Origin of the sequence: Nitrospira sp., from assembly GCA_037045225.1 — a bacterium.
In the GTDB taxonomy this organism is placed as follows: Bacteria; Nitrospirota; Nitrospiria; order Nitrospirales; family Nitrospiraceae; genus Nitrospira_A.
In genome coordinates this window covers 3784440-3842110 of record JBAOHZ010000009.1, presented here as the reverse complement: position 1 = coordinate 3842110, position 57671 = coordinate 3784440, and the positions used below count along the sequence as shown (strand labels likewise).

Sequence of the window (57671 nt, the reverse complement as noted above, 5' to 3'; positions counted from 1 at the left end):
CCAAGGTCTACGGTCTGCCGGCCGCTGAGATCGGCAAGACGCTGGATCTGCTCCACCGGCGCGCCAATTTCGTCGACGTGACCGCGGCTTCAACCTTGCAAACCTGGGCAAGCGAAGTCTGTCGCGCCCTACAATTGCGCCCACCTTGGCCGGACATTCTCTTCCGGGCCGGACAACTACAGGGACACTTCCGCCATCTCAGCCTCCACCCAGGCGGAGTGATTTTAGTCCCGGATGAGATCCGCCGGTATGTTCCGGTAGAAACCTCTGCATCCGGCTGGCCTGTCATTCAATGGGAGAAGGACCAGGCCGAAGATGCGGGACTGGTCAAAATCGACCTGCTCGGCAATCGGTCTCTCGCCGTCATTCGTGATGCCCTGGCTGCCATCCACCACAACACCGGCCGCCTGATCGACTACGTGCTCTGGGATCCGATCAGCGATCCGGTCACGCAGGAAGTGATCCGCCGCGGGGATACAATGGGCTGTTTCTATGTCGAGTCTCCGGCAACCAGACTCCTGCTCAAAAAACTGTGGACGACCATGCCGCAGGCACGTCGGGTTCTGGCGGATGTCTTTGAGTATCTGGTGGCCGTGTCGTCCATCATCCGTCCCGCCGCCAATGTCTATGCCGATGAGTTTGTCCGTCGATCCCACGGCCACCCCTACCGCTCATGGCATCCCTTACTGGATGAGGTCTTGGCCGAGACACACGGAATCATGGTCTATCAGGAAGATGTGATGAAAGTGGCGGTGGCCTTGGGCGGCTTCTCCGTGCACGACGGCGATCAACTGCGCAAGGTCCTCAGCAAGAAGCACAAGGAACGGCAACTGCGAGATTATCAGCGGCAGTTTTACGCCGGCGCGGCGGTCCGGCATATCTCGCGACCGGTGGTGGACCACGTCTGGGCCATGATGATGAGCTTCGCCGGGTACAGTTTCTGTAAACCGCATTCCGCGAGCTACGCCCAGGTGTCTTTCAAATCGGCCTACCTGCGGGCCCATTATCCGGCCGAGTTCCTCGCCGCCGTCATCAGTAATCAAGGCGGGTATTATTCGGCTTTCGCCTATCTGTCGGAAGGACGGCGCATGGGGCTCACGATCCTTCCACCGGACATCAACGCCAGCGACTGGGCCTATCGTGGATCGAGTCGGGCCGTCCGGGTCGGCTTGATGCAGATCAAAGCCCTGCGCAAAGAGTTCGCCCAAAGGATCGTCACGGAACGACAGGATCACGGCGCCTACCGCTCGCTACAGGATTTTCTCGACCGACTGAAACCCGAGATCGCTCAGGCCACGTTGCTCATCAAAGCGGGCTGCTTCGATGCCATTGCCGGAGAACTGACCCGACCGGCGCTGATCTGGAGGCTCTTCGCCGCCCAGTCAGAGAAACCCATCGGGTATCTGCCGATTCCACCGGAGTACTCGGCTCAACAGAAGCTCGGCCAGGAGCTGGAGCTGTTCGGCTTTCCTCTGAGCAGGCATCCACTGGAACTCTTCACCGACGTGGTCGCTAGCCTGCCGCACCTCCCGGCACGAGACCTGGCACAGCATGTCGGGAAAGAAGTCACCCTTCTCGGTTGGATGGTGACGGAAAAAATCGTCTCCACGAAGAAAGGCGAGCCAATGGAGTTCGTCACCTTCGAGGACCAGACCAGTCTCTATGATGCGACCTTTTTCCCCGAGACCTACCGGCGATACTGCCACCTCCTCGCCTCAGATCAGGCCTACCTCGTCACCGGTGTGGTGGAAGAACATTTTGCCACCGTCACGGTGACGGTCACACGACTTCGCCCCTTATCCGCTCCCGACGCGGAGGACACCATCTCACTTGAGGCGGACGCGCCAGAACCGTACACTGAGCAACATGACACCTTCTCCCCTGATCCGCTTCGGCACCTCCACCTGGACCTATGAAGGCTGGAAGGGGCAGATCTATACCCGCACCTATACGAAAACCGGCTTCACTCGAGACTGTCTCGGGGAATACTGTCAGTACCGCTACAACGGCGAGCCACTCTTTCGCACCGTGGGGAACGATGCGACGTTTTACCGGCCTCCCACGGCCAACCAGCTCACACGCTACCTGACGCAGATCCCGGAAGACTTTGAAATGTGCGCCAAGGTCTGGGAGGAGATTACCATCCCCACCTATGCCTCACATCCTCGGTATGGAATCAAAGCCGGACAGCGGAATCCGAACTTTCTAAACGCGGACGCCTTCCTCAAACTTGTCCTCCAGCCCTATCGCGATGCGCAATTTGGGCCGCACACCGGCCCATTCTTGTTCGAGTTTCAACGCCACGGGCTGTCCATTGAGGAATTCTGTACCGGGCTGGACGGATTCTTCGCGCGCCTTCCGAAAAACTTCCGGTATGCCGTTGAAATCCGGAATGCCGGATTGCTGGGCCCTCAGTACCACGAGGTGCTCAGCCGCCATGGCGTAGCGCATGTCTACAATCACTGGTCCTTCATGCCGTCTCTCGCCGAACAACATCAGCGAATGGGGACCTACACCGCACCGTTCAGCGTATATCGTCTCCAGACCCCGCTCAAGATGACGCATGAAGCGGCAAAGACACGCGCCGAACCCTACAACAGGATTGTGGGTGAGTTGCCGGAGATGCGACAGGACACGGTACGGCTCGTTCGACAAGCCACTCGAGAAAATCGAACCACCTATGTGCTGGTCAACAACCGGGCGGAAGGCAATGCGCCGCTGACCATTCAGGCCCTCGTCGACTCCCTCCTCGAGTGAGGTGCCTCACTCGCGAAACAGCTCGCCCCTCCCGGGACGACCGTGTCATCAACTGCGTTTGCCAGACACCGAGCACAAACAACGAGGGGGATGCAGCCTCAGCTGCGTCCCCCTCGGTTCAGGCTCACGCGACGTTGGTTGTCTTAGGATACTACGTGTAAACAGCAATAAAGTCGTTTACTTTCAATGTCGTGGCAATCAACCCGAATAATAAACTTGTTTACTCTGCTGGTCATAAGCAGGGTTTTGATTCGTTGTGCGACTGCGACTCGTGCATTCGTCGGCTTCCTGGTGACACTCCTCTCTGGTTCTCTCTCATGTCGGTGACAACTTCATCGGGCGACCTAATCTTCGATATCTTTGATGCCGACGGCGAATCCTGTCGCCCATTGATTCACCCCTCGAATCGACCTATTCGGAAAACACATGAAATGGTAGAAATGCTCGCCGACATAGCCTCCAAAGCGATTTTTGGCGTTTACGTCAACAATGATCAAATGCCGCAACTGACCTTTGCAGACATACTTCTCCACAGAGATGTACCGATAGACGGCGCTGCAGGGATCGAACAGTGTCTGACTCATAATCCCTTGCACGGCAGCCTGATAGTTTCCAGGGCATGCCGCGAAATGATTTTGCAGAAGTTGCGCCTGTGTGAGCCGAGCTGAGGACGTGCATCCATCCGTCACCAATACGATCACTACAGGAAGTGCTTTCGTCATATTTATCTCCACCTTTGCCTGGACCATGAATGACCGAGTTAGGAGTGAGCCATTCACGGACAGGCCAGTACTGATACTGGCTTCGTTATCTACCGAGTTAGGCTTTGAGGCTGCAGGGGGAAGTGCGCAGGGTCGTCGCCGGTTGGGCCCGAATCGAGCGCGACGACTTTTCCTGCTCGATTCACAGCGGTCCTATAGGGGGCCGTCACAACGCTCGGCATGATCTGCCCTGGATAGGCTTGGCCTTTGATGGATGGATCAAGCGGCACGCATTGAGCGTCGTTGAGCGCATATGTCTTGATGGGTGGAAGCGTGGGTGCTACCGGTGCGATCTGATAGCGTAGTCTGATGGCCAGCTCAACGGGTGTCTCGTGACGATTGTAGGCCACTAACGGCGCGCCGACCAGAATCACGCAGGTTGCACGAAAGCTTGTCACGCCGTCTCGTGAACAGGACGGATAGGTCTGATAGGGACGACCTTGTTGAATGGCCTCGACGTCTTCTTGTGATGGAACGACCATCCAATCCAGTGGGCCATTGGTATGGAATTCAATTCCCACCTGCGTCGGCGTGGTGGCATCGAGCCTGGTCACCGAGAGAGAATGTGGGGGGATTGAGCGAGTCTCGTCTCGCTGGACCGGCGGTGGCTGGATGGCATACCGCTCTGCGAGTGTCGGGGCCATCGTGCTCGGATCCACGTCGCAAGCCAGGGTATACGTGTGGTTATTCGTAAAGACAAGATAGTTGGGAATCCCCACATTGTCGAGGAGTGAGGCAAGGAGAATCGAGAGGTCTTCACAGTCCCCCGCTCCAATTTGGAGTGTGGCCTGTGGGGATTGAATGTGCTCCCTCGCCACAGGATCGTCCAAGTAGCCAATATCGTGCTGAACGAATCGATACAGTTCGGTCAACATGCACGTGCGATCACCGGCCGGACAGCCTTTGACTTTGGTGTAGGCCAGCGCTCGGAGGGTATCCGACTCCGGCACGACGGCATCCAGATAGCGCTGGTATGGATGAGCGGGGGAACGAGCTGGACTATGGGAGATGGCGGGGACAGGCACTGCCTGTTGGATGTTCGGTCGCGCCTGGTCCGTGGCCGTGTCTGTCAGCCGGTACCAGGACACAAGACCGATCAGCACCAGACTGATCGCCATGACTCGTCGCGTCGACATGCGAGAGGTCGCGAGGGAATCACGGTGGTGCATGTACGCGCGATCGCGGACGCCCATGGGTGCCTCCTGTCGCCTAGACGAGAGCCTGCAGTCTGCCTGTGAGCAAAGGGACTCCTGCCGGACTCCGCTGCGTGGATCACAGTACTCCAAAGCACGTTATCACGAAGAAGGAAACTGGCCCATGATTTGGGAGTTTTTGAGATTTATCGCCGTCGCGACGGCAGCCCGGAACCATCACTCTACTGAACGAGGAGCCTCCGGATTCCAGTAAACATCGGCCTGACGTCTGACACCGTGGTGAAATGGCATCGGAGTTAATTAAAACCTTTGAACGATGGATGGCCAAACGGTGAGGCCCTCGTAAATCGTTTATACGGACAGAAGGCACAAACCCTGCCGCACTCGCCGCCAGGAAAGGTTCTGAAATACCATGGACGACCGCACCCATGATGCCTAGGACGGAGGCACCGTCAGAATTGATTCAGGCTACAGCCTCGATACAAGCAACATGCAACACACCGTGAATGCAGTCAGTCGCCACACAGGAAGCATCGGTATATTTTCCTTCACACACTCATCCGCCGACCAGATGCCTACCCTCCACTTTTCATATGCAATCGGACCAGTGTCGCCAGCGCGTCCTGATACCGCTCCGGCAAATTCTTGAATCGTTTGCGGCATCCCGCTACCGCAGTCTCTTCGGAGGGAAATGTCGCCACGACCTTTTTCAGATGTACGCTGTACTCGTTCAGCTTCACCTCCACCAGTCTGGTGAGCCCCGGTTGACCCGCCAGACTCGATGCCGCATTCCGTTGATCGCCCTTGGCTTCGACCAATGCCTGGAAGCACATGCCCTTCAAGCGTTGCATGACCGTACTGCGATCCCATCCCAAAGTCGCGCCCGTCGCCTGTAAATCAAAGCTGTGGTCGCGAAGCACTCGCAGTAACACCTGATCGCTTTTCTTCGGATCACCATTCCCATCCGATGCCTCAGCCGCCGGCACTACGAGAACAGCCCCTGGTGCAAGAGTCGCAGGTCCCGTCAAGCGCAGATCCTCCTCAAGGATGGAGGAGCCATCCGCCAGAATCACCGCATTCTCAAGACACCGTTTCAGTTCTCGCACGTTGCCCTTCCAGGGCCAACTTGTGAGCCGATTCAACGCTCCTTGCGAAAGGACCATCTTCGTGCGACTGTTCGTCGCTGCCGCCTGCTCAATAAACTTCATCGCCAGTGTTTCAATATCGCCTTGCCGATCCCGCAACGGCGGCAGACGAAGCTCGATGCCGTGCAGCCGGTAATAGAGGTCCTCTCGAAACCACCCTTCCGCGATGCCTTGGAGGAGCTCTCGATTTGTCGCGCCTACCACACGCACATCCACCGCCACGGATTTTCGATCCCCTACTCGGGTCACCACGCCTTCCTGCAACACACGCAGCAATTTCGCCTGCAAGTCCGGACGCAAGTCGCCGATTTCATCGAGAAAAATCGTACCGTTGTGAGCCTGCAGAAAATACCCCTCATGATCGTGCACCGCACCACTGAACGAACCGCGGACATGGCCGAAGAGCTGGCTCTCGAAGAGGTCCGGAGGCACCGCCGCCATATTGACCGGCACAAACGGGCGTGCTGACCGTGCGCTCAGCCGGTGGGCAGCCTGGGCAAACAACTCTTTCCCGGTTCCCGCTTCGCCCAGTATCAGGATCGGAATCGAGGTATCAGCTGCTTTTTTGAGATCCTTCCAACAGCGCAGCAGAATCGGATCTCTCGTCAGAATACCGAACCGGGCGCACTCTTGCCGGACATCTTCCTGCTCAGCCGTTCCCGTCGCCCCACGGCCAGGCTCTACCGCCTTTACCGACGCCAGCCTCCCTTCCAGCGCTGTCACCGCCTGCCTCGTCTCGTCGGCTTCACGCTGTGCCCCCTGCAATTGCTGCTGCAATGATGCGATGGTCCGTTCAAGCGACGTTTGCTGATCGGCGCCCTGCGTCACCTCCGCCTTTACCGACGCCAGCCTCCCTTCCAGCGCTGTCACCGCCTGCCTCGTCTCGTCGGCTTCGCGCTGTGCCCCCTGCAATTGCTGCTGCAATGATGCGATGGTCCGTTCGAGCGACGTTTGCTGATCGGCGCCCTGCGTCACCTCTGCCTGCGCCGACACCAGTTTCTCTTCCAGCGCCGTCACCGTCCCTCTCGCTTCGTCAGCCTCTCGCTTCGCCCCGTGCAATTGTTGGTGCAACGACGCGATCGTCCGCTCAAGTGACGTTTGTCGATATGTGCCCTCCGCCGCGTCGGCCTTCGCCGTCACGACGTCTTCCTCCAACTGATAGGCGCGCGATTCATGCTGCGCAAGCAGCGTCTGTTTCGTCGCCAGGGCACGATGCAAGGCGAGCTGTTCCTGTTCTAAGTGGGTCACACGCAACGCGGCATGCTGTCGCGTCCAGCCGAGCGCGAGCAGCGACGCAATGCTCACGGCCACGAGGGGCGACAGGACCGGGAGCACGAGCTCGCCGAACCCCATGACCACGAACGTGACCGCCGTATAGCCTGCGCCAAGCACACCCGCCGCCACTGGTCCGCCCCATCCCGGGAGGAGCGTCACAGCAGCAGCGGCTCCCAAGCCGAGGAAGAGGGTCAGCAACCAGCCTGCTGATGTGCCGATCTGGCGCAGACCTTGCTGGGTTAAAATTGTGTTAGCGACATCAGCTAGAATAAAGCCGCCCGGCACGTTCGCTTCATACGGCGTCCAACGCTTGTCGGCCCCCAGCCAGGCATGCACCAGGATAACCAGCTTTCCCGCAAACCACTCCCGTAATCCGGCCTCATCCCCCTCCTCGATTGCATCCGACACTTGCCGAAACTCAAAGTACGGAAAGGTGTTGTCCGTGTCCGGATGTTCCCTATCCGGATAGTGCTTCGTGTGGCGAATCAGCAGTTGCCCTTGGGCATCGACCGGGGCAGAAACAGTCCGTTGGCGACCATCGGGCCAATGGGCATCGCGAAGCCGCAGCGCATCGCCTGGGACCAGTTCAATATGGTCGGGTGGCACGCGCAGGACATTCGCCGCCATCGCCACCCCCAACGCCGGCACTGCGCGATCGCCGACCGCGACGAACGTGGGCACGCGGCGATAGACCCCGTCTTCATCAGGCCAGGCAGCGATATGCCCGACCCCGGCAGCCGCCGACGCCAGCGCGAGGAACGGACCCTCCATGCGACCGGCTTGCGGAAGCGCCTGCACCACCTGGGCATCAAATGTTGGGGTCATGAGCGTGAACACATCCGAAAGCGCCAACGTGGTGGGAGGTACCGTACCTGGAGCTGGAACCGCCATGGGATACAGCACCATCCCGGCGCCGCTGGTAGCCACTAGCAAGGCGCGGTCACTTGCGCCGTCGCCGCGCTCTGGCGGGCTGGCATTGGGCATGTGGAAATCAAGCGCGATGGTTCGGGCACCGGCTCGCCCCAACGCGGCGATCACTTTGGCGAAGACTGCACGATCCCAGATCCCGGACCCAAACGCCTCCTCGCTTTCCTTCTCACGCCCGATCACCACGATCGCAGGATCGGCCTTGCCCGCACCCTGCCAACGCATCCGGAGATCGTACGTGGCCATCTCCCACGAACCAAACAGTTGCGGAAGCATCATGGTCAATCCCCAGGCCATGCTCGTCGCGAGCAGCCCCACGACGCAAATCGTCATCCACCGAGCAAACATCGAGACTCCTTCAGCACCTATACACTGTCATGTTGCGGAAGCTTGAGCCTTGGCCAATGCGCAGCGGCGCGTTGGTCGGCCGGAACAACGCACGAAACAGGCAGGATCATCAGGAGGACGGCATGAACTCAGCGCGCAACGCTTCTTCATCGTTGTCGCACCCCTCACCCGCCCCACTCAGCAATTGCGCCCAGTCTCCGGCTTTGCCCCCGGCGCCCCCAGCATGTCCGGCGGCTTGCACGGGGCCGCCGGTTTGAGCGGCTTACCGATGGGGGCGAGGCTCTCGACCTTTTCAGCCAGCGCCTTGACCGATGCTTCCACTTCCGCTGGAACAGATGGCGCCTTGCGTTTTCTGCCTAACATTTCGTCCATCTCATCGCTGGAATTCTTGGCCCGCTGACGGGTCGCCGCAAAGAGCTTCTCCTCCATGTCCTTTGTTTCCTTATAGAGCGCTTCGATCTCCTTCAGGCGCGCTTCATATTCGGCCTTATCGACCAACCCTGCGTTGTAGCGATTACAGAGTTCGACATAACGCGCGATGGTCCCGTGGACAACCTTGTCCCAGGCAACCCCTGTAGTCCGACTAAACCCGATGGAAGGGATGATGTTGAAGATAAACTGCGCGACGGTGAACGCTGCAGAGACATTCATGGATTTTGTTTCGTACACAGAACAATCCAACTTTGTCGCCGGTGGCTCGACAGCCGTTGCCGCCATCATCCCCGGTCCGATCAGCATCAGCCCAGCGAGCAGGACTGCACAGCAGGCTCGGCAATTCGTCGACATACGCCTCCACATCCAGGTATACGCTGTACCCTCCATGATGACTCCTCACCGACGCTTTCGGATTTCTTCCTGCATCTGTTCCATCTGCGACTCCAGATCATCGCTGACCTGGGCCAGCCCCCGCATAAGCCGATCCAGGCTAAAGGGCCGCACCGGCGGCAACCCTGGGCCGTTTTCTGGCGTGGCTTCGGGCTGATTTTCCAGCACGGTCGAGGGGTGCGGCTTGGTGCTCGCCCGCTCCTGCTCCACCCTGGGATCTCCGGCCTGCGGTTTCCGTCCAGCTGTCGGGGCCGATTCCGGCTGAACCGGCGCCTTCCGCCCTTCCACTACTGCCGGGATCGATTTTGCATAGGCGACTTGCACGCCCTGCTTGGCCAACCACTCTTTCGCCACGCTGGACTTCACCGCAAAGCTAATACTGGTGATGGCCAGACCGTCTTTCGCCTTTCGCGCCATGGAAGTGTTGACGCCGATCTGCTGTCCGTTCTCATCGATGAGCGGCCCACCGGAGTTGCCGCGATTGAGCCCCGTTTCCGTTTGAAAGACATGCTTGCCCGGCACATTGGTGAAATTCTCCCATTCGGCGCTGATGACTCCCGTCGTCAAACTCCACAACCCACCCTGCTCCGGATGTCCGATCGCGAGCACCCGCGAGCCGATACTGAGGGTCCCAGGATCGCCCATCGGCAACACCGGCAGGGTGGTTGACGCACCGTCCACTTTCAACAGGGCGAGATCCAGCTCCGGATCGTGCGCCACCAGCGTCGCCGGCAGGCGATGGGCCAGGTCGGTCTTCTCATTCCCCGTCACGCGATCAGGCCGCAAAAAGACCCATAGCTTTCGGTAGGGCGCCTTGGCTTCCCGGTCGAAGATCACATGCGAATTCGTCAGAACCAGGCCGGTCGAATCGATGATGGACCCAGTTCCAGACATCGCGCCGTCCTCAGAGCTAGCCACGACCAGGACCACCGCCGGGGCAGCCGTGGCGTAAATTTGGGCCGGCGTCGAGGCCCCTGCCGGAGCCGCGATGCAGAGGGACAGCGCAGTCATCACCCACCTGAGACCGAGAAAGGTCAAGAAAGTCGCGCCCCTCCGCCGTTTCATGCTGTCCTCGCCCTCTCTGTTCTTGTCCATGGTCGTACGGTCTCCCTTCCCTGGGCGCCTGCGCCTTCGTCACAACACCTCAAACTCGATCTCCTTGACGCTTCGTGCCCCCTGAGTATCCGCCACACTGATGCGCACGATGTGCTTGCCCGCTGGAATCTTCGCTTCTTTTACTTGAATCCCCGACGGGGAGACAAAATCCCGCAGCCGGTCGGTGATGTCGATGGACAAGAACTTCACCACCGAGACTTTGAGACTGTTCACATCCACCGGTCCTGTCTTTGGCACAAAGTTGATTTGGATTTCGATCGGTCCTGACGCTTTCCCGCCGTCGCTGGGCTTCAGAATTTCGATGGTCGGGCCCATGTTGCTTTCCTGCCGCCCCACATCGAGGACGCTTCCGCCGGGAGACTCAGCCGCCTGCGCCGCCGCCTCCTGCGGCGTGATGAGCCATCCATCTTGCAGAGAGGACACCGCCTCCGCCCTTCCTCCGCAGAGCAACAGGAGCGAGAGCAACGCCCCAGCAGGACCGATGCTACTTTTCAGAAGACCAATTTCTTTCCTTGTCGTCATGGTGTAGCCTCCTTCGTGCCCCCTTACAGGCGCCGTTTGCTGCTGTGCTATCGCCCACAATTGACCGTTCGCATTGCTCGCTACACGTGGTGGCCGGCTGCGGGTCTCAGTAAGACTCCGCCCCCGCAGCCATCCGTCCCCCTCAGGGTTGAGCGGCATTCCTTCCGCTAGCTCTTTTTCCGACGGTCCAACTCTAGGTTCAACTCATCGTGGGCCTTATCAGCATTCTTTCTGACGAATTCGCGCATATTGGCATCTAATTCTTGGAATTGCCCGCTGGCGGCTTTGTAGCTCCGCATAATTTCCATGAATTGTTCAATATCAAGCCGCGCCAGTGCATAGGCCTCGTTCCGCTGAGGATTCTCCCAATATTCGACGATCTGAGCCCCGACCAGCGTCGCTTCCGTCACTTGTTTGAACGTATCTTGGATATGCTGCTCCACGCTCGTCTTATCCATACTCCCTGCGGTCGTTTCGGCCATGTACTGCTTCTGAAGGCCGGCGACGTAGACCTGCAGGGTCGACGCAAGATCGTTTCGAGATTGTCCTTCCGCCGCTTTTCGGCGCAACGACGGGTTGAAGATGCCTGCGCTGTTGCCGACCCCATACAACACGCGACGCTCGCCGCTGAACGCCGCTCCTTTTTGAGTAACCCACTTTGGAAGATCCTTGACCTCCTGAATCGGCGTATCCGTCCGGGCCAGCGGACCACCCTGTTGGGCATTGTGCCCCGAACATCCACCGGCCAACGCCGCCACCGCAAATGTGCCGGTAAGCAAAACTGCCTGCATCTTCTTCATGTGCTGCCTCCTCCTGTATGTGTGATTGTCTCGTTTCCAACTCGCTCAGCTGTGCCCATCTGGAAGGCAATGCGATAGTGATTGAGCAACAGTCGTTCCAGCATCACCCTTCGAACTAACATCATGATTTTTCACGTGTTCCATAGCCGCATCGACGTCATATCCGCCCTTGATTCCGCTCTTCTCCCCACACCGCTCGGGGACCGCTCCCGCTTGACGTGGGAAATGCCGCTCCATGTCCGCTCATGATCGACTCCATCCGCGTCTACGGCGTGACAATGGTCGGGGCATTGATTCGCTTCTCAAACAGGTCGTCATACGGGCGGCTTTCTGCATCTAACACGCTCGATTCACTGGCAAGCAAGGAGAGGTTGGGTTTCAGAAGCGAGCCGTTCACCACGATTCGTTTCATACGTTCAACTGCACGGTCCCCCCCCATGGCAGCAATCCGCTGCAGCTCTTGCCGCACGTTGAGAATAGCCTTGGGAGCGTGTACCGCCGCAATGGCTGTCAATAATCGAGTTCCCGATAGTAAGGTTTGCGCCGTGTCGACCACCGCTTGTACATTGATGGCCAAGGCTCGTTGTTCCACGGTGAAGGCACTAGATTGGTTTCTGATCTGTCCCACTGCCACGCTCAACTGTTGCAACGAGCCCTGATAGGCCTTTACCGCGTCCTCATATTCCTTCTTCTCCGTCTCATACTGCCCTTCCAGTTCTTTGAGGTCCTTGGAAGGCGCATTCTCATCCCCCTTCTGCGCCGCTTCTTCCGCCGTCGCCGGATTCCCGAACGTTCGGCCCTTGTAGTCGCGAATGCGCTGCACAGACTCTTCGACATCGCGATAGGCCCTTTCGCACGTCTCCTCCCCCTGCAACGCGGCTTCTCGGAATTGGAGCAGATCCTCGCGGTTATCCGCCAGTGCCAGCACCGCATCCATCACGTTCGGATAAAAATCGGCCGGCTTGCCCTCAAACTGTGCGGTAAAAATCTCACGTTTCGGTATAAAGCCTGGATGGTAGCGAAGAAGCCGAAAAACGTTTTTATCGAATACTCGGTCATACCCCTTGCCCAATACTTTCTCCGCCAGCACCTGGACATCTTCTGGCGAGGGGGCGTTGGGGCGGTAGGTCGGCTCATACTGCAGGTCTGGTGGCGTGGTAAAAAGCCGCTGCTGCAGCTCGAGTGCGCGGCCGGTCCAGGGCGACGGCTTAAAACCTAACTTCGCAGCATACAACGTCTGCTGGCTGTAATTTTCTTGAAGGATTCGAGTGAAGCTCTGCGCATTCAGCGTGAGCGTGCCCCTCATTTCCTGAGGCCACAACGACCCTGCCGACAGCGGGAGCCCCTGCAACATCAGCTCTCCGAGTTCAACCAAACGGGCGGCTGTGTTAACTCGCTCCAACGAGGCTTCCACGGTGGGAGTCTCGTTTCCTGTCACAATGATTTCCTGCAGACAAGTCCAGCCGCACATTTCCATCTTCCACGGTTTTACCGCAACAACCATCTCGAGCCCTGCACAACCCAGCGCACCAGTTAACAAGACCAGTGCCAGCGCCACCGATGACCCAATTTTCATGATTCTTTCCCATCGCCCACGCATGGTCATCCCTCCATGATTGGTTCAGCGCAATTGGTCACACGCCACCGGACAATCCGGCGCGCTTAACCCATCGTCTCCAAATCTTTTGTCATAGTCTGATTCACCTTATCTCGACAGGCTTCCGCCGCCGCGCGATCAATCGACTGAACGTCGGCTTTGGCGTCTGCTCTGGCCTTGCACGTGACGTCGAAGGACGACACCATCCGGTCTTTCAAGCGCAACCCGCCCTTCACACGAAAGTTTCGCTGACGAAGTGTGCCGTCTACTGAGACCGTGTCTTTCTCCAAGGACACGGTCACCGCTCCGAAGATCGTGTCGGCGCGATCCTGGCAAGCAGAGGCAGCGCCATCGAGTGCACACCTTTCCAACTGCGCATCAGCCGGCACGACGGCAAAATCCTCGCGCAACACCTTTTCAAGATGTCCGACTAACAACCCGGCCATTTCGATGGAGGGAGAAGAAAGATTGAACATCATGACCCGCTGCAGTTCGACCTTATCCCGCGACAACGTCGCTAACACCCAGACCATGCAGCTACCGCGATCGAGCCATCGCTGCTTGATTTCCGCCCCTTTGAGCGTGTGTTTGGTTTTCGATTCGGCCTTGAGGAGGATTTTGAATTGTTCCTCTGGTGTACACGTGCCTTCACATCTAGTTTGGAGTAACTGTTCGTGAATCTTCACGCTGACTTCAGCAGCAAGGCTGCCTCGAGCCCCAGCTTCCGCCGCACGAATCTGCTGCTCAGGCTCCTCACTCCACCCGGCCTGCCCCACCCCGACATAGTCTTTCGTGTCTGGACGCCCGGACACCCACGGAGGCATCGGACTCTCCGGCAGAAACGCGCAGCGGTCTGCACCAGGTACGGGTCGATTCGAAGCCCTATCGGAAACAGCACTGCCGGTCGGCACACTGCACCCGGCCAGCAGGCCGGAGAGCACGAGCATGGCCACCGTTGGCAAAGGCATCGTCGTGTATGAATGAATCATCCCCACGAGAGAACTCACCCATCTGTAGAACGTTTGAGCGATACGCATCATTCGTCACTCCGGATTCTTGCCGAGACTTTGAATACTTTTCTGGTGCTGCAGCCCTTTATCCGCGCGGGCCAACTCCTCGACATACAACTCTGATCGTTTAAACTCGATGGCCTTCTGGAGGTCTTTCACGGCCGCCTCGAACTGGGCACTCGCTTCATAGGCAACCCCGCGGTTGTACCAAGCTCGATGCTCCGCAGGTTTCTCCTTGAGTTGTTTGCCAAAGGCCTCAATCGCCAGTTTCCAGTTGCCCCCTGACGCGGCGGCCACTCCGGAGTCGTGGTCTCCGTCGACGGGAAGAAACGTGCGAATTTCTTTTCGCTTGGTCGGAAGAAGGTCCTTTGCTATTCGAACGGTGGTACGGTCGACCAAGACGGCACGGACTTCATTCGGAGGGGCACCCGGCCTCGTCGTGTTCTCAGCGACAACTCCTTGATGGATCTGATCGCCTTTATACCAGGCGGAAAATTCCACATTGAGTGTGCCGGACCCCTGGCCGGGCGAGCAGGTTGCCACCATTCCCTTGATCGTAACCGTCTCCTCCGCTTCTGAGAGACCTTGGATCGCTGCTTTATAGACGCCCCCCTCGAGCACCTTCGTGTCGAGTTTCGGTTTGAACGGCCTTGCGCATTCCACAGGACCGTGGAAGTCTTCAACCTCTACCTCCTTCACCATCGCTGGAATTGGAACTTTCGATGGATACGTCACCTCAATCAACACCTGCTTCCCCGATTGGCAGGCTGCGAGAACAATGCACAATCCACTGATACCTACACCGCTCGACAAAGACCGAACGACTCGGGCCGCGCCGCCAATCACCGCCTGCGTGCTTCCTGCACCTGTTGGCATCTTCCCCTTCCTTTCTGTACGGTTGCTCCAGCTCAATGCATCACCGGCATGCAAACGAGGGTGTAGACGGTCCCTGGCTCTCCAGCCGCATGAGCCTTGTTACGTTGAACCCATTGTTCGCGGACCTGGGCTTGCTTCAACACCACATCACTCCCAAAGCCAGCTGTTTCATCGAGTCGAGTCTCGACACTTCGACTATCCCCCTCACTCCTGAGCACCAGCTCGGTCTTGACCCGTACCTCGACCGATCGCGACAACTCCGCCATGGCCGACGCCTGGCTCCTGGCGCGTGCATCCTCTGCGTAGTACGTGGGCCCACTTATCCCAATGGCACAGATTTCTTGAGTCGAGGCCGGCACGGTGTTCAGCCAAGCCGGGGCCTTCTGATCAGCCGCGCACCCGACGAGGCACAACATAGACCCCACAGTCATTGCCCGCATACCATTCACCCTGGCTGACCAATGGACCTTCGCGCCGCTAAGGGGATTACGAACTTGGTTCATCCGAACCTCAACTATCTTCGTAAATATTCGAAAGCGTCAGAATACGTAACTCGATACGCCTACACAGTAACCAGCAAGGTCTATTCCATCGCTACCGATCCGGGGAAATTACGCATGCAGGGCGTAGGCATCGATTTTCCCCAACAATTCAGTACGACCAGCGGCAACCAGCGCCCCGCATCATGCGGGGATTCTCCCCACGCGGTGCCTGGAGACCTCGCAAGGGATCTATGTGGGAACGATTCACGAATCGACATTCTCAGAGACGAGTAAAAAGCAAAATTGAATAGGCGTGAAGTGCGACTGGGAGGAAGAAGAGGTAAGAAGGATGCAGTCGTCAATCGATTTACTACCATGGGTAACTTAAGTAATCACCAACAGAAGGGCGGGATAATACGCTGGGAATTCCTCAAACTCAAGGCCTGAGAGCCAGTCGCAGGACATTTTCTTCGATACGGAATTTCCTGCCTCGTAACAATTCAGGCAGAGCAACACGGATATGATTCTGCACGCTTATGCGGAATCAGGGATGCAAAATAATGCAACCATTTCATAAGTAGTTGAGAAGTCATGAGTGAAGGAACTGCGGTCAACTTCGATCGACTCGGCCATACGTAGGTCACTCGTCGAACCGCCTAGACGAGCTATTATTTTTACGAGGGCGAGTCTAAGTACGCTCCCGTAATATCAGGATAGAGCTACAAGTAATTATCCCTGTGCAACCAAACCGACCCTGCTCGGCAAGGGTCCCTTTAGTCGCTTCCTCATGGACAAATAAGGCACAAAAAAAACCGTTCCAGCCTTAGGACTCCCCTAAAGCAGGAACGGTTTGATAGTTTTCTTCGACCAGCCTATCTCTATAGCACCGGCTGGATCCTTCTGCGCACTACGAGCAGCCGCTGGTTTCTCCGCAGCTCATGCACTTCAGGCAGGTGCCGTTGCGCACCAGCGTGAACTGTTTGCAATTCTGGCAAGGATCACCTTCGTAGCCTTTTTCTTTGGCTTCCTGACGCACCGACGTGACGGTGACGGTCTCGCGCTTCAATTCCACCTTATGCGCGACGCTGCCGTTGCCCGGTCTGTGGCTATGGCCGTTGCCGCCGTTCATTCCGTTCCGTCGCACAGGCAGATGTTCGGTGAGGATCGACGACTTGGCGAGCGCGGTCATGTCCGCCTCCTCATCCACACATTCCGGATCCTGCTCATCCTTCTTCATCGAATCCATGCGCAGGTCCTCTTCACGCACCTGTGAAAGATCGGCCCGTTCCAGATACGTGATCGCGAGTTCTCGGAAGATGTAGTCGATGATCGACGTCGCCATCTTGATACGATCGTTCAGTTTCACCGGCCCGTTCGGCTCGAAACGCGTGAACACGAAGGCTTCGACGAACTCCTCCAGCGGCACGCCATGCTGCAAACCGAGCGAAATGGCGATGGCGAAGTTGTTCATCAAGCTGCGGAAGGCGGCACCTTCCTTGTGCATGTCGAGGAAGATTTCGCCGAGCGTCCCGTCCTCATATTCGCCGGTGCGAAGATAGAGCTTGTGCCCGCCGATAATGGCCTTCTGCGTGTACCCGCTGCGTCGCGCAGGGAGCGACCGCCGCTTATGGAGGTAGCGCACCAACACGCGTTCAGCCACTTTCTCAGCCACGGTCATGACGCTGGGCGACGCATCCGCACCCTTGCCGCTGTCAGACGAGGCATTGAGTGGTTGGCTCAGCTTCGACCCGTCGCGATAGAGGGCCACGGCCTTGACCATGCTCTTCCATGCGAACAAGTACGCCGCCTTCACATCGTCCAGCGAGGCATCGGCCGGCATGTTGATCGTCTTGCTGATCGCGCCGCTGATGAACGGTTGCGCCGCCGCCATCATGCGGATATGTGCATCGACGGCGATATATCGCTGACCGATCCGTCCGCAACGATTGGCACAATCGAAAATCGGTAAGTGCTCAAGTTTGAGATGGGGCGCACCCTCGACCGTCATGGTGCCGCAGCAATAGTCGTTCGCGGCCGCCACTTCTTCTTGGGTAAAGCCCAGGTGCTTGAGCATATTAAACGTCGGGTCCGCCAGCTGCGCCTCGCTGATGCCGAGATTCTGCCGGCAGAAGTCTTCGCCCAGCGTATATTTATTAAAGACAAACTGGATTTCGAACGCCTGCGCCAACGAGGCTTCCAGCCGCTCCAGTCCCGCATCGTCGAAACCCTTTTGGCGCAACACATCGTGATTGATGAAGGGCGCGCCTTGTAAGGTTTGATGGCCCGCGCAATAGGCCCCGATGTCCCGGATCTGGGCATCGGTATACCCAAGCGCCTGCAAGGCCGGCGGCAAACTCTGGTTGATGATCTTGAAGTACCCGCCGCCCGCCAGTTTTTTGAACTTGACCAGGGCGAAATCCGGTTCGATGCCGGTGGTGTCACAATCCATGACCAGTCCGATGGTGCCGGTCGGGGCGATGACGGTCACCTGCGCGTTGCGGAACCCATAGGCCGTGCCCAATTCCAAGGCACGATCCCAGGCACGCCGCGCCGCGAGCAACATGGCCGGCGGGCAATGTTCCGGCTGAATCGAGGTCGGCAGAATCGTGAGGCCTTCGTACTCCTCGTGCGTCGAGCTGTACGCCGCCCGTCGGTGATTACGGATGACGCGCAACATCGATTCACGGTTCCGATTGTAGCCTGGGAACGGACCGATTTCCGCCGCCATTTCCGCCGACGTCGCGTAGGACTCGCCGGTCATGATCGCCGTGAGCGCGCCGCAGATCGCCGTCGCCTTCGGTGAATCGTAGGGAATGCTTTGCTTCATGAGAATGGTGCCGAGGTTGGCATACCCCAATCCCAGCGTCCGGTACTCATAACTCTTCTGCGCGATGGCGCGGCTGGGGAAGGAGGCCATCAACACGCTGATTTCCAGCGCCACGGTCCACAAACGCACGGCATGGCGGAACGAATCCAGGTCAAACTCCCCTTCCACATTAAAAAACTTGGACAGGTTCAACGACGCAAGATTGCAGGCCGTGTCGTCCAGGAACATGTATTCGGAACAGGGATTGGAGGCGTTGATCCGTCCGTCTTCCGGACAGGTGTGCCATTCATTGATCGTCGTATCGTACTGGGTTCCGGGATCGGCGCAGATCCAGGCCGCCCAGGCGATCTTGTCCCAGAGGTCCCGGGCCTTGACCGTCTTGCTGATCTTCCCGTCGATCCGGCGCCGCAATTCCCAATTGCCGTCCTGCTCCAATGCGTCGAAGAAGCCGTTCGGAATACGCACGCTGTTGTTGGAGTTTTGCCCCGAGACCGTCTGGTAGGCCTTACCGTCCCAGTTGGTGTCGTATTCATGGAACACAAAATGGGTGTAGCCCTGTTTCGCATAATCGAACATGCGATGGATATAGGCCTCCGGCACCATATCGCGCCGGGCCGCCGTTACGGCATCCCGCAGCAACTGATTCTTCTTCATGTCCAGTTCGACCTGGCCCAATCCCTGCGCATCGACCAACAGACAGGCCTTGAGCACGGCATTCAGCCGTTGCGCGCAAATCTTGGAGCCGGTGACCATGGCGGCCACCTTCTGCTCTTCAACCACTTTCCAGTCGATGAACTCTTCGATATCCGGATGGTCGAGGTCCAAGCAGACCATCTTGGCTGCGCGCCTGGTCGTTCCGCCGGACTTGATGGCCCCGGCCGCACGATCACCGATCTTCAGGAACGACATGAGGCCGGATGAGCGGCCGCCGCCCGACAACGATTCGCCGTCTCCGCGTAACCGCGAGAAGTTGGTACCGGTGCCGGACCCGTACTTGAAGAGCCGTGCCTCACGGACCCAGAGGTCCATGATGCCGTTCTCGTTCACCAGGTCGTCTTCGATCGATTGGATAAAGCAGGCATGCGGCTGCGGATGCTCAAAGGCATTGGTCGCCCGAACCACCTCGCCCAGCTTCGGATCGACATAGAAGTGCCCCTGCGCCGGCCCCGAGAGTCCGTAGGCATAGTGCAGCCCCGTATTGAACCACTGGGGGCTGTTGGGGGCGGCCATTTGGTAGGCCAGCATGTAGCACATCTCGTCGTAGAACGCGGTCGCATCGTCCGGCGTTTTGAAATAGCCGTGGTTTTTGCCCCAGAAGGTCCAGCAACCGGCCATCCGGTTGAACACCTGACGGGAGTCGCGCTCCCCACCCAGCACGGGCTTGCCTGCGGCGTCCACCACCGGCGTGCCGTCTTCATGGACTTGCGGGACTCCGGCCTTCCGGAAGTACTTTTGCGCCAGAATATCGATCGCCAGCTGCGTCCAATGTTCTGGGATGTCGATATGGTCTAATTTAAACACGGTCGATCCGTCGGGATTGCGGATCTCCGAGGAACGTTTTACGAACGCAAGACCCTCATAGGGGCTCTGCCCACGCTTGGTGAATCTTCGTTCAATCCTCACTGATTCCTCCTTCAAAAGATGCGTCGCGTTCGGTGAAAAGAACGGTCGGCCATGATGTATCGAGGGGTGATGGGAAAAGAGGGGTGAGCATCGGAGTTAATCCCTTCCAAAACCTCTTCCACAACCGCATTGCATACTAGATATAGCGATACCCATTTTTTGTCAAACAAAATGTTGTGGCACACCTGTGATTAGTGGGGATAAGCTGGTGATAGCGTTGGCGCTAGATTTGGAGCCGCTTTTGTTCATTTTTCGAATGGTTATCCACAGCTAAAACAGGGTTGTGGAAGGCGGGGGCGTGCAGGGAGGAAAGATTTTTTTTGGCACAGGCTAAAAAGCCAGCCGACCGACCTTCAATGTCGCCTCCTCGACCCCCCGTAACGGCACAAATTGACCGGCCACACCCAGCACCAAGACCGGTTGGTCCAACACGTTCGTTTCGAACAGACTCAGCAGGCCCCAGTTATTCCTGGTGGTGTTCGGCCGGACAACACCCTCCACGAGTTTCGGTCCTTGCGCGCGAAACACGGCTTTGATGAGGTCGCGATCATGACGCGGCCCGGCCTGGTCCATCTTTTCGATTTCGGCCAGCAGGCGGGCTTCGACAAAATGCACATAGGCATCCATCGTGGGATTGGTCGCCGCCAACCCCACGGCAACCAGCAAACCTCCCACCAACCCAGCCAGCGTCAGGTTACTCATCGCTCCCCTATGTCGAACCCCCTGCGAACATGGGCCATCGCTACCAGGCCCTGATGGTTTGACAGATGGAACCCAGTGCGTTTAGCTTACGCCCGATTTCCAAAGAATGGAACACTCGCCACGACTTGAGAACTGCCTCGGCGGACTTTGGTCTCAGGCGTTTCCCGACGGCATGCATGAAGAGTCCGGACTGACTGATTCACTCGCATTGGTTCGACGAGAACAGAAGGAGCGACTATGTTCGTATGGAGTAAACGCCTGGTGACCGGCCTCCTGGCAGGGTTCGTCCTGCTGATCGGAATTTTCCTCATTCAAGGAGAGCCGGAGTCGGCCAGCGGATTGAAGATTCACACCACGCGCTGGATGGCCGTGAATTACATCGGCCTGCTCGTGTGGGTCTTTATCTGGATGTTCGATCAGGCCCGTGTGCGGGGAAAAAACGTGCTGCTCTGGCTGCTGCCCTTCGTGCTGGCACCGTTACCGACACTGATGCTGTTTGTGTTGTTTCTACAGAGGAAGCTGAAGTCCTAGGATCTCGTGACAAGGCAAGAATGGCAGCAGCGCCAATTTCCCTCTCGAAATCAGCGGGCGATTGACTCTGAGAAGTGGATACTCCACTAAGCCTCTCTTCAATGTTGCCGTTGGGGAAAAGCTACCGCACGCGCACCCGCCCCGGCCGTCAGCAAGACAGGCTAGCCTCACCTCTACCTTCGCTCGGCTCTGCATGCTGCGTGACCGGCTTTCGGAGGTACCACAACAACCAGAGCCCCGGCAGTGCGGCGAGGAAGGTCACGAAGAAGAACGGCCCCCACCCGGCCGCCCCCACCAACTTCGCGGCGGGCCAGCCGAGGAACACGCGCCCGAGGGCTTCAACGGAAGAGAGCAAGGCGAACTGTGTGGCCGTGTAGCGATGATTGCAGAGCGACATGACCAGCGCTACGAAAGCCGCCGTGCCCATGCCGCCGGTCAGGTTTTCGAATCCGACGGCAAAGGCCATCACCGCATAACTCTTCCCCGCCCAGGCCAGCCACAAAAACGACAGGTTCGACAATGCCTGCAACAGCCCGAAGACCATCAACGAGCGAAAGAGTCCTAACTGCGGCATCAGTCCTCCGCCGATGAACGCGCCAAGAATCGTCGCGCCGATGCCGAAGGCCCGGACCAGGCCGATGTCTTCCGACGTAAACTCCATCCCCCGCAACAGGAACGACGTGGTCAACGCGCCGGCAAACGCATCGCCCAGTTTATAGAGCACGATCAATCCCAGCAGCGCCGGCGCCATAGGACGCGACAGAAACTCGGACAGGGGACCCCAGACCGCCTCCGCCATCGACTGCGGCGCGGCCCTGGCCGCCTCCGGTTCGGGGATCATAAGAATGGTCACGATGCCCAGCGCCATCAACCCGGCCATGCAGAGATAGGCCGAGGACCATCCCAGGCGGGCCGCGACGATCAAGGCCAGCGATCCGGATGCAATCATCGCAATGCGATACCCCATCACCCAAGTGGCCGCTCCCAACCCCCGCTCATCCGGTTTCAGGAAGTCGGTGCGGTAGGCATCGAAGACGATATCTTGCGACGCGGAGAGAAAGGCAACACCCAACGCCAATGCGGCAAAGATCTCGGCGCCGGCACTTGGACCGATGAAGGCCATGACCATCAACGCCAGCGCAAGGCTGGTCTGCGTGACGATCATCCAGCCACGGCGGTGCCCGAGCCAGGGCGGCACGATGCGGTCCATGACCGGCGCCCACAGAAATTTCAACGTATAGGGAAGACCGACGTAGGCGAACAGGCCGATGGTCGTCAGATCCAGACCGGCTTCCGTGAGCCAAGCCTGCAGCGTTCCACCAGTGAGGGCCAGCGGCAGGCCCGAGGCGAAGCCCAGGGGCAGCATGATGCCGAGTCGCGGAGTAAAGACAGCGCGCAGAGTTGCTCTGTTCATGAGAGTGAGGGAGACCGGGAGATCACGAGGTGCAGCATACCACTGCGGCGCTGCTCTTGCGCATCAGAATCGTGAATACTTCGGGAGACGTCCGGGATGGACTCGGCCGCTCCCCGACCGCCGGAACGCCGGTTCTCGTCTGCCGCATTTCGCGAACTTCACACGCAGTATTTCAGGGGAGGCTTTTGCAGTACTGAACTGGTATAAGAAACCATTATGGTGAGGAACGACATGACCACGACCAGCTTAGGCCTCTCTTGGGACTCTCGGTACTTTGAGCTTCAGCCGACGGAACTGGCGATCGCCGGAGTCGCGGCGATCCTGGTCGTAGGGGCTATCTTGTATGTGCTGCTCAAGGTCTTGCGAAGCCGGCCTATCAAGTTCCTCGGGATGGCGCTGCTGGTTTCAGTGGCAGCCCTGGTCGGGTGGCAAGTCCTGGATCAACGTCAGCAGGATGAACGCACGCGCGTGTCTGGAATCTGGAGTCGCACGTTCGAAAACAGCGACATCAAAGACTTCGAATCCTGCGTCGCAAACCGGACACCCAGAAATGTCGGGGCCCAGTACCGCGTCGAAGTGGTGACGGAATGCGGTGACGTGGCCAAGGCCATCAAGGAGGGACTGGAAGCCCGGTGAGCGAGCGGCAGGATAGTAACGATGCGAGCTCTCAGCGCCGGCACGACTAGCGCGACTGCGGATCGGTCCTGAGATAGACAAACCAGTAGACCAGCGCGACCAGCACCGTCCCGCCGACGATATTGCCAAGCGTCACCAGTATCAGATTCGTCACGGCATCGATCATGGACAGGGGCGTCGATCCGGCTTGGGCCAGCGCGATGCCCAGCGGCAGGAAAAACATGTTGGCCACGGAATGTTCAAACCCACAGGCCACGAAGGCCGTGATCGGGAATACGATGGCCAGGATCTTATCCGCCACACTCCGCGCGCCCATGCACAACCAGACCGCGAGACAGACCAGCACGTTGCACAGGATTCCGCGCGCGAAGGCCGAGACCGGATCCAGCGCGATTTTGCTGCGGGCGATCTGCACCATCGTCTCCCCGACCGCCCCATCCGCCAATGTCTGCACCCCGGCGAGCAGGACCAAGACAGCTGTCCCGCCGGCGCCGAGCAGGTTACCCAGATAGACCCACAGCCAATTCCTCACCACCTGCCGCGTCTGCACACAACCGACGGCCCAGGCCATGGCGATCAGGTTATTCCCGGTGAAGAGCTCCGCGCCCCCCACGACCACCAGCACAAGCCCCAGACTGAACGCCACACCACCGGCCACGCGCAACAATCCGAACGGGAGCGCCGGTACGCTGTTCCCGGACGTGATCGTGACGGTGTAGAAGAGCGCGCCTAACGAAATAAACGCGCCGGCCAACACCGCCAACGCCATCATGGTCCGCACAGGAGTGGTGACCTTCGCGAGCCCGACGTGACAGACTCGCGCGGCAATTTCAGGCGGCGGATACGCGTCGGCAACAGGATTGGTTGCAGCAGGCGTGGGCTCTGCGGTCATGTGATCAACATCACATGCATGGGGGTGGAGGGAGTTCCTGCCGGCAAGACTTTCTCGATTCTCACCGTCGAGACCTTATACTCCGGGCATTTCGAACTCTCATCCGCGCTGGAGGACAGCAACACGTTCAGATCCGTGTCGGGGAAGTGAAAACTCGTGAACAGCTCCCCCGGCTGTACCCGGTCACTGACCAGGACAGGCAATCTGGCTTCACCACGCGCGCTCAACAGCCGGACGGTTTCGCCTTCGTGCAGATCCAGCCGCGCCGCGTCGGATGCGTGCATTTCCAATACATCGGTATCGACGACCTGCATGATCTCCGTTCGTCTGGTCTGTGCGCCGCAATTGTAATGCTGCAGGATACGCCCGGTGATCAGCACCAGGGGATAACTCTCGGTGGGCGTCTCTCCAGGCGGCAGATAATCGACCGCCACAAACTGCGCTTGGCCTTTCGGGAATGAACGCTCGTGCATCAACGAGGTGCCGGGATGCTCCTTTGCCGGTACCGGCCACTGCAGCCCTTCCGGCGCCTCCAGGCGATCATACGTCACCCCGGCAAACATCGGCGCCAGTTGCGCAATCTCATCCATGATGGCGGACGGATGTCCGTACCACATGGGATACCCCATCCGCGCCGACACTTCACACACCACCTGCCAATCCGGCAGAACGCCGCTCGGTGGTTCCACCGCTTTCCTGATGCGCTGGATACGCCGCTCCAAATTGGTGAATGTCCCGTCTTTCTCCAGGAAGGAGGCGCCCGGAATCACCAGGTGGGCGAGTTTGGCCGTCTCGCTGAGAAACAGATCCTGCACGATGAGGAATTCCAGATTCTTGAGCGCCGCATGGACCTTTTTCAGATTGGGATCCGTCTGGGCCACGTCATACCCGATGATCCAGAGGCTCTTGAGTGTGCCGGCTAACGCCGCATCCCACATGTCCGGCGTCTTCATGCCACGGACCGTCGGCAGGGGTCTCCCGGTCACAGCCAGATGCGCCGCCGCCAGTTCGGGGTTGTCGAAGGGTTGATAACCGGCAAAATAGGTCGGAAGAGATCCGACATCGCATGCGCCCTGCACATTGTTCTGCCCGCGTAACGGGTTGATCCCGGTGCCGGGTTTCCCGATATTGCCGGTGGCCAGCGCCAGGTTCACCAGCGCCATCACCCCATGGCTGCCCCAGCGATGTTCGGTCATGCCAAGGCCATGCACCGCCATCGAGCCGCCGCTCCTGGCATACCGACGCGCCGCCTCGGCAATCACATGAGGGGGGACTCCGGTCAGCTTCGAAGTGGTCTCCGGCGTGCAGGACTCGACCACCTGCACCCATTCGTCAAAGCCCTGGGTGCGCGCGCGCACAAAATCCTGATCGATCAGCCCTTCCTTCACCATGATGTGCCCGAGTCCGTTCAACAGGGCGACGTTGGTGCCGGGATGTAGTTGCAAGTGAAGATCCGCGAGGCGGGCGAGTTCGGTGCGCCGTGGATCGATCACGATCAACGCGGCGCCGCGCCGGACCGCCTGTTTGATACGCGCGCCGATCACCGGATGCGATTCCGTAGGATTGGCCCCGACCACCAGGATCAACTTCGCCAGATCCAGATCGTGAATGGAATTGGTCGCAGCCGAGGCGCCGATCGTTTCCATCATGCCGGTGACGGTCGCGCTGTGGCAGACCCGTGCGCAGTTATCGATATGATTGCTGCCGACCACGCAGCGCATGAATTTGCCGAACAGATAGTTTTCTTCGTTCGTTCCGCGGCTCGATGAAATCGTCGCCAGGGCATCCGGTCCGTAGCGGTCTTTCAAGCCTGTCCACTCGTGCGCGATCCGATCCAGCGCGGCCGGCCAGGAAATCTCCACCCACTTGTCGCCCTGCCGGAGTAACGGTGCACGCAACCGGTCCGACGCGTAGTTGTACGTCCAACCGAATCGCCCCTTCATACAGGCATGACCTTGATTCGAGGGGCCATCATCCGCCGGCACCATACTCACGACTGTGCCGTCGCGCACTCCGGCGTCGAAAGTACAACCGACACCGCAATAGGCGCACGTGGTACGCACGGTCCGTTCGGGCGGCCCCTGCTCAGCGACAGTTTTTTCCATCAGGGCGCCGGTGGGACATTCTTTCACGCAGGCGCCGCAGGAAACGCAGTTCGAAGACGCAAACCCGGCCGCCTCCCCGATCAACGTCGCCGCCCCTGCGACCGGCCTGCTGGCAAAGCCGCGATGGAGCATCGTCAACGCATGGGTGCCTTGAATTTCATCACAGGCGCGGACACAGCGGGCGCAGGAGATACAGGCGGCATTGTCAAAGGTGAAAAATGGATTGGATCGATCGACGACATCCTGCCGGTGGGAAGGCTGTGGATACCGGACTTGCCGGAGTCCCAACGACTTGGCCAACCATTGCAAGGATTCCGGAACCCGCTCTCCTGCCGGTTGCTCGGACAGATAGAGTTCGACGATGTTCCGCCGGAGCCGATTCAACCGCTCGCTCTCAGTGCGGACGACCATGCCCTCGCGCACCGGAGTCGTGCAGGAGGCCGGGAAGCCACTCTGGCCGTCAACCTCGCAGAGACAGAGCCTGCACGAGCCGAACGGCGCGAGGTGGTCCGATGAACAGAGCCCGGGAATCGCCATCCCGGCCTTTTTCGCCGCGCCATAGATCGTGTCGCCCGGCGCGGCCACCACCGGATGCCCGTTAATTTCCAGCTTCACCTGGGTGACTCCGTATCTCGTCGTTCGTCTCTCGTAGCTCGTCCACAGCGCTTCACGAGATGCGTTTCATCTTTCCTATTTGACGTTTCACGTAGCCCGTTTCACGTCCTCAGCTTGCTTCGAAACTCGGCGGAGAAATGTTCGATCGCCGTCAGCACCGGATAGGGCGCGCGTCCGCCGAGAGCGCAGAGACTGGCGACCTTCATGGTGTCGCCCAAATCGTGCAACAGCGCCAAGTCCTCAATGGTGCCGCTCCCGGCTTGAATCCGTTCGAGAATTTCACGGCCCCGCACCGATCCAATCCGACAGGGCGTACATTTCCCACAGGACTCGTCGGCGGTAAACGCCATGAAATGCCGCGCCAGATCCACCATGTCGGTTTCGTGGTCGTAGACGACGATGCCGCCGTGCCCCAGCACCGCGCCCGCCTTTGCAAAGGCGTCGTAACAAATCGGAATGTCCATCTGAGAGGCCGGAAAGAGACTTCCGAGTGGTCCCCCGACCTGCACAGCCTTGAAGCGCGATCCTGGCGCCATGCCTCCCCCGAACTGTTCCAGTACCTGATGCAGGCTCAACCCGAACGGCACCTCGACCAACCCCGGATGTTTCACCCGCCCGCCGAGCTGCAACGCCATGGTGCCTCGCGACTGTTCCGTGCCGAGCGCCGCGTGCCAGGCGCCGCCACGGGAGAGAATATTGGGAATCGTCGCAAAGGTCAGTACATTGCTCACGATGGTCGGTCGTCCATACAATCCGGACTGCGCCGGATAAGGAGGCCTCGCGCGCACCACGCCCCTCTTGCCTTCGAGCGATTCCAGGAGCGCCGTCTCCTCCCCGCAGACATACGAACCGGCACCTTGCACAACTTCGATCGGAAAGGGTTCACCGTCAAACTCCAGCAACTCCGCTTCGTCGGCCTTCTGGATGGCTGCTCGCAACGTCTTCGCCGCCGCAGGGTATTCCTGCCGGCAGTACACATATCCCCGGCCTGCCCCGATCGCCCTGGCACAAATCAACATGCCCTCCAGCAGTCGGAACGGATCGCCCTCCAGAATCATCCGGTCGCAGTAGGTTCCGGCGTCCCCTTCGTCGGCATTGGCAACCACATACTTCTCGTCGGCTTTCGCCTGCTGTGCGACTTTCCACTTATTCCAGACAGGAAACGCCGCGCCGCCGCGGCCGCGCAACTGCGAGACCCGCAGTTCTTCGATGATCGCATCGGGGGTGATTCGCAAGGCCGCTTCCAGCCCGGCGAGGCCGCCGCGCGTTTGATATTCATCGAGCGCCAATGGCTCCGTCTCGCCAAAGTTGGCAAACGTGAACCGGGTTTGGTGAGCAAGAAATGGAATGGAGTCCACCGGCGTGCCATCGGCTCCGGTGAGAATGCGCGGGAGATCCTGGGCTGTGACATTGAACCAGGCGACGCGGCCGGCGGGACTGTCTCGCTCCACCATCGGTTCAAGAAAAAATGCGCCCCGCGAGGAGATGCGAATGAGTTGCACCTCGGGATGTTCCGACCAGGCATCGGCCAGCGCACCCGCTCCTGCGGCCCGTGCCGACGTATCGTTGGACAGGTAGAGCCTGGTGACCGTACTCATGCTACTTGTACCGCTCCAGCAATGTATCGAGCTGCGAGGGCAGCAGGCGACCGTGGAGGTCACGGTCGATCATGACCGAAGGAGAAACCGCGCAGTTTCCGGCACAGGACATGGTCTCGAGAGTAAATGTTCCGCCCGCCGCAGTTTCGCCCACGTCCACACGGAGGCGATCCTGTAACTCCCGCAGCAACCGTCCGCAGCCGCTGGCGTAGCACGATTCTCCCATGCACACACGGATGAGGTGCCGGCCCGGAACCCTTACGCGCAGATCGGGGTAATAGGAAAGGACACCGGCAACTTGCGCAGTGGTGACACCAAGAATATGGGCGATTACTGGCACCGCCTCGATCGGCACATACCCGAGTCGTTCCTGCAGCTCCAGCAGAGCCTTGAGAATATTGGGCGGCTCACTCCGAACCTGGTGGAGGATCGCTTTCACCTGCTCATGCATAGCTGCGTTCGGTCCAGGCATTTCGTCTCTCGTCGCTCGTATCTCAACGCGGAACGGGAGCCAATAGCGTATTGCTTATGGCGTATAGTTGGGACCGACGGCAAGCCGCGGCGTTCTGCCTTCATCCATTAGCCATACGCTCTTCATTCCTGCCATCAGCTATGCGCTCGGAGCCTGCTAAGATACGCGTCACGAACACTTCTCAGCTAAGCCCCACGTGTACACGAAGCTTATTGTAATCGAACGACTTGGCGCCGCTCCGCAGCTTGCCGAAATCGTTCCGTTCCATCTCGTCGATGAGTTCCGCCACCCGGGTGCGCCCCTCCGGGGTCCTCATCAGATGGCGAGGCGTCTCACCACTGAGCGCAGGAGACTCGCGGTCCGCCCAGTCCAGATAGACGGTTTCCAGGAAAGTATTCACGAGCGTCCGATCTTCTTCATCCGTGACCACCACCGTCAACGGCTCTGCGGCGGACAATTCCGCCTGCGTCACCTGGCGCATAGGCGGTTGACTCGCCTCGCCACGGAAATGCAGCGAAAATCCGAAGATGGCCGCCAAACTATGTTTGATGGCGTCGAGCCGATCCCGCGAGTCACATTCGAGAAACAGTTCCGTCGCCGTGACGGTCACCCTGGCTGTCGGATTTCCTCGCGCCACGGCCTCGTGGCTTTCCTGGACGAACTGCCGGAGCTTTCCGATATTCGTGCCACCTGCGGAAGAAATCGGAGTCTGCTCTTTCCACCCCTCTAACTCAGCCATCGCTCCGGCAATAAACGTGAACTCATGATGTTCATACAGCGCCAGAACGTAGAAATGAGGCGCGCCCGCACTGGTCCGATACTGAATTTCGCTCACCGCCTCGACCAGCGCCGCCAGACGCATGCGCGCAAAATTCCGCAGGAGCAGGTGCCCGAACCGCTTGGCGAATTCCGGCCAGTCCCCCAGCTCGAACGAACCACCGACAACCTCCATCTCGCGACGTTCTTCACCGGTTGTCTCGTACAATGCCTTGGCATCCTCCGCCGACAACATCAAGACCGGACCCGCCGGCACCGCGAGTAGACTTTCAGGATCACCCGGTTCCCGAACGAGCCTGGTGAGCAACACCTGTCCGATTTCTACGTCCTGTCCCAAGCTGTTTGCCGGAACCTCATACACGCGCCCGTTTCCGATCGACCGGACCCTGTGGCGCTGCGTTCCGATCTCCTGCGGCAGCCATTCGACAAGATCCATGTAGGAATGTTTGAGCGGATCCAGCCAGACACGCTCTTCCTCAGGAATATGTTCGGTGATGACATCTCGCAGTTGTTCAATCAACGTCAGCTGGCCGTCTTCCGGGTAGAAGTCTGCATAGAGCAACAGATCGGCCAACTCGACTTCTTCCGGCAACGGCGCCAACGGAGCTTGGCTCCCCAGTTCGACATACACCTGCAATGCGCGTCCGAAGGCAATCCGGCGTTGTTGCGCAAAACCCGGCGTCATCGACAGGCGATCAAGCCGCATCAGGATGATCTCTAACTCTTTGGTGACCGGCACCGACCGACCGGCGACCCGTTCATTCGCGAGCTTCATGAATTTCCTCCATGACGGCCGCTTCGGCATCCAACCAATCCTGAAGCGCATATCCTTCGCGACACCCGCGCTCCCGCCACAACTCGAATGCTTTCTGTGCGATTCGTTCCCACATTCCTTCCGGCAGCTCGATCGGATTCGTCACGGACGGTCTGCCACTCCGCGCCTTGGATCGTGGAGCAGACGGCTTTTTCGCTTTAGGCTTCATAGGGTGAATTCCATTTCGACAGGCCTTCGGTTATGTGTCTCCGAGCGGAACGACACGTTGATAATTCGTACCGAAATCGAACTGGCGTACCGTGAGAACCGGACAGGGCGCGTGGCGCAGCATCGCGCCGGCCAGGCTGCCGACAAGGACATGGGAGAGACCACGCCGTCCATGTGTTCCCATGATCATCAGATCGTACTTCTGCTGGGTGACGTACGACGCAATCGAATCGGCGGGAAGGCCCGGCTTGAGGACATGGTCGGCTTGGACGCGCTGTGACTGCAAACAGGCGGCCATCACCGTGAGGCGGTTCTCCAGATACGCCCGCTGATCCTTCCACTCCTTCACATGACTCAAACTGAAATCCAATCCATAGGTGACCGGTTCCAGCGCATGCAAGATCGTAATCGACGCTCCGAACGGTTTGGCAAATTGCGCGGCATATTCCAACGCATCCATCGAACAGGCTGAGAAATCGATGGGCACCACGATTCGTTTGATGCTCGCGATCGCGCCAGGCGTCGTGCCGCCCTTCTCGACCTTCACCGCCAGGACCGGACAGGGCACCATACGCACGACCCGTTCCGCCGTGCTGCCGATCAGGACATGCTCTAATCCGGTGCGCCCATGTGTACCGACCACCAGCAAATCCGCCCCGATGCTTTCAGCGACCGTCTGGACCGCCTGACTCGGAATGCCGGTTTCAATGCGCACCGTGACCGGTTGCCCGGCGGCCTTGGCTCTCGCCTCCACAGCCGCCAACTGACGGCTGGCCTCGGCACGCAGGTGATCCAGATACATCTTATTGACGGTATAGTCCGGATCCATCCCCGGATAGAGTTCCAGGACCGTCATCACACAGAGCTCGGCCCTCCACGCCGACGCCATGGTCAAGGCATACCCCATGGCCCGGTCCGCGCAGGCCGAAAAATCCGTGGCGAAGAGCACGCGCTTGATCAAGGACATGGCTTACACCGCCTCAACATTCAGCAACAACAGTTCGCCCTTCATGTTCGGATGGATCGAACAACGGAACTCATGCCGGCCCGGCCGCTCCATGGTGAATCGAATGACGGCCTCCTTTTTCGGATCCAAAAACACTCCGCCGATGTGCTTGCCGTACGATATGACTCCGCCGGATTCGACGCGTGTGGGGATGCCCTCGAACATGGTGGACCCGAAATCGTGGCGCTCCTGATCCTGGTTGACGATGGCAATGACCGTCGCCACTCCCAACCGCAGCGGAACCTGCTTGGTGACAAACACGGAATCCTTGATCGTGACTTCGATCCGCTGCTCCGCTTGTGCACCGCCCTGCGAACACAGGGCCAGCACAAAACCAGCCGCCAACAAGACTCGCCCCACACTCAACATCGCCGACACCTGCTTCACGCCCATAGTGACCTCCTTTATAAACTCTTGCCCGTTTTCACTTTCGCCCGTTTTGTGGGAAGCGGCACCGTCAGCACCGGACAGCCGGCTGTCCGGACAACCTTCTCCGCCGTGCTGCCGAAGAAGATCTTCTCGACTCCGCCGAACGATCCCCCGTAACTTCCCATAACCACCAAATCAACCCCTTCCACTCGAGCCGTGCGTGCAATCTCCTCGAAGGGACAACCGTCCGCAAGCAACCGGCGAATCGTCACGCCCTTCGCGTCGTCCCTGGCCAGCAATTGTCGGGCATTCAGGCGGGCAAAATGATGCAGCTGTTTTTTCTGTTTCGCGGCCTCGGAGGCCGATGCCAATCCGAGTCGATTCAGCGCGTCTAAACTCTTCGTATCGACGACGTGCAGCAGGAGCACCTCCGCCTGATAAGACCTCGCAAAGGACAGTGCAATCCGGAAGGCTTCCTCGGAGCAGGAAGAAAAATCCACCGGCACGAGAATCTTGGTGAACAAACGATCCGCCATAACTTCCACCCATCGCTCCTACTTCCATCATCAGCAAGGCCGATGCCCGACGGCGAAGAGCCAAGATGGCCAGTTTTTCTTACACCATCAGCCCTACGCCATCAACTCCGAATTCTCCGGGGGGTGTCCTGCTACAGCCAATCCCCGTGTTCTGTAGCGGAACGCCACAGAGCGGCAAGGCGCCTATGGCATGCGTTAATTAGCACGACGGCGGAGAGGACGCCTGTCATGCCATACGTACGCTACAGGCTCTGAGACTTCCTCATGCCCTACGGTCCCATGACGATGCTCCCGTCTCAAATGGCATTCCTCTTGCTGGACCAGTCAATTAAATGGAGACCATCATGTCTCGAACGCAGTGGCTGTTCTTTGGAGCGGTGCTGGTAGGAATCGCCGTCGCGCTCTACCTGATCTTCTTCTGTCCCGCAGACTGTCGGTAACGATCGTTCACCTCAGCCGATACTCCGTGCTCTATGACAACTGCTGCTGATCTTATGACCGCCTTGGTACCTCGGGCCAGCCCGGAAGAGACTGTCGCAAGCGCACTGACGTCGCTTCGCGGGGCCCCCTGGTCGGAAGTCGGCCACCTGTATCTCGTTGATCGCCGCACCCGCCTGGTGGGCCAAGTGCCGATCGAACGGCTATTCGCTGCGCCACCGGAGCAAACCCTGGCCTCGTTACGCGGCGATCCTCCGATCGAAGTACGGGCGGGGGAAAACGCCGAAACCGTCGCGCTGCTGGCTGTCGAACGACATGATGCCGACGTGGCCGTGACAGATGCGGAGGGCTCACTCCTGGGAGCGATTCCGATCGGACGTCTGTTGGCGCAGCTCCATGAGGAGCACGTCGACGATCTGCTGCGCATGGGTGGTATCGGTGCTCTACATCCGAAACCGACGGCTTCCCCCAACGCGACGGCCTCGTTTCGAGCCCGAATCCCTTGGCTCCTGCTGGGACTCGCCGGTGGCATGATGGCCGGAGGCGTCGCATCGGCATTCGAATCCGCCCTGAGGCAAGAAATCGCTTTAGCATTTTTTCTCCCGCTCGTCGTGTATATGGCAGACGCAGTAGGAACGCAAACTGAGACGGTGCTCGTGCGGGCCCTGGCGCATGGTCCTGTCGCCTTGGCACCGCAGCTGATGCGGGAGGGCATCATCGGCCTTCTCATCGGCCTGGTTGTGGGAGGGCTGGCCGGCCTGACCTTTCTCTGGTGGGATGGGCGGACGTCGATTGCGCTCGTCGTAGCCGTCACTCTCGGGGTCACAGCGGTGGTCGCCACATTCGTGGCGAGCATTCTACCCATGGCCCTCGCCAGGCTGGGCGCTGATCCGGCGCTGGCCAGCGGGCCGGTGGCTACTGTCGTGCAAGACATTTTGAGCGTCGGGATCTATTTAGGGATTGCCAGTGCCATTCTGCCGTGAATCGATCGCGCGACGAGACTCCCCAGGCGGCAGGTCCATCATGGGAATCGAAACCATTGTGCAGGTACGAATCAACGGCGATGGCGTCGGCCTCGATGGACTCCTGGGTCTGCCCGCTCACCCGAAGGGTGTCATTGCCTTTGCTCACGGCAGCGGCAGCGGGCGATTCAGCCCGCGGAACCAATTCGTGGCCCGACACTTGGAATCGGGCGGGTTCGCAACATTGCTCATGGATCTCCTCACCCCTGACGAGGCGAATGATCGGCACAAGATTTTTGACATCGACCTCCTCGCCGACCGGCTGTTACTCGCGGAGACTTGGCTGCAGACGCACCCCCAGACGGCGGGACTCCCGATCGGATATTTCGGCGCCAGCACAGGGGCCGGCGCGGCCCTCCAAGCGGCAGCCCGCAAACCTCATGCGGTGGGCGCCGTCGTGTCGCGCGGCGGCCGGCCCGATCTGGCCGGCCCCTACCTGAGCCTCGTCACCGCACCGACACTCCTGCTGGTTGGAGGTCATGATGGTCCCGTCATCAACATGAATCAGGACGCGCTCGCACGACTGACCTGCCGGAAAGAACTGGTGATTGTCCCGGGAGCCAGTCATTTATTTGAAGAACCGGGCACGCTGGAGCAGGTCGCCCGAGAAGCGCTTCGCTGGTTTCAATGTTCTCTCCAACCGGAACTGCACACGATCAAGGAGCCCCGATCATGAAAGTCCTTTTAGCCGTCGATAGCTCCGATCACTCCTATGAAGCCGCGCGGGCGTTGAAATATCTGCGCCGCCCGAATGAGCTGATCCTACTCCATGTCGTGGATGCGCCCCGACCAATTTATCCCATGATGGTGCCGGAAATAGCCCACGAACTCTATGCGCAATTGGAACGCAGCATGAAAGAGGATGGCGAGCAGTTGCTGACCCGGATCCATTCCCTACTCCCGCCTCACAGCGGGTCGGTCACTACGCAACTGAGCGCAGGGTCGCCGTCGGAAATGATCGTCGCAACAGCTGAGGCCTGTCATGTGGACCTCATTGTTATGGGAGCCAGGGGGCTGGGACCGGTGAAAGAACGACTGCTGGGAAGCGTCTCCCATCGTGTCCTCAGCCTTGCTCCCTGCGCCAAACTGATCCTACAGGGTTCCCTCCGCGGCTTAAAACAGATCCTGCTCCCGCTGGAAGGCCAATCGGACGCCGAGGCGGCGCTAACATTTCTCCAGAAGCAGCCCTTCCATGAGCCGACGAACATCAATCTGCTGGCTGTCCTCCCGCCGACCCGACCACCCTGGCCCATTGACGAGGCAGCGGCGGAAAAATTGGAGGCGCAAGCCCTCCGACATGCCCGTGATTTCGTCGATGGAGTGGCCACCGAGCTTCGGACGCTCGGGTATACCACCCGCAGCGCAAGTGTTCTGGGAACGCCGGCAACGATGATTCTCCACGAAGCGGAAAAACTGGGCGCGGACCTGATCATGGTGGGTTCACGGGCCAGGCAAGGCATCACCCGGTTCGTCTTAGGCAGTGTCTCCCATGCGGTGTTACATCGCGCCCCCTGCCCAGTGTTGGTGTTTGAATGAGTGCTCGGAGGGGAACAGGCGCAGAAGAAGGCTGAATCCGGTCAGGAGGAACGAGAGAGACTTTCGCACGATTAGCGCGTCACTTGAACGTCTTCAGCTGGCGGTCTTTCTCGACGACGGAACTCAGCAAGGCTGCCCGTTGAACAGGCACGGTTTGTATCGCGCGATGTCGAACTCGATGTTCTCCTGGTAGACCCGCTCGTTCCCGTTCACCCCGTCCTGATCCGGATCGTTGAACATCGTGTGGTCCCACCAATAGAACAACGGGAACTGTTCGGTATAATAAACGGGATTCCCGTAATTACTCCGCGTGTAGTCCTGCACGAGACGCCCCGTAATATAGTCGACCTTCCCGTCGCCATGCAGCGAAAAGAGCATGATGAACATTCGCGACTCATGGTCGTAGAGTTCATCTAGGCGGCTATTCAGATCAGGCTCGATAGGAAGCGGGTCCTGTGACCAGGCGGAGGTTGCCGGAAGAAAGAGGAGCACAGCGAGCAAGAGACTGGCGGCAACACGAAGGTTCGTCATGGTTCAGAAAGCAGATCGACGCCATGATGGAGGCAATTTCATTCATGCTACCACCCAGCTATACCCCGTTCAAGCGCTCGACCGACTTTTTCGAGTCCTCGTCACCTTGCCGATCGAATGTGCGCCCTCTTATAATCGCACACGATGTCGACCAGCATGCCACGCGCCTCCCTCCATACATTGGGGTGCCGCCTCAGCCAATCCGAGACCTCCATGTTAGCCGATACCCTGGTACGCCGGGGGTATCAACTGGTGGAGTTCGGCAAGGAGACGGACCTGCTCGTCTTGAACACCTGCTCCGTGACGGAGAACGCCGAAAAAGATTGCCGCTATGCCGTTCGCAAGACCCTACGCCACTCGCCGCATGCCTTCGTCGCGGTCACGGGATGTTATGCCCAAACCGGCGCGGCGCAGCTGCAGAAGGTACCCGGTATCGACCTGATCGTCGGGACCCAGTTCAAAATGAATCTCCCGGAATATCTCCCGGCCCCGACCAAACTCCGGAAACAGCCGGAGCCTGAGGTCCGCCACAGTCGCACGATCGATCGAGAAGATTTCGTCCTGCCCGGGACCGCCTATTCCGACTCCACCCGCGCGCTCCTCAAGATTCAGGACGGATGCGATTTCATGTGCAGCTTTTGCCTGATTCCGTTCGCGCGCGGCCGTGAACGGAGTCGCACGGCCGACGATGTCTTGCGGGAAGCCCGTGAGCTCGCCGCCCACGGGTATCGGGAACTGGTTCTCACCGGCGTGAACATCGGCCAGTACGCATACCAGGGGCTCGGTCTGGTTGAGCTGCTGCGAGAACTTGAAGCGATTCATGAGGTTACCCGCATCCGAATTTCCTCGATTGAGCCCACGACGGTGCCGACGGCATTGCTCCACCACATGGCCGACTCGACAAAGCTGTGCCATTACCTACATCTTCCCCTGCAAAGCGGCGACGACGGAATCCTCCAGGCAATGAACCGGCGTTATGCTGTCCGCGAATATGAGGAGTTGGTCAAGCAGGCTCTGACACTGATGCCTGATCTCGGGCTGGGAACCGATCTCATGGTGGGTTTTCCCGGCGAGAACGAACAGGCGTTCGCGAATACGATCCGGACGGCCGAGCGACTCCCCTTCTCCTATTTCCACGTGTTCAGTTATTCATCCCGGCCGGGTACGGCAGCCGCGCGCCTCGAAGATCAGATTCCACCCGCCGTCATCCGGCAGCGCAGCAAGGCCCTGGCGGAACTCTCCCGGACCAAGGCATTAGCCTTTTACCAACAACAGATTGGGCGTACCCTCCCCGTCCTCTTCGAACAGGGAACGCGCGACGGGTTTCGCACCGGCACCACCGCTAACTTCGCTCGGGTGGCGGTCGCGGCCGATACCGTCGTCGCCAGCTCAATTCACCAGGTCACCATCACCGGCGTCATGGATGGGTTGGCCTATGGCCACCCGGTCGCCACAGTCTTACCGCCCTCGCACAGGCCACTTGTATGACACAACCCAATAAACCCCATACCGTCCATATCGAAACTTTCGGCTGCCAGATGAACGAGTACGACTCGGAACTTGTTCGCTCATTACTGCGCAAGGCGGGATTCGAGTTTACCGAGGATCGAGAACGCGCCGATGTCCTGCTCATGAACACCTGCGCCATTCGTGAGAATGCCCACAACAAAGTCTACGGCCATCTCGCCGAATTAAAAGCCGTAAAGGAGCAGCGCCCCCTGGTCGTCGGGGTGCTCGGCTGCATGGCGCAAAACCTCAAGGAAGAGTTGAGGGAAAAGCAACCGCTGGTGGATGTGCTCGTCGGCCCGGACGGATACCGCCAGTTGCCCGGGCTGCTGACGAATGCGCTGAACGCGGAGGAACAGGGCCTCGCGCGACGGGGCATGGCCGTGGATTTGTCCGAATATGAAACCTACGACGATATTCTTCCCGAGCGCGACGACAGCAGCAACGCCTGGATCGCCATCATGCGCGGCTGCGACAATTTTTGCAGCTTCTGCGTGGTCCCCTACACGCGAGGGCGCGAGCGATCACGCGATCCACAGGGAATCATCCGCGAGACCGAGGCGTCGGTCGCCGCCGGGCATACGCAGATCACCTTGCTCGGGCAAAATGTGAACAGCTACCGGTATGAGGATTGGGATTTCGCCCGGCTGATCCTCGCGGTTGCCGAGGTGCCGGGAGTCCAGCGTGTCCGGTTCACCTCTCCGCATCCGAAAGACTTTCCCGTGGCGCTGCTGGATGCCGTCGCGAGTCACCCGAACATCTGTAAACACATCCACCTGCCCCTGCAGTCCGGTAACGACCGCATCCTGGAACTCATGAACCGAACCTACAGCCGGAAGGAGTATCTCGAATTGGCCGCGCACATTCGCCGCCGCCACCCCGGGATCGCCCTCACCACCGATATCATCTGCGGCTTTTGCTCCGAAACCGAAGAGGAGTTTCTGGATACCTATCGGGTGATCGAGGAGGTGCAGTATCACTCGGCCTATGTATTCAAGTATTCGGAGCGGAAAAATACCATTGCGGCACGGAAGTTCCCGGACGACGTACCGGAGGCCGTGAAGGGCGAACGGGTTAGCCGTCTGGTGGATTTGCAGCGTCCCATCACCGCGCGACTCAATCGGGAGCTCATTGGAAAAACTCTCCCGGTCATGGTCGAAGGCGACTCCAAACGATCCTCCGATCAATGGATGGGCCGTACCGATACCGGGGTGTTCGTCATTTGGAACAAGAACGATACGCCTGCCGTCCTCGGCAGTATTCAACCGATCACTATTCTCGACGGCAGCGCCGCAGTCCTGATGGGACGGCGCGAGCCCTCTGCGACACTCGCGTGATTTTTTCCCGCACTCCGCACAACACGTCGCCCGGCTCGCCGCCGTATTGGCCACATTGGAGAGGCCGCCTGCGACAGGTCTCCGGCAAGCCAGCGATTGCCGTCGAACAGCGACATTTCTGCCCAGTCCTGAACAACAATTGCCAATTTTTCGACGCCCGCACTCGTCGAACTGACAGGAGAAAGGAGCGCGCCAAGCCCCATCACCTTGTGCCGTTTCTGGCCCACGTCCCGGCTCACCATCACCCGATTCTCAATGGAGCACCTTCACCGCCTTGAAACATCAATAGCTTAGACGGCATCTTTCGCCGCGATCCGTCACGCCGCATCAGCCGCATCCACAGCAGACATCGACTCTCAGGGGGTTGCCGCTAGGGTCCCAGAAGTCCATGAAAAGAGGGCATAGCCCTTGCTTGGTCCATTCTGGCGTCGACAAGTAACCAGGTTCATCAACCACCGACCCGGCCTCAGAGGATTTCGCATCATGAAGAAAGACATTGCCCAGAGTCATGCAGAAGAAGCCCCTCGGGGCATGAGCCTGGAAACCATTATCGCCGTCGGGGTCTTCGGGTGGATGGCCCTCGGCGTGGTAATGATGGGGTTGGGCATCTGGTAATCCCGATTCGTTACGACGCGCCTTCCCCCTGAAGCCGCGCCGCCCCGTTCGCACCGCATCAAGTAGCCGATAAGGATGACCGTCATGCGAATTCACGGCTCCCGCACCCCGTCCCCTCTTACCCTGAACTTCGGACTCCTCGGGTTGGCCCTGTTGGGAGCCATGGCCGCCGGTTGCTCATCGACCGCCGCCACCGTTCAACAGACTGTCGCCGCACAACCTCAGGGCACTGTCCGACTCCAAGAAGTCGCCGATTGGGAATTTGTGGCCTCACACCCCAGCACCATCGATATCGCCACCCTCGACAGCCTGCTGCGTGGGGTCATGATTTCGGATATACACACCAATCTCTCGAGTTTGCCCGTGGATGGCAGCAAGCCAATGAATGTGTTCAGCGATGAGGACGTGCACTATCTTGCTCCCCTGCTAGCCCAAGCGTTGTCTCAAGCGCAACCCGAATATGTGGTTGATTTTCGTCTCTCCTCATCGGCAGGGTCAGGCTCTGAACCCACCGCGGGCACCCTTTACGTTCAGAACGAACGGTTGTATCTCACCGTGACGGAACACAACGGGACGTTGACGAAGGTCGAGTCCTCGTTGTTCGGAAGCGGACGACCGGCACGCATCGTCAGCATGGCCCCGGAATCAGCCGGGCAAATTGAGCAAGCCGTTCCAGGCGTTGCCATGGGACGACCAGCACTCAAGTCGCTCTCCATCGATTACAAGCTATTTGCCAAGCACCCAGAACCGGCCCCGGCAGCGACGGCGCCCCAACTGGTCCAAACCGCAGCCCCTCGGATGGTCGTGGCCTCGGTGGTGGAGGAACCGCCGGTTAACAGCGCGCCTGCAGCGCAGCCATCGGTCATGGAAGCCCCTGCAGCGACGGACGCTGCAGCCGACGAGGAACGTTTGAGCGAAACCGTTCAGGCGTTACAGACTGCGCGGGAAGCGATGGCCAGAAAAGACGCCAAGATCAGCGCCCTGCGAAGAGATTTAGAATCAATGCGCACACAGTTGGAAACGAAAGACAAGGAACTTCGGGCCGTGAAGAGCACCCAACAGACGCGCCCCAAACGCGAACCCCGGAACAAAGCCGAACTCACCGTTCGCTGACCGCCTGCCCGTTCATTCACCCCACATCGATGAGTTCCGGCCGCAGGAGCACAATCTCTCGTGAGATCGGCTGCCTGAAATTCATGCGGCAATAACAGCCATAGGTGACATAGGTGTCCTGCAAGCAATAGAGGGCAATCTCCTTGCCCTGCCTCTCCGCCCACATCTGCGCCACCTGAGACCCGCTGCCCGACTTGCTTTCCACGTTCAGCGCCCGCGCAAGCACATCCAGTTTGACCCATCCACGATTGTCCCAATTGCTCCAGATCGCCATGGTGTCATACACCGGCTCCGCCCGGAACTTGGCCAGGTTGATCTCCATGGTCGGCTTGACCTGCTGAATGATCGACCGTTTTTTGATGAAGGGCAGGTCAAAATTCAAGCCGTTGTGCGTAATAAACAAGGAGGGCCTGAGCTGCCCGAGATGACTCCAGAATCGACGCAATAGCTCCTGCTCGTTCGCCCCGTACCAGGAGGTGGCGCCGCGCGGTTCGAAGTTGTCGGAGAACTCCAGCAACCCGATGCAGACGATTCGGCTGAACGTTCCGTCGAAGGAGGATTTTTCATACAGTTCTTCATCGAGCTGATGTTGCGCCTGCGCCTCCCCGACCGCGAACAGGTCGCCGCCGGTCTCGGAAAAGGCCGCCTCGCCGGAAGCCAGTTGACGTCCGGCCAACCGGGCCCATTCCTCCCTGGGCGCCTGCACCGTTTCGATATCGAGGACCACTTTCATATACCCCTACACTTTCCCCTGCTGAAGCGCCGCGATAACCGGCTGATCGGCCGAAGGAAACTCGAACGCGGCCATCTCATGAGGATAGACCCATCGAAGCTCCGCGCAGTCCAGTGCGATCGCAACACCGGTTTCAATCCGGCAGCAAAAGAAGTGCAGTTCCACAGTCTTCTCGGGATATTCATGTCGTACAATCTGAAAGAGAGTCGGGCCAGAGATCCGGATATTCAGCTCTTCCCATAACTCCCGATGCAGACATTCCTCCAACGTTTCGCCCAATTCTCGTTTCCCCCCAGGAAACTCCCATAACCCACCGAGATGCACCCCGGCTTTCCGGCGCGCAATCAGATACCGTCCCTCGTGAACAATGATTCCTGCCGCGACCTCGATCACTTCCATAGAGCACCGTGACGACGACCTCGTGTTGCCTCATAATATTCAATTAACGATGTTCACGGGTCAACGAAACGCTCAACGAGAAGAGCCGATATGAACATTGTCCCCTCCAGTGAAGATTACACATTGAGCCTGCAACAGTTCTCTTCACTTCCCGGCATCGAACGGATAGGCCTTGCAGAACGGCTTCATCGGGCACAGGAGACAATAGGGGTCACGCGCCGTACAAACCGTGGCACCGAAATCCATCAGGGCCTGATTAAAGTCATACCCCTTGCCGCGCGGAATCAAGGCCTCTGATAACTCCCAGAGGATCGCCTTTTGCGCCTTGGCGTCACCCTCAGCAATGAACACACGATGCAGCACGCGGATCACGTTCGTGTCCAGGATCGGCGCGTCTTCATTAAATGCAAACGAACGAATGGCCCCCGCGGTGTACCGCCCGATGCCCTTGAAGGATAACAACTCCTCCGCATCGTTGGGCAACTGCCCTCCGTAACGGGCGACGGTTTCACAGGCGATACTGTGCAACCGTTCAGGCCGGACGTTGTACCCCAGGGGATACCAGGTCTGCTTCACCTCGGCGACAGGCGCATCGGCCAGCTGTTCAAACGACGGATACCGTTCTAAAAACTCATGGTACTTCGGAATCACCCGATCGACCTGAGTCTGCTGGAGCATCACCTCCGACACCAGAATGTGATAGGGATCGGAGGTCCTGCGCCAGGGCAGATCGCGCCCGTGTTCCTTGTACCACTTCAAGAGCCGGTTCTGAAAACGCTGCTTCTGCCCGCGCGCAAGCGCGACAGAAGACTGAGGCGACTTCTTCTTACGTGTCGGGGATTTCTGAACGCGAGACTTTGTGGACATAACCGTTCGTGATAGGTGGCGGCATTCTAAAAGGCGGGCGGGCTGAAAATCAAACCATACCACGTCAACCAGCGGAGCCGCAGGGCACGATTCACACACACACATCCCACCCTGCGGTCCCCGGCAGCGCTGGCGACACCGCTCCTTATTGCGGCGAGGCTTGCACCTTGGTCGCTTCCTTCACCGGCGGATCAATCACAATCTGAGGGCCTTGCACTTTCGGCAAGATCCCGGCTCCCGGCTTTTCGAGGAGTCGCTGATTCTGATCGCTGATCGGCAGTTGTTGCGACACATGCCGATCGTCGAACGCCGCCGCTCCGTGAAGCGCCTTCTCTCCGACCGCATTCGCGCGGCCCGGATCGTTGGCAAGTGACTGCCCATTGACCGGATCAGTCGCCTTACCCATCGGATAGCCGGGATGTTGCGGCAACATCGTCGGGTTGCCGAACGCAACACCGGCCACCAGTACTCCGACCAAAGACCATGGAACTATATGGAATGAGGTTTTCATAACCAAACCTCCTATTGAGCGGGTGGAAATAAGCCGCCCTCCGGTCATCACGATCAGAAGGCGCGCGGATACAACGATGGAAAAGGAACGAAGAGCCCGACGAGGAGAAGGAAACGAGGGTATCCCGGGTTCATGGTGACCTCCCGGACTATTTGTTCAGCTTGCACTCGATGAGCCCAACAATCAAGCCCGCCTAAGCGAACGGCACCCGGTCGTTGCCGGCTCGATCAACCAGGCGTGATCCATCGAACGCCGACGCGAAAACCTTGCCATGCATAGTGCATAAGGCCTATCTCACGACTTCTGAATCACCCTCCGACACGGTGAAACCCATTAGCCCTAAAATCACGGGTACCCTAGGACTCTTCCCAAACCCGAACGGTCAGGGACATTATCTTGTTCGCACCCGCGATGAGAGGCATGCTATGTCCTTCTCGCCGACTAGGTTACCCGCGCTCGTCGCCCGCCGTTGATTACAGAGATCACGAGGCTGGATTTAACCGCTGGCGGAGCGTCTCCACGCCTTGCCACCCGATCCGATTTCATAAGGATACCGACCGCCACATGACCATGACAGTTCACTATCGAGAGACTCTCTCGACGAAGTCGACCACAAGCGGAGAAGGAAGGATCCTGGATCTCTCGATAGAAGGCTGCCGTATCGAGTGTGCGCACCGTTTGCCCGTCAATACGTATCTCTCACTCCGACTACTCATTTCACCGAAAGAACTGCCGATTCTCGTGGATCTGGCAGCCGTGCGATGGACTCATGGAACCGCCTGCGGCATACACTTCCTTTCCCTCCAACCATCGCATACCGCGCGGCTTCGGACATTTCTTGCCTCCGCAACACCGCAGAAACAACCGAGCACACCCGACCAGAGCTAAAACACCGGCAACCGCTCTTCTTCTCATCCCCCCTAGGATTTTCCCTTGCCTTTTTTGTGCCGCTCTTGCATCCTGCGGCTGTACCCTAGAGATAACCCTAGGTCACGCGAAGACTCATCGACTAGTCAAGAGGAACGATGTGATGAACGAAGACAATCAATCCCGACGAATCGACGTACTGGCAATCGGCCTGTTTGGCTTGGCAGTCGGTGCGCTCACCCTGGGCGTGGCCCAACTAGGATGGATTCAGCAGAAAAACATGGTGGGAGCCCTGGTGATTGCCCTGATCTTCGGCGGGATTGTTCAACTCTTAGCCGGCATTACCGATATTCGCTATAACGAGCAACTCGGCGGCACCGCGCTGACCATGTACGGTTTTCTGTGGATCACGCTCTGCACCGTGAAACTCGTCAGCGCGAGCAGCACGTTCCAATTCGACGCGGTGCTGTATGCGCCAATCAATCTGGTCTACGCAGTCTTTTCCGGCGTCATGATCTTTCTCACGGCCTACCGCAACCTGACGCTCAGCGCCCTCCATGTCGTGATCACTCTCACATTTCTTGCCACCACCTTCGCCAAGCTGGACTTCATCAGCGAACTCTTGCCGGGATGGGGCCATCTCATCATCGGCCTGATGGCCTTCTATCATGCGGTCGGCAGCCTGACACTGGCGTTCACGGGCAAATCCATCCTCCCGCTCGGCCCGCCGCTCCTCTTTCACACACACAAGCCTGTGCATTCGATCGTCAAGGTCGTGTAGCGGCACGGGACTCATCGTCCGTCGTTCGTGAAACGTGGTTCGTCACCCATCTGCCGAACAACACCCCGCACGGCACGTATGACGCTGCGACTGCCTACTACCAGTCGGCGCCGATCCGATCCACCACGATCTGATGCACGGCTGCCTGGGGACCAAGACAAGCCAGGTAGAGCGCAGTTTCGGCGATGTCGAAGGGATCGATCTTGTCACTGCCGGCCCGCTCCTCCGTCGACGCATCGACCAAATCATCAGCCACGCCGCCGGGACAGATCGCACTCACTTTAATACGGTGCGCACGTCCCTCGTCCGCCAAAGCCTTGCTCAAAGCCATGATCGCGTGTTTTGACGCGCTGTAGGTCCCCGTGCCGGTCCAAGCCTGCACACCCGCGACGCTCGACATGTTGAGGATGGTCCCGCCGCCCTGCATCTTCATCTGCGCAAAAGCCGCCCGGCAGCAGAAGAACGTCCCCCGCACATTCGTATTCATCACTTCGTCGAAGGCTTCAGTGCTGGTCTCGGCCAACCGGCGCCCGCCGAAGATCCCGGCATTGTTCACCAGGATATCCAGACGCTGGAAACGCCGCACTGTTTCACCGATCAATTGCTCCACCTGCGACTCGTGTGATACGTCGGCCTGGAACGGCCAGGCGCTCCCACCAGCCGCCTCGATCTGAGCAACGGTGTTCTCACATTTGTCGAAACGCCGTGCAGCCACGACGACCGTCGCCCCTTCCTGCGCGAACCGGAGCGCGATGGCTTTGCCAATCCCGCTGCTGCTACCGGTGACAATCGCGACCTTGCCTTTCAGACGTTCCATCTTCTTTCTCCTCTTTGGTGCGGATACGGCACTGGCATATGCAGACCGGCGCGAAAGTCTCGCGTCCAAGCGCGACCACACGTCACAAGGTGTGACTGACGAAAGCCTGCTCACTCAATGTCTGGCGGGCCACGTCAAGCAGATGCCTGTGATGCGTGAACAGCATGACCTGACTGCCCTCGGCAAAACGCGCCAGGGCACGCAGGATGTGACCCGCGCGCGCATCGTCAGACGTGATGAGCGTATCGTCGAGCACCAGCGGCATCGGCGAATGTGAGGGGCGTCGCAATTCCAACGCCGCCAGACGCAACGCCAGGTACAGTTGATCGGCTGTGCCTTCGCTCATCTGCTCAATCCCAATCGTCACGCCGCCGGCCCGTTGGGCACACAGTACCGGTCTATCCCCACGCTCGTCCGTCACCAGCCGTTCGTAGACGCCTCCCGTCATGAGTGAAAAGTAGGCGGATGCGGCAGACACCATGGGGGCTTGCGCCCTCTCACGAAACCGGTTTAATGCCTCCTGCAACAACGACCGGGCGAGCTTAAGCCTGGCCCAGGGTCTGATGGCCGAGCGGTATCGGGCCGCTGCGGATTCCATCGCCTCACGAGCCAGCGCCGCGCGATCTGACGCGTCGATCACCTCCAACGCCCGCCGGGTCTGCTCCTCAGCCCGCTGCGCCGATTCCTGTTCCTGCTCAAGCCGTAGAATCTCGCCGCGACCACGCTCCCGTTCGCTTTCCAGGGCCAGCACATCCAGCCCCGCCAAGCGGGACCGCAACTCAGCTTCTGAATGAGGCGAGGCATCGGCCAGTTGCCGGCGCAGGAGGGCGAGCGATTTCCGGATCTCCCGTTTTTTCGCCGCCTGCTCTTCCAATTCCGGCAGCTGATCGATCGTCGCGCCCCTCGCGCGCGTGCAGAGTCCGGCCAGAACGGCGGCCTCCGTAACCTGCGCGGCGGCGGCCCGGCGCTTCTTGTCCTGGGCCTTCGTACGGTCGCGAATGAGCGCATGCCCCTCTTGCTGATGTTGCCGCGAAACAGCCAACCGCTTGCGCAGACGATCCGCAAAATCATCCAGCACCGTGGGGGGCCCTTCACTGAGGAACTCAGCTATCTGCGCGGCTTGTGTCATGAGGTCATCGACCACGGCCTGTAGTTGCGCCTTACGCTGTTGCGCGTCCGCCAAGGCCGACGCCTGCCGTGCCAGTCCATCGAGTTCATCGAGGCGAGACTTCAGGGCTTCCGGTGGCGCGTCACCTGCCAGAAATAGCCGCGTATGCCAGGCCAGCAAGGCGTCCAGATGGCGGCGCCGTTCAGCCTCGGTCTCGCGTACCTGCCGAGCAACCTTCTCCCGCTCGATCCGGCGGGTATGGGCTGCCTTCCGTCGAGCCTGCTCTTCAGCCTCCGCTTCGGTCGCCGATTGTTCCCAACGCACAGCCTGTTCGATCAGCAGGGAGAGCCTCTCTGCTTCTCCCGCCTGAGTGGCGGCCACAGAACAGCCGACGGCCCGCAACCCCTCAGTCATCGCTCCAACCGAGCCGGCGGCATCAGCCAGCACACGGTCACGGTCGGCACGCAGAGCCGTCACTCGCTCAATCAGCTGCAGCGCCTCCTGCCGGCGCCCCTGCCATTCACGCAGGGTCTCAGGCTCCAGGTTCGGCAACCCGGCCTGCACTAACCGCTGCTGCCACGTCGCGTGCAAGTCGTCGCGTTGCGCGCGCAACGCCGCCATCTCGCCTTCCAGTTCTTTGCGGCGCCCTTCCATCTGCTCGATACGCACCGAACACTCTTCCAATCCGGCCGCGCGTTTCGTATCAGCGCGGAGCAGGTCTGCCTGCCGGTCGGCTTCGCCCATTGTCGCTTCAAACGTCTCCGGTAAGGCTTTCGCGGCGTCGAACCCCAGCGCCAACTGGTCCGTCCCGCCGGTCCGATCGATGTACGTACGACGAATCGCGCCCCATTCCTCGGTCCGTCTGACGCGGGCCTGGCGCAACGTCTCTGCGGTCACCACTTCGCCTTCGGCGGCGAGCTGCCGTTGACGCAACCGTTGTCCGTCGAGATCGCGCCCGACCAATTCAAATTCATCGCGCCACTTGTTGAGGTGCGTTTCGATATCCGCCAGATCTTGCTTGGTCCGCACTATCTGCGCGTCCAGCATCGGCTGGCTTCCACGCACAGCCTGCTCCGACTCCATACCGAGTTCGGACAGCACCAGCGTGAGCCGGCCCTCCAATTCGCGAAGCCGGCGATCCAGATCGCTCTTCTGCCTGACCACATCCCCTTGCGCCTGCGCCGCTCGTATGGCGGCCACCAACGCTTGTCTGTGCAACGGGGCGGGAACGATCTCGGGCACGGCGCTATCCGGTTGCAAGGCTGCGTCCAACGCATCGGCGCGCTCACGATACCCTTCAAGCCGCTCACTCAACCGGCTCACGTCGGCCAGATACCCTTCTAGCGCCACACGGTCTGCGGACGACGGCACGGCCGCTAGAATGACCCGAGGATCCACGCCAGGCGCAAGCCTCGCCACAGCCAAAACCAACTCGCCCTCGATCTTCGCGATGAGGCTATTCTGCTGATGGTATTCGTGGCGATTTCTAGCCGCGGCTTCCACGCCGGACACCAGGCGCTCGATCGCGTCGGCATGATCGAGCAGCAACGGCTCGATGACGAGGCCATCCAACGCGACGGCGCAGCGCGCGAGCTCCTCCTCGGCTTCCTGAAGATCACCCTGCGCCCGTTGCAAAGCCTGCTCCGCAGCCAGCCGTTCCTCACGGTGCTGCTCAGACAGATCCGGAACCGATGCATAGGATTGGAGCGCGGCCTCCAGGCGATCGTGCTCACGCAACAACGGCTCGACGGTGCGCAATTCTGTCAACTCGTTCTCGCGTCGCCGCAACGTTTCCAGCGATTTGATCAGTTCATCGAGCGCGGCCTTGGCCGTTTCATGCGCGCGATTCAACTCCTGCCATTCAGCCGGTTTGGTCTGCGCGTCGCGCCAGACCTTCCGTTGCTCATCCAACTGGCGACGCGCCTCATTGATCACCGCATTCTGCGCGCGACCGTGCGGGCTATAGAGTTTTTTAGCATCGGTATCTAGAGCCGCCAGCAACGCCGCAATGCCGCCGGTGCCTGCGCTTGCCTCGAACAATGCCGAGCCCAGGTCGCCTTCGCCGCGCAGCAACACTGCGCCGCCCTCGCGAAGCCGCGCATGGTTCAACCCGAACAGGGCTTCGAATTCCTGACGATCCAATCCACCGGTCAGTTCCCGCTCCAGCCTGCTGTCCACCGTGACGCCAGGGTCCGTCTGTTCCGTGCGGACATCGAGGCCCGCCAGCGTCGCCCCTCGTCCCTTGCGCCTGATGAGTCCGACCGGTCGGCCCGCTTGATCGATGAAGATGCCGCCGATTCGCAGCTCGCCTGCCGGATGAACGAAGTCGTCCGGGCTGCGCATCGGAATGCCGAAACGCAGATCCGTCATGGCCCGGAGCGCGGACGACTTTCCCGCTTCGTTGGGTCCGTAAATCACATGTAAATTGCTTGAACCGATGGAGAAATCCAATGTCTTGTTGGTGAAGGGCCCGAAGGCGAGCAGCAGCAAGCGCGCGAGTTTCATGCCTCTTCTCCGGAGGCAGAGAGGCGCGCCAGCACCGTGGCTTCCGCATCCATCAAAAGACTGCGCAGTTCCGCAAGATCGTCCAGACGCGGCACATCACCGGCCGTCACTTCTGCGGGCATCGTCCCAAGGAGATCTCCCAATTCCACCTGTGCCTTGCGCATCAGTTCCGTGTCGTCACCGGCAATCGTGTCAACCAAGCGGACCAACTCGCCCACGGCATCCTGGCGCTGCGCCGCCTGGGCACGATCCAGCGGAGTGGAAAGATCCAATCGCACCTGTTCGATCCAGATCTCCGCCGTGCCGATGTCTTGCGCCGCCGCATACATCGCCGCCGCCAGGGTACCCGGCTGCGCCGCTTCCAGCCGGTGCAACTCGGTCGATCCCGTCAGCGTCACGCGCACCGCATGCAGCCGATCCGTCGTCCCGGCCAGCACCGGCGCCAACGCGCGCGCGAAAGTTTCGTTGAGCGATTCCAACCGATCCACACCATCGAGCGACACCGACAACTGACTCCAACGGACGACATCCAGCGCAACGAAATCAGCCTCGATTCTCCCTGCTTCCACCGTGACCAATTCGCACCCCTTCGCGCCCGTTTCCTTGGCATGACGCCCCTGCAGATTGCCGCAAAACACGATGCGCGGCCGCTCGTTCAGCACTTCACGCGCATGCACATGACCCAGCGCCCAATAGTCGTACCCCTTGGCGACCAGCGTCGGCAGGTCGGTCGGCGCATAGGTATCGTGGCCGGCGCGTCCCGTCAGGCTCGTATGCAGCAGGCCGATATTAAAACAGCCCGGCACAGGGGGAGGGTAAGACGGAACCAGGTCTTCATTGACCTCACGCTCCGGAAAACTGCGGCCATGGATCGCCACGGACAGGTCATCCAATCGGATGGTCTGGGCCACTCGGCTCGAAAACACCGTCACGTTCGACGGAAGGGTCAACTGACGCGAAATCACCCCCTGCGCATCGTGATTTCCCTGCACGATGAAACAGCGGATGCCAGCACGCTCCAAGCGCACCATCTGTTCGCGAAAGAACAGGCCGGTGTGAAAATCCTGCCAGTCCCGGTCGTAGATGTCGCCCGCGAGCAGAATGAAATCCACGCGCTCGGCCAGCGCCCGGTCTACCAACCGCTCACATGCACTACGGGTGGCGCTACGCAACCGCTCAACCGGCGCACCGTCGTACCGGTCCAAGCCGCGCAACGGACTATCGATATGAAGATCAGACGCGTGGATGAAGCGCATGAGGAAGAAGGTCCCAGAATTTGATGCAATGGGTTTGTCGCAATCGCGTCTCCCAACTCCGTGTCACAGCCTTGCCAACAGGGATCAGTTCCGTGGAGTTTTGGCGCGGCCTGATCGGCCGGACCGAGCCCGCTTGGTACGATAGAGGGCGGGTGTTTCGGCTACGCCGATGGCTGCTCCGACTTCCTCTGGCTCGATCACGACGCGAACCCTGGCGCTCAGCTCTCGCGCCACGCGGCGCAGCATACTCAGGGAATGGCCTTCATAACCGGGAGACTCCAGGCGGCAAATCTGCTGCTGCGAAGTCTTGACGCGTCGCGCCAACTCCTTCTGCGACAACCCTGCTCGCTGACGGAGCGCCGCGATCTGCAACGCCACATCCCAGGCCTGCCCTGCCTGCTTGAACCGGCGGGCAAAGTCCGGCTTGGCCAATTGCGTTTTCAAATATCGGTCGAAATTCGTTTGTTTCATAGCTGCGCCCTCTTGCACCATTCGCGCATCCGCTCCCGCGCTGTCGCCAGGTCGCGGGATGGAATAGCGCGGCCTTTGTTCCGAATGCCATGAACAGCGATGATCCGGTGCCGGCGCATGAAGAACCACAGTACCCGGGCATTCAATTTGCCGACGTGCCGCAATTCAAACAGCCCATCACCAAGTGCTTTCGACAGTGGCTCGCGATGATACTGCCGGTTCCGCAATTTCGCCAATCCGGCCAGCACCGCGGCGAAGTCGTCGGGATCGTTTGACTTGAGATCATCCAGAAACTCCCGAACCGGGCAAGCACCGGACTCAGTCTCGTAGAACTCTACCGTGAATTCCATGCTCATGCAACATCAATATTGATGTTATTGGTCAAGGACAGCCCCCGCTCAACCGGCGCACCGCCGTACCGGTCCAAGCCGCGCAACGGACTATCGATGTGAAGATCGTAGGCGTAGATGAAGCGCATGAAGCATTGGATTCCGAGGTTTCATGATCACCGCGACGTCAGACACCGTACCAATTCCAGACGGGCCGGATGAGCGCAGCACAACCCCGCATGATACGCGAGTGGTGAGATCCTCACAATGCCGACGCACACGACCTTGCCCATAGCAATCTGTGCCCCCGCCCGCCACAGTCCGGCGGGCGGGACAGAGCCGGCCTACCGTCCGGCGGTTCGCTTGCGGCAACCACATTGGCAGTTGTTTTGTTCGCAGCGACAGGCATTTGCCTGGCACCCGCAGGAACAGGATGCACAGTCGCAGGTTCCGCAACAGGTTGTCTTCGCAATCTTCTGCGTGGTGGATTTCTTTACGTCGGCCATGATGGGTCTCCTTTGAGATGTCGACGCGTGATTGCGTCGTCACAGAGGCTGACGGAGGCACCCGAGAAACCTTACAGTCGGGAAAACATCGTGGTAAGCTTTCCCCATGAACCTTGAAAAATCCTCCACATCACTTTCACCCCAGGCCATTGCGCAACTGGTGAAGGGACACCGTGAGTTCCTGGCCTTCCTGGAACGGCGTGTCGAATCTCGCGCCGTAGCCGAAGATATTTTGCAGGCAGCCTTTACCCGTGGACTGGAACGCGGAGCGGGCGTGGACGACGAAAAAGTTGTCGCCTGGTTCTATCGGGTGCTCCGCAACGCCGTGATCGATCACTACCGGCAGCGTTCCACCGCCGCACGAGCGATGGAAGCCTGGGGGCGAGAATTTCCTGATGTACAGGAGCCGGAAGCGGAGCTGCGGCAGGAGATCTGCCAATGCGTGTCGAGCCTGCTGGAAACACTCAAGCCGGAATATCGCGAAGCCCTACGGATCGTGGATCTGGAAGAAGGCAAACTGAAAGACCTCGCGCAGCAGTCTGGCATCACCGCCGAAAATGCGGCCGTCCGCGTACATCGGGCCAGGGCGGCGCTTCGTCGAAGAATCGAACAGGCCTGCGGCACCTGCTCCGTCCATGGCTGTCTGGATTGTTCCTGTGAAACAGCCGTCGGAGGGCACTGCGAAGGGTAAGCTTGCCCAGTAACTCTGAGCACCGTGTGAAGTCCTCTTCCAATGCCGTCACCTGTCTTGCGCTATCGCCATCCACTCTTTTCACCCATCCCCTGTCTTGCAATTCCCGAGACCAGCCCCGTATGCTCCTGGCATGATTTTGGTGACACGATGACTGAGCCCGCAACGACCCTCTCCAACCTCAGCTTGGCTGAATTAAAGAACCTGGTCGAGGGCATTGTCGATGACCGGCTGCGTACGCTGCTGGGTGACCCGGATCTCGGCGCGCCCCTCGGTGAATCGGTTCGCGATCGCCTCAAGCAATCGCTGACGTCGACGGAACGCATCACGGGCGACGAAGTGGCCGACAAACTCGGCCTGCGGTGGTGACATGCCCTGGTTTCGTTTAGCTTTCCGACCCGATGTGGTGACCGACTTGCGCGTGGCGGATCCCGCGATGGCCCAACGCTTGTTCGACAAAACGAAGTGGCTGGCCTCCAACGTCGACAACTTGCGCCATGAGCCGGTCGCCGCCGACCTGCCCGGCATCCACAAATATGCCGTGGGCGACTGGCGGATTTTTTATTCGATCGACCGCGCCGAACAACTCGTGGACATTCACCACATCCATCACGCCGCGCCGGCGCAATCGGCCAGACCAGCCTGACCATGTTGAATCTCACCTGGACCGCCATCGAACGGTTGCGCAAGCTGATCGAGGAACATCCGGAAGATCCGGTCGTGCGGATTACGCTCCGCGACGTGGATATGCAACGCCTGTCGCTCTCGATCACCCTGGAATCTGTGGCGCAGGAAGAGGATGAGGTGCAACACATTGAAGGGTTGACGATTGCGCTGGAGCGAGCGAGCGTCCACCGCACGAACGGAATGACGGTAGACTTTCAGAAAGATAGGGGATTCACGTTCGTGCATCCGCCGGCGGATGAGTTGGGGCTGATCATGCCCAGCAGCAACTAGCCATGCTGGCAGGGAGCAAGAGCCGATAGCGTATGGCTGATGGCCGGACAGCGAAGAGCGTATGGCGTATAGCAGGAAGGAACAGAGCCGATAGCTGATCGCAAACGAGCACAAGGCGTAGTAGCTCTCGTCGAACCTCTACTCCTCTGGACTCCTTGCCGCTTGCCATAAGCTATTAGCTCTTTTCTCCCAAGCCATAAGCTCTTATATTTTCGCCTACGATTTCATCCGGGGAAAGACGCTGCCGAAATGCATGGAGAAGGTGCCGCGGGCCACATCGGCGACGTAGCGTTCGAGGGCTTCGGTGATCACAGGAAAGGCTAGATCGTCCCAGGGAATGTCCTCCAGCGAGAACAGTTGCACATCCAGACTTTCCGTGCCGGGTTTGAACTCGGGGGTACGCATGGAGCCGCGAAAGACCATGTGGACCTGGCTGATTCGGGGCAGGCTCAAGACGGCATACAGGGACGTAATCTCGACGTCGGCATGCGCCTCTTCAAAGGTTTCACGGATCGCGGCCTGCTCGGTGCTCTCCCCGATCTCCATGAAGCCGGCAGGAAACGTCCAGTGACCGGTGCGTGGTTCGATCGCCCGGCGGCACAGCAGAATTTTATTCTCCCACTCGGGAATGCAGCCGGCGACGAGTTTCGGATTGATGTAATGGATGACCTGACAGGACTCGCAGACAAACCGCGGCAGGTTATCGCCGGGAGGAATTTTTTTCGACAGCCCGGCCCCGCACTCGCTGCAGAACTTCATTGCGGCCCCCGATCACGACAACAGAAAGACAGAAATGGATAGCACAAACCACGCCTTCTTTGCACCCTGCCCTCGCGGACTCGAAGCGGTCCTCGCGGATGAACTCACCGACCTGGGCGCCGCCGCCGTAAAAACCACGGCCGGTGGAGTCGCCTTTCACGGCACCCTTGCCCTCTGTTATCGCGTGAATCTGCAGAGCCGTATCGCCAGCCGTATTCTCCTGCGTATCGCCGAGGGGTCCTATCGCGACGAACACGATGTCTATGACTCGGCGAACGCCATCCGCTGGCAGGATTGGTTCACGCCGCAACAGCGCATCAAGGTGAAGGTCAGCGCGCACCACTGCCCGCTGAAAAGTCTGGATTTTGTCACCCTGCGAGTGAAGGATGCCGTCTGCGATCGCTTTCAATTTGCACGAGGCAGGCGCCCGACGGTGGATACCCATGCGCCGGACATCTTGATCGCGGTGTATTTGGATGCGTCGACCTGCACCTTCTACCTGGATACCTCGGGCGAGCCGCTCTTCAAACGGGGCTGGCGGAAATCCGCCGGCGAAGCGCCGATCAGGGAAAATCTCGCTGCCGGGATCCTGCGGCTCTCGAAGTGGACTGCGGACACGGTGCTCTACGATCCCATGTGCGGGAGCGGCACCTTCGTCATTGAAGCCGCCTTGATGGCCCGTCGTATCGCGCCGGGAATCGGCCGGCAGTTCGCCTTCGAGAAACTGTTATCATTTGACGCCCGCCGATTAAACGACCTGCGCGCAGAACTCAAGACGTCTGAAATTCCCGTCCAGCCAGGGCTGATCCACGCAGCCGATCAGAGCGGGCATGCGATTACCTCGATCAAGGCCAACCTCACCATCGCCGGGAGCGCCGACGCGGTGACCCTTCAGCAAGGCGATGTCCTGCAACTCCCCGCTCCGGCTGAAGCAGGACTCCTTGTGGCGAATCCGCCCTATGGGCATCGCATGGGAGAGACGGACAACTTGCGCACGTTTTATCCTCAATTCGGCGATCACCTGAAGAAGAACTTTTGCGGCTGGACCGTACAGATCTTCACCGCCGACTTAAAACTTCCCGGCCAGCTGCGACTGGCTCCTTCCCGCCGAGTCCCCCTCTTTAACGGCGCGATCGAATGTCGCCTCTTCGAATTCCGCATGGTCGCCGGCAGTCTCCGAAAGCCGAGAGCTGGTGGCGAATAACCGCTAAGAGCAAATGGCTTATGGCGGATAGCTTGGGAGAAGGAGCGACTGCTCATGGCTAATAGCGTATGCCAAGAGGGCAAGTAGTGACGCGTCCCTGGTCCGCCGCACATCTCTAATTCCTGCTCCCAGCCATAGGCACTACGCCATCAGCTATAGGCTCTTGTTCCCAGCCATACGCTCTTCCCTTCTCGCCATACGCTCTTGCGCCTCACGCTTCCATGCTTGACAGCGTGGCAAAAGACTCCTATTTTCAAGGTATGAAACGACACGCCCGTTACCCGCTCATCGGGCGGTCGCCGGAGGCGTATGAACGCATCCCACACGCCAGTTGAAGAGTGGCAATCAACGAACGATCTCTCACTCTCACGCCTCATCCTTGTCTCCAACCGCGAGCCGTACGAACACCGGCAAGTAAAGAATCGTCTGATCTGGGAGCGCACGTCCGGCGGTCTTGTCTCGGCACTCGATCCGGTCATGCGGCGGCTCGGCGGCACTTGGATTGCCTGGGGCAGCGGCAAAGCGGATCGCGACGTGGTGGACGAAGACATGGTCGTCGAAGTGCCTCCCGACGCCCCCACCTACCGCCTGCGGCGCGTATGGCTGGAGGCGGCTGAAATCAAGGGCGGGTACCAAGGGTATGCCAACCAAGTGCTTTGGCCCCTGTGCCATCTCACCCTTGACCGCGTCGTCTATCGCAAAGCCTTTTGGCATGCCTACCAGGCCATGAACGCGCGCTTTGCAGCAGCTGTCCTTGGCGAGATGCGCAAGAAATCCGGGTTTGTCTGGGTGCACGACTTTCACCTGGCCCTGGTACCCGGGCTCATCAAGGCCTCATTCCCGACCCAGCCGGTTGCCGTCTTCTGGCACACACCCTGGCCCGGTCCTGACGCATTTCGCATTCTGCCTGAACGGTGTGAACTGCTGGAGTCGCTGCTGGCGAGCGACCTGGTGATGTTCCAGACACAACACTTTCTCCACGCGTTCGTCGAATGCGCCAAGGAGTTCCTGGGCGCCGAGGTCCGGAGCGACGATCTTCGCATTGACTATAAAGGCCATACCACGCGACTCGTGGTGCGGCCGATCAGTGTCAGTTTCCAAGCCTGGTCGGAGCGCGCCCACACAATGCCAGTCACACGCGCGATAGACGTGTTGCGTAATCTGCACGTCTTTCAATCTGATGTCCGCATCGGTCTCGGCGTCGACCGGCTCGACTACACCAAAGGCCTGCTCAAACGATTCTGGGCGATCGACGCCTTCTTCGAGCAGTACCCGCAGTATCGCGGCCAATTCACCTTCATTCAAATCGCCGTGCCGACCAGAGGCGATGTGGAAGCCTATCGCCGCTACCGGGAAGTCATCCGTGAGACCGTGCACGACATCAACATGCGGTACAGCAGTATCTCCAACGCGGGCAGCCCTCAGGCGTCCCGCTGGCGACCGATTGAATTTCGGGAAGGCCGCATCGGCATGGACACCCTGACAGCCTATTACCGGATGGCGGACCTGGCGCTGGTGAGTTCTGTCTACGACGGCATGAACCTGGTCGCTAAGGAATATGTTGCCAGCCAGGTTGATGAGAAGGGGGTGCTGCTGGTGAGCCACATGGCTGGTGCAGCCGAGGAAATGGCCGGTGCCCTGGTCATCAATCCCTACGACCTTGAGGGGGTGGCCGATGCCATCCGCCAGGCTATCGAAATGCCCTTGGAGGAACGCCGGGAGCGCATGCATCGCATGCGGACCTACCTCGAAGCCCATGACATCCGGGCCTGGTCTGACGAATGCCTGCAGGACACAGGCATCCTCTCACCTGATGACCGCGCCACGCATGAATAACCGGTGTCGACCTCCATGCGTCTGGGAAACGGCCCTGTGATCGACACGGCCTCCTCTCCACAAGGCCTATCCTCGTCGCCTTCTTGCCCCTGCGCTCCGGAGAAGCACCGGGCAGACACAAACCGCTTCCGCATTCCGAGCCGATTGCTGCGCCTGCTGCTCACGATGAGCCTCTGCCTTGTCTTCGGCGGCTGTGCCCACATCTCGCAGCTCTTTTCCGTAACTCAGCCCTCCGGTCGACCGGTGGATCGGCAGCAACAGGCACTCCTTTCCCGCCTCGCAGGCATCGTCGAACC

General features: G+C 59.4%; 55 protein-coding genes (2 of these 55 cut by a window edge). 20 read left to right on the top strand and 35 right to left on the bottom strand.

Annotation, left to right across the window (positions count from 1 at the left end; all coding sequences use genetic code 11):
* Together V9G17_18945 and V9G17_18940 are read left to right on the top strand one after the other, a co-directional pair.
* Positions 1-1916, top strand: partial view of a DNA polymerase III subunit alpha gene (locus V9G17_18945; protein ID MEI2754675.1) — the 3' portion only. Its footprint begins 1186 nt before the window's first position; only the last 1916 of its 3102 coding nucleotides appear in the window; its start codon lies beyond the left edge, outside the window; it ends in the stop codon at positions 1914-1916.
* On the top strand, positions 1867-2757 hold the full coding sequence (locus tag V9G17_18940; GenBank protein ID MEI2754674.1) for a DUF72 domain-containing protein: 891 nt from the start codon (positions 1867-1869) through the stop codon (positions 2755-2757). Before V9G17_18945 ends, V9G17_18940 begins: the two co-directional genes overlap by 50 nt.
* A 344-nt stretch (positions 2758-3101) precedes the next feature.
* Here the strand turns inward: V9G17_18940 and V9G17_18935 are convergent, their stop codons facing one another.
* The 13 genes from V9G17_18935 to V9G17_18875 form a co-directional block, all read right to left on the bottom strand.
* Entirely contained in the window at positions 3102-3479 is a 378-nt protein-coding gene (locus V9G17_18935) for a hypothetical protein (GenBank protein ID MEI2754673.1), read from the bottom strand.
* A gap of 89 nt (positions 3480-3568) precedes the next feature.
* The gene (locus V9G17_18930) at positions 3569-4711 is read right to left on the bottom strand and encodes a transglutaminase domain-containing protein (GenBank protein ID MEI2754672.1); all 1143 of its coding nucleotides are present in this window, start codon (positions 4709-4711) and stop codon (positions 3569-3571) included.
* 536 nt (positions 4712-5247) lie between these two features.
* On the bottom strand, positions 5248-8367 hold the full coding sequence (locus tag V9G17_18925) for a sigma 54-interacting transcriptional regulator (protein MEI2754671.1): 3120 nt from the start codon (positions 8365-8367) through the stop codon (positions 5248-5250).
* Positions 8368-8544: 177 nt separating this feature from the next.
* Positions 8545-9189, bottom strand: a complete 645-nt coding sequence (locus V9G17_18920) for a hypothetical protein (GenBank protein ID MEI2754670.1) — start codon at positions 9187-9189, stop codon at positions 8545-8547.
* Between the two features lie 9 nt (positions 9190-9198).
* The gene (locus tag V9G17_18915) at positions 9199-10287 is read right to left on the bottom strand and encodes a serine protease (GenBank protein MEI2754669.1); all 1089 of its coding nucleotides are present in this window, start codon (positions 10285-10287) and stop codon (positions 9199-9201) included.
* A 39-nt stretch (positions 10288-10326) separates the two neighbouring features.
* Positions 10327-10830 carry a hypothetical protein gene (locus V9G17_18910; GenBank protein ID MEI2754668.1) on the bottom strand — a complete coding sequence of 168 codons (504 nt, stop codon included), beginning with the start codon at positions 10828-10830 and terminating at the stop codon, positions 10327-10329.
* A 167-nt stretch (positions 10831-10997) separates the two neighbouring features.
* Positions 10998-11630 carry an LPP20 family lipoprotein gene (locus tag V9G17_18905; GenBank protein MEI2754667.1) on the bottom strand — a complete coding sequence of 211 codons (633 nt, stop codon included), beginning with the start codon at positions 11628-11630 and terminating at the stop codon, positions 10998-11000.
* 265 nt (positions 11631-11895) lie between these two features.
* Positions 11896-13206 carry a hypothetical protein gene (locus tag V9G17_18900; protein ID MEI2754666.1) on the bottom strand — a complete coding sequence of 437 codons (1311 nt, stop codon included), beginning with the start codon at positions 13204-13206 and terminating at the stop codon, positions 11896-11898.
* A gap of 86 nt (positions 13207-13292) precedes the next feature.
* Complete coding sequence (locus tag V9G17_18895; protein MEI2754665.1) at positions 13293-14267, bottom strand: hypothetical protein; 975 nt, start codon at positions 14265-14267, stop codon at positions 13293-13295.
* A 3-nt stretch (positions 14268-14270) separates the two neighbouring features.
* Positions 14271-15113 (bottom strand): tetratricopeptide repeat protein, encoded by an 843-nt coding sequence (locus tag V9G17_18890; GenBank protein ID MEI2754664.1) that lies wholly within the window; start codon positions 15111-15113, stop codon positions 14271-14273.
* Between the two features lie 32 nt (positions 15114-15145).
* Positions 15146-15553, bottom strand: coding sequence for a hypothetical protein (locus V9G17_18885; GenBank protein MEI2754663.1), 408 nt, complete (start codon positions 15551-15553; stop codon positions 15146-15148).
* Positions 15554-16502: 949 nt separating this feature from the next.
* A complete protein-coding gene (locus V9G17_18880; protein ID MEI2754662.1) occupies positions 16503-20045 on the bottom strand; it encodes a vitamin B12-dependent ribonucleotide reductase in 3543 nt (1180 codons plus the stop codon).
* Positions 20046-20375: 330 nt separating this feature from the next.
* Positions 20376-20747 (bottom strand): DUF4359 domain-containing protein, encoded by a 372-nt coding sequence (locus V9G17_18875; GenBank protein MEI2754661.1) that lies wholly within the window; start codon positions 20745-20747, stop codon positions 20376-20378.
* A gap of 237 nt (positions 20748-20984) precedes the next feature.
* Here V9G17_18875 and V9G17_18870 point away from each other — a divergent pair, with 237 nt between their 5' ends.
* The gene (locus V9G17_18870) at positions 20985-21278 is read left to right on the top strand and encodes a hypothetical protein (protein ID MEI2754660.1); all 294 of its coding nucleotides are present in this window, start codon (positions 20985-20987) and stop codon (positions 21276-21278) included.
* A 148-nt stretch (positions 21279-21426) separates the two neighbouring features.
* On the opposite strand, the gene V9G17_18865 is transcribed toward V9G17_18870, so the two are convergent.
* A complete protein-coding gene (locus V9G17_18865; protein ID MEI2754659.1) occupies positions 21427-22692 on the bottom strand; it encodes an MFS transporter in 1266 nt (421 codons plus the stop codon).
* Positions 22693-22923: 231 nt separating this feature from the next.
* Here V9G17_18865 and V9G17_18860 point away from each other — a divergent pair, with 231 nt between their 5' ends.
* Positions 22924-23328 (top strand): hypothetical protein, encoded by a 405-nt coding sequence (locus V9G17_18860; protein MEI2754658.1) that lies wholly within the window; start codon positions 22924-22926, stop codon positions 23326-23328.
* A gap of 46 nt (positions 23329-23374) precedes the next feature.
* On the opposite strand, the gene V9G17_18855 is transcribed toward V9G17_18860, so the two are convergent.
* The 9 genes from V9G17_18855 to V9G17_18815 form a co-directional block, all read right to left on the bottom strand.
* Entirely contained in the window at positions 23375-24220 is an 846-nt protein-coding gene (locus V9G17_18855) for a formate/nitrite transporter family protein (GenBank protein ID MEI2754657.1), read from the bottom strand.
* Positions 24217-26940, bottom strand: a complete 2724-nt coding sequence (gene fdhF, locus V9G17_18850) for a formate dehydrogenase subunit alpha (protein MEI2754656.1) — start codon at positions 26938-26940, stop codon at positions 24217-24219. Before fdhF ends, V9G17_18855 begins: the two co-directional genes overlap by 4 nt.
* A 101-nt stretch (positions 26941-27041) precedes the next feature.
* Positions 27042-28538 carry an NADH-ubiquinone oxidoreductase-F iron-sulfur binding region domain-containing protein gene (locus V9G17_18845; protein ID MEI2754655.1) on the bottom strand — a complete coding sequence of 499 codons (1497 nt, stop codon included), beginning with the start codon at positions 28536-28538 and terminating at the stop codon, positions 27042-27044.
* 1 nt (position 28539) lies between these two features.
* Positions 28540-29010 carry an NAD(P)H-dependent oxidoreductase subunit E gene (locus tag V9G17_18840; protein MEI2754654.1) on the bottom strand — a complete coding sequence of 157 codons (471 nt, stop codon included), beginning with the start codon at positions 29008-29010 and terminating at the stop codon, positions 28540-28542.
* Positions 29011-29191: 181 nt separating this feature from the next.
* On the bottom strand, positions 29192-30562 hold the full coding sequence (locus tag V9G17_18835) for a hypothetical protein (GenBank protein MEI2754653.1): 1371 nt from the start codon (positions 30560-30562) through the stop codon (positions 29192-29194).
* The gene (locus tag V9G17_18830) at positions 30546-30770 is read right to left on the bottom strand and encodes a DUF2934 domain-containing protein (protein ID MEI2754652.1); all 225 of its coding nucleotides are present in this window, start codon (positions 30768-30770) and stop codon (positions 30546-30548) included. The genes V9G17_18835 and V9G17_18830 overlap by 17 nt, the downstream gene beginning before the upstream one ends.
* 30 nt (positions 30771-30800) lie before the next feature.
* On the bottom strand, positions 30801-31736 hold the full coding sequence (locus V9G17_18825) for a universal stress protein (GenBank protein MEI2754651.1): 936 nt from the start codon (positions 31734-31736) through the stop codon (positions 30801-30803).
* A gap of 3 nt (positions 31737-31739) precedes the next feature.
* Positions 31740-32168: a cupredoxin domain-containing protein gene (locus V9G17_18820; protein ID MEI2754650.1), complete on the bottom strand. Its 429-nt coding sequence runs from the start codon at positions 32166-32168 to the stop codon at positions 31740-31742.
* 11 nt (positions 32169-32179) lie between these two features.
* Positions 32180-32680: a universal stress protein gene (locus V9G17_18815; protein ID MEI2754649.1), complete on the bottom strand. Its 501-nt coding sequence runs from the start codon at positions 32678-32680 to the stop codon at positions 32180-32182.
* A gap of 473 nt (positions 32681-33153) precedes the next feature.
* Between V9G17_18815 and V9G17_18810 the strand changes: the two genes are divergently transcribed.
* From V9G17_18810 to V9G17_18800, 3 genes are read left to right on the top strand one after another with little or no spacing between them, the layout of a single operon-like run.
* Entirely contained in the window at positions 33154-34101 is a 948-nt protein-coding gene (locus V9G17_18810) for a magnesium transporter (GenBank protein MEI2754648.1), read from the top strand.
* 40 nt (positions 34102-34141) lie between these two features.
* Positions 34142-34816 (top strand): dienelactone hydrolase family protein, encoded by a 675-nt coding sequence (locus tag V9G17_18805; GenBank protein ID MEI2754647.1) that lies wholly within the window; start codon positions 34142-34144, stop codon positions 34814-34816.
* Positions 34813-35676, top strand: coding sequence for a universal stress protein (locus tag V9G17_18800; protein ID MEI2754646.1), 864 nt, complete (start codon positions 34813-34815; stop codon positions 35674-35676). The genes V9G17_18805 and V9G17_18800 overlap by 4 nt, the downstream gene beginning before the upstream one ends.
* A 123-nt stretch (positions 35677-35799) precedes the next feature.
* Here V9G17_18800 and V9G17_18795 read toward each other — a convergent pair whose 3' ends face one another.
* Complete coding sequence (locus V9G17_18795; protein MEI2754645.1) at positions 35800-36207, bottom strand: hypothetical protein; 408 nt, start codon at positions 36205-36207, stop codon at positions 35800-35802.
* Positions 36208-36363: 156 nt separating this feature from the next.
* On the opposite strand from V9G17_18795, the gene mtaB reads away from it, so the two are divergent.
* From mtaB to V9G17_18775, 4 genes are all read left to right on the top strand, one after another.
* Entirely contained in the window at positions 36364-37695 is a 1332-nt protein-coding gene (gene mtaB / locus V9G17_18790; GenBank protein MEI2754644.1) for a tRNA (N(6)-L-threonylcarbamoyladenosine(37)-C(2))-methylthiotransferase MtaB, read from the top strand.
* Complete coding sequence (miaB, locus tag V9G17_18785; GenBank protein ID MEI2754643.1) at positions 37692-39050, top strand: tRNA (N6-isopentenyl adenosine(37)-C2)-methylthiotransferase MiaB; 1359 nt, start codon at positions 37692-37694, stop codon at positions 39048-39050. The genes mtaB and miaB overlap by 4 nt, the downstream gene beginning before the upstream one ends.
* A 483-nt stretch (positions 39051-39533) precedes the next feature.
* Positions 39534-39665, top strand: a complete 132-nt coding sequence (locus tag V9G17_18780; protein ID MEI2754642.1) for a hypothetical protein — start codon at positions 39534-39536, stop codon at positions 39663-39665.
* Between the two features lie 84 nt (positions 39666-39749).
* Positions 39750-40778 (top strand): hypothetical protein, encoded by a 1029-nt coding sequence (locus tag V9G17_18775; protein ID MEI2754641.1) that lies wholly within the window; start codon positions 39750-39752, stop codon positions 40776-40778.
* 16 nt (positions 40779-40794) lie between these two features.
* Here the strand turns inward: V9G17_18775 and V9G17_18770 are convergent, their stop codons facing one another.
* From V9G17_18770 to V9G17_18755, 4 genes are all read right to left on the bottom strand, one after another.
* Positions 40795-41511: a 3'-5' exonuclease gene (locus tag V9G17_18770; protein ID MEI2754640.1), complete on the bottom strand. Its 717-nt coding sequence runs from the start codon at positions 41509-41511 to the stop codon at positions 40795-40797.
* Positions 41512-41517: 6 nt separating this feature from the next.
* The gene (mutT, locus tag V9G17_18765; protein ID MEI2754639.1) at positions 41518-41910 is read right to left on the bottom strand and encodes an 8-oxo-dGTP diphosphatase MutT; all 393 of its coding nucleotides are present in this window, start codon (positions 41908-41910) and stop codon (positions 41518-41520) included.
* A gap of 144 nt (positions 41911-42054) precedes the next feature.
* Positions 42055-42777: an A/G-specific adenine glycosylase gene (locus tag V9G17_18760; GenBank protein MEI2754638.1), complete on the bottom strand. Its 723-nt coding sequence runs from the start codon at positions 42775-42777 to the stop codon at positions 42055-42057.
* Between the two features lie 145 nt (positions 42778-42922).
* Positions 42923-43288, bottom strand: a complete 366-nt coding sequence (locus tag V9G17_18755) for a hypothetical protein (protein ID MEI2754637.1) — start codon at positions 43286-43288, stop codon at positions 42923-42925.
* 1030 nt (positions 43289-44318) lie between these two features.
* Between V9G17_18755 and V9G17_18750 the strand changes: the two genes are divergently transcribed.
* Positions 44319-44936 (top strand): acetate uptake transporter, encoded by a 618-nt coding sequence (locus tag V9G17_18750; GenBank protein ID MEI2754636.1) that lies wholly within the window; start codon positions 44319-44321, stop codon positions 44934-44936.
* A 97-nt stretch (positions 44937-45033) separates the two neighbouring features.
* Here the strand turns inward: V9G17_18750 and V9G17_18745 are convergent, their stop codons facing one another.
* From V9G17_18745 to V9G17_18720, 6 genes are all read right to left on the bottom strand, one after another.
* A complete protein-coding gene (locus V9G17_18745; protein ID MEI2754635.1) occupies positions 45034-45753 on the bottom strand; it encodes an SDR family oxidoreductase in 720 nt (239 codons plus the stop codon).
* An 82-nt stretch (positions 45754-45835) separates the two neighbouring features.
* Positions 45836-49366, bottom strand: coding sequence for an AAA family ATPase (locus V9G17_18740; GenBank protein MEI2754634.1), 3531 nt, complete (start codon positions 49364-49366; stop codon positions 45836-45838).
* Positions 49363-50622 (bottom strand): DNA repair exonuclease, encoded by a 1260-nt coding sequence (locus tag V9G17_18735; protein ID MEI2754633.1) that lies wholly within the window; start codon positions 50620-50622, stop codon positions 49363-49365. Before V9G17_18735 ends, V9G17_18740 begins: the two co-directional genes overlap by 4 nt.
* A gap of 84 nt (positions 50623-50706) precedes the next feature.
* Positions 50707-51093 carry a helix-turn-helix transcriptional regulator gene (locus tag V9G17_18730; protein ID MEI2754632.1) on the bottom strand — a complete coding sequence of 129 codons (387 nt, stop codon included), beginning with the start codon at positions 51091-51093 and terminating at the stop codon, positions 50707-50709.
* Positions 51090-51449 (bottom strand): type II toxin-antitoxin system RelE/ParE family toxin, encoded by a 360-nt coding sequence (locus V9G17_18725; protein ID MEI2754631.1) that lies wholly within the window; start codon positions 51447-51449, stop codon positions 51090-51092. Before V9G17_18725 ends, V9G17_18730 begins: the two co-directional genes overlap by 4 nt.
* A complete protein-coding gene (locus tag V9G17_18720; GenBank protein MEI2754630.1) occupies positions 51446-51571 on the bottom strand; it encodes a hypothetical protein in 126 nt (41 codons plus the stop codon). The genes V9G17_18725 and V9G17_18720 overlap by 4 nt, the downstream gene beginning before the upstream one ends.
* Positions 51572-51689: 118 nt before the next feature.
* Here V9G17_18720 and V9G17_18715 point away from each other — a divergent pair, with 118 nt between their 5' ends.
* The 5 genes from V9G17_18715 (at position 51690) to V9G17_18695 (ending at position 53576) form a co-directional block, all read left to right on the top strand.
* Positions 51690-51944, top strand: a complete 255-nt coding sequence (locus V9G17_18715) for a hypothetical protein (protein MEI2754629.1) — start codon at positions 51690-51692, stop codon at positions 51942-51944.
* Between the two features lie 90 nt (positions 51945-52034).
* Positions 52035-52619, top strand: coding sequence for a sigma-70 family RNA polymerase sigma factor (locus V9G17_18710; protein MEI2754628.1), 585 nt, complete (start codon positions 52035-52037; stop codon positions 52617-52619).
* A 150-nt stretch (positions 52620-52769) separates the two neighbouring features.
* Positions 52770-52988 (top strand): hypothetical protein, encoded by a 219-nt coding sequence (locus V9G17_18705; protein ID MEI2754627.1) that lies wholly within the window; start codon positions 52770-52772, stop codon positions 52986-52988.
* 1 nt (position 52989) lies between these two features.
* Entirely contained in the window at positions 52990-53265 is a 276-nt protein-coding gene (locus tag V9G17_18700; GenBank protein MEI2754626.1) for a type II toxin-antitoxin system RelE/ParE family toxin, read from the top strand.
* 2 nt (positions 53266-53267) lie between these two features.
* Positions 53268-53576, top strand: coding sequence for a hypothetical protein (locus V9G17_18695; protein MEI2754625.1), 309 nt, complete (start codon positions 53268-53270; stop codon positions 53574-53576).
* A 216-nt stretch (positions 53577-53792) separates the two neighbouring features.
* On the opposite strand, the gene V9G17_18690 is transcribed toward V9G17_18695, so the two are convergent.
* Positions 53793-54335: an NUDIX hydrolase gene (locus V9G17_18690; protein ID MEI2754624.1), complete on the bottom strand. Its 543-nt coding sequence runs from the start codon at positions 54333-54335 to the stop codon at positions 53793-53795.
* 34 nt (positions 54336-54369) lie between these two features.
* Between V9G17_18690 and V9G17_18685 the strand changes: the two genes are divergently transcribed.
* The 3 genes from V9G17_18685 to V9G17_18675 all read left to right on the top strand — a co-directional run.
* Positions 54370-55539, top strand: a complete 1170-nt coding sequence (locus V9G17_18685; GenBank protein MEI2754623.1) for a THUMP domain-containing protein — start codon at positions 54370-54372, stop codon at positions 55537-55539.
* Positions 55540-55848: 309 nt separating this feature from the next.
* On the top strand, positions 55849-57375 hold the full coding sequence (locus tag V9G17_18680; protein ID MEI2754622.1) for a trehalose-6-phosphate synthase: 1527 nt from the start codon (positions 55849-55851) through the stop codon (positions 57373-57375).
* Positions 57376-57540: 165 nt separating this feature from the next.
* Positions 57541-57671, top strand: partial view of a hypothetical protein gene (locus V9G17_18675; GenBank protein ID MEI2754621.1) — the 5' end (the start) only. The gene runs 1852 nt beyond the window's last position; the window shows 131 of its 1983 coding nt (coding positions 1-131); its start codon is at positions 57541-57543; its stop codon lies off the right edge, out of view.

Coding starts and splice junctions, on each gene's coding strand:
- V9G17_18940 (MEI2754674.1), top strand. CDS start 1,867: ATGACACCTTCTCCCCTGATCCGCTTCGGCACCTCCACCTGGACCTAT.
- V9G17_18935 (MEI2754673.1), bottom strand. CDS start 3,479: ATGACGAAAGCACTTCCTGTAGTGATCGTATTGGTGACGGATGGATGC.
- V9G17_18930 (MEI2754672.1), bottom strand. CDS start 4,711: ATGGGCGTCCGCGATCGCGCGTACATGCACCACCGTGATTCCCTCGCG.
- V9G17_18925 (MEI2754671.1), bottom strand. CDS start 8,367: ATGTTTGCTCGGTGGATGACGATTTGCGTCGTGGGGCTGCTCGCGACG.
- V9G17_18920 (MEI2754670.1), bottom strand. CDS start 9,189: ATGGAGGGTACAGCGTATACCTGGATGTGGAGGCGTATGTCGACGAAT.
- V9G17_18915 (MEI2754669.1), bottom strand. CDS start 10,287: ATGGACAAGAACAGAGAGGGCGAGGACAGCATGAAACGGCGGAGGGGC.
- V9G17_18910 (MEI2754668.1), bottom strand. CDS start 10,830: ATGACGACAAGGAAAGAAATTGGTCTTCTGAAAAGTAGCATCGGTCCT.
- V9G17_18905 (MEI2754667.1), bottom strand. CDS start 11,630: ATGAAGAAGATGCAGGCAGTTTTGCTTACCGGCACATTTGCGGTGGCG.
- V9G17_18900 (MEI2754666.1), bottom strand. CDS start 13,206: ATGAAAATTGGGTCATCGGTGGCGCTGGCACTGGTCTTGTTAACTGGT.
- V9G17_18895 (MEI2754665.1), bottom strand. CDS start 14,267: ATGATGCGTATCGCTCAAACGTTCTACAGATGGGTGAGTTCTCTCGTG.
- V9G17_18890 (MEI2754664.1), bottom strand. CDS start 15,113: ATGCCAACAGGTGCAGGAAGCACGCAGGCGGTGATTGGCGGCGCGGCC.
- V9G17_18885 (MEI2754663.1), bottom strand. CDS start 15,553: ATGCGGGCAATGACTGTGGGGTCTATGTTGTGCCTCGTCGGGTGCGCG.
- V9G17_18875 (MEI2754661.1), bottom strand. CDS start 20,747: ATGAGTAACCTGACGCTGGCTGGGTTGGTGGGAGGTTTGCTGGTTGCC.
- V9G17_18870 (MEI2754660.1), top strand. CDS start 20,985: ATGTTCGTATGGAGTAAACGCCTGGTGACCGGCCTCCTGGCAGGGTTC.
- V9G17_18865 (MEI2754659.1), bottom strand. CDS start 22,692: ATGAACAGAGCAACTCTGCGCGCTGTCTTTACTCCGCGACTCGGCATC.
- V9G17_18860 (MEI2754658.1), top strand. CDS start 22,924: ATGACCACGACCAGCTTAGGCCTCTCTTGGGACTCTCGGTACTTTGAG.
- V9G17_18855 (MEI2754657.1), bottom strand. CDS start 24,220: ATGACCGCAGAGCCCACGCCTGCTGCAACCAATCCTGTTGCCGACGCG.
- V9G17_18845 (MEI2754655.1), bottom strand. CDS start 28,538: ATGAGTACGGTCACCAGGCTCTACCTGTCCAACGATACGTCGGCACGG.
- V9G17_18840 (MEI2754654.1), bottom strand. CDS start 29,010: ATGCCTGGACCGAACGCAGCTATGCATGAGCAGGTGAAAGCGATCCTC.
- V9G17_18835 (MEI2754653.1), bottom strand. CDS start 30,562: ATGAAGCTCGCGAATGAACGGGTCGCCGGTCGGTCGGTGCCGGTCACC.
- V9G17_18830 (MEI2754652.1), bottom strand. CDS start 30,770: ATGAAGCCTAAAGCGAAAAAGCCGTCTGCTCCACGATCCAAGGCGCGG.
- V9G17_18825 (MEI2754651.1), bottom strand. CDS start 31,736: ATGTCCTTGATCAAGCGCGTGCTCTTCGCCACGGATTTTTCGGCCTGC.
- V9G17_18820 (MEI2754650.1), bottom strand. CDS start 32,168: ATGGGCGTGAAGCAGGTGTCGGCGATGTTGAGTGTGGGGCGAGTCTTG.
- V9G17_18815 (MEI2754649.1), bottom strand. CDS start 32,680: ATGGCGGATCGTTTGTTCACCAAGATTCTCGTGCCGGTGGATTTTTCT.
- V9G17_18810 (MEI2754648.1), top strand. CDS start 33,154: ATGACAACTGCTGCTGATCTTATGACCGCCTTGGTACCTCGGGCCAGC.
- V9G17_18805 (MEI2754647.1), top strand. CDS start 34,142: ATGGGAATCGAAACCATTGTGCAGGTACGAATCAACGGCGATGGCGTC.
- V9G17_18800 (MEI2754646.1), top strand. CDS start 34,813: ATGAAAGTCCTTTTAGCCGTCGATAGCTCCGATCACTCCTATGAAGCC.
- V9G17_18795 (MEI2754645.1), bottom strand. CDS start 36,207: ATGACGAACCTTCGTGTTGCCGCCAGTCTCTTGCTCGCTGTGCTCCTC.
- mtaB (MEI2754644.1), top strand. CDS start 36,364: ATGCCACGCGCCTCCCTCCATACATTGGGGTGCCGCCTCAGCCAATCC.
- miaB (MEI2754643.1), top strand. CDS start 37,692: ATGACACAACCCAATAAACCCCATACCGTCCATATCGAAACTTTCGGC.
- V9G17_18780 (MEI2754642.1), top strand. CDS start 39,534: ATGAAGAAAGACATTGCCCAGAGTCATGCAGAAGAAGCCCCTCGGGGC.
- V9G17_18775 (MEI2754641.1), top strand. CDS start 39,750: ATGCGAATTCACGGCTCCCGCACCCCGTCCCCTCTTACCCTGAACTTC.
- V9G17_18770 (MEI2754640.1), bottom strand. CDS start 41,511: ATGAAAGTGGTCCTCGATATCGAAACGGTGCAGGCGCCCAGGGAGGAA.
- mutT (MEI2754639.1), bottom strand. CDS start 41,910: ATGGAAGTGATCGAGGTCGCGGCAGGAATCATTGTTCACGAGGGACGG.
- V9G17_18760 (MEI2754638.1), bottom strand. CDS start 42,777: ATGTCCACAAAGTCTCGCGTTCAGAAATCCCCGACACGTAAGAAGAAG.
- V9G17_18755 (MEI2754637.1), bottom strand. CDS start 43,288: ATGAAAACCTCATTCCATATAGTTCCATGGTCTTTGGTCGGAGTACTG.
- V9G17_18750 (MEI2754636.1), top strand. CDS start 44,319: ATGAACGAAGACAATCAATCCCGACGAATCGACGTACTGGCAATCGGC.
- V9G17_18745 (MEI2754635.1), bottom strand. CDS start 45,753: ATGGAACGTCTGAAAGGCAAGGTCGCGATTGTCACCGGTAGCAGCAGC.
- V9G17_18740 (MEI2754634.1), bottom strand. CDS start 49,366: ATGAAACTCGCGCGCTTGCTGCTGCTCGCCTTCGGGCCCTTCACCAAC.
- V9G17_18735 (MEI2754633.1), bottom strand. CDS start 50,622: ATGCGCTTCATCCACGCGTCTGATCTTCATATCGATAGTCCGTTGCGC.
- V9G17_18730 (MEI2754632.1), bottom strand. CDS start 51,093: ATGAAACAAACGAATTTCGACCGATATTTGAAAACGCAATTGGCCAAG.
- V9G17_18725 (MEI2754631.1), bottom strand. CDS start 51,449: ATGAGCATGGAATTCACGGTAGAGTTCTACGAGACTGAGTCCGGTGCT.
- V9G17_18720 (MEI2754630.1), bottom strand. CDS start 51,571: ATGCGCTTCATCTACGCCTACGATCTTCACATCGATAGTCCGTTGCGC.
- V9G17_18715 (MEI2754629.1), top strand. CDS start 51,690: ATGCCGACGCACACGACCTTGCCCATAGCAATCTGTGCCCCCGCCCGC.
- V9G17_18710 (MEI2754628.1), top strand. CDS start 52,035: ATGAACCTTGAAAAATCCTCCACATCACTTTCACCCCAGGCCATTGCG.
- V9G17_18705 (MEI2754627.1), top strand. CDS start 52,770: ATGACTGAGCCCGCAACGACCCTCTCCAACCTCAGCTTGGCTGAATTA.
- V9G17_18700 (MEI2754626.1), top strand. CDS start 52,990: ATGCCCTGGTTTCGTTTAGCTTTCCGACCCGATGTGGTGACCGACTTG.
- V9G17_18695 (MEI2754625.1), top strand. CDS start 53,268: ATGTTGAATCTCACCTGGACCGCCATCGAACGGTTGCGCAAGCTGATC.
- V9G17_18690 (MEI2754624.1), bottom strand. CDS start 54,335: ATGAAGTTCTGCAGCGAGTGCGGGGCCGGGCTGTCGAAAAAAATTCCT.
- V9G17_18685 (MEI2754623.1), top strand. CDS start 54,370: ATGGATAGCACAAACCACGCCTTCTTTGCACCCTGCCCTCGCGGACTC.
- V9G17_18680 (MEI2754622.1), top strand. CDS start 55,849: ATGAACGCATCCCACACGCCAGTTGAAGAGTGGCAATCAACGAACGAT.